This window comes from Rahnella aceris, from assembly GCF_011684115.1.
GTDB lineage: Bacteria > Pseudomonadota > Gammaproteobacteria > Enterobacterales > Enterobacteriaceae > Rahnella > Rahnella aceris.
Genome location: NZ_JAADJV010000003.1, coordinates 115344 through 173014, shown reverse-complemented (window position 1 = coordinate 173014; position 57671 = coordinate 115344). Strand labels below are relative to the sequence as shown.

56 protein-coding genes and 1 pseudogene (2 of these 57 cut by a window edge) are annotated in these 57671 nt (G+C 52.8%); 30 read left to right on the top strand and 27 right to left on the bottom strand.

From position 1 onward, the window contains the following. The 3 genes in view from GW591_RS16305 to yjiA are tightly spaced (at most 60 nt apart) and all read left to right on the top strand, a layout consistent with a single transcriptional unit that may run on beyond the window. Positions 1-112 carry the 3' portion of a carbon starvation CstA family protein gene (locus tag GW591_RS16305; RefSeq protein ID WP_166860998.1) on the top strand. The gene continues 2042 nt to the left of window position 1, outside the view, so the window shows 112 of its 2154 coding nt (coding positions 2043-2154); its start codon lies off the left edge, out of view; the stop codon is at positions 110-112. Positions 113-172: 60 nt separating this feature from the next. Further along, on the top strand, positions 173-376 hold the full coding sequence (locus GW591_RS16300; protein WP_013578144.1) for a YbdD/YjiX family protein: 204 nt from the start codon (positions 173-175) through the stop codon (positions 374-376). 13 nt (positions 377-389) lie between these two features. After that, positions 390-1361, top strand: a complete 972-nt coding sequence (yjiA, locus tag GW591_RS16295; protein WP_166860996.1) for a GTPase — start codon at positions 390-392, stop codon at positions 1359-1361. A gap of 30 nt (positions 1362-1391) precedes the next feature. On the opposite strand, the gene btsR is transcribed toward yjiA, so the two are convergent. The 3 genes from btsR to GW591_RS16280 form a co-directional block, all read right to left on the bottom strand. After that, positions 1392-2111 carry a two-component system response regulator BtsR gene (gene btsR / locus GW591_RS16290; protein WP_013578142.1) on the bottom strand — a complete coding sequence of 240 codons (720 nt, stop codon included), beginning with the start codon at positions 2109-2111 and terminating at the stop codon, positions 1392-1394. Continuing rightward, a complete protein-coding gene (locus tag GW591_RS16285; protein ID WP_013578141.1) occupies positions 2105-3793 on the bottom strand; it encodes a sensor histidine kinase in 1689 nt (562 codons plus the stop codon). Before GW591_RS16285 ends, btsR begins: the two co-directional genes overlap by 7 nt. 233 nt (positions 3794-4026) lie before the next feature. After that, positions 4027-4923 (bottom strand): LysR family transcriptional regulator, encoded by an 897-nt coding sequence (locus GW591_RS16280; RefSeq protein WP_013578140.1) that lies wholly within the window; start codon positions 4921-4923, stop codon positions 4027-4029. 101 nt (positions 4924-5024) lie between these two features. On the opposite strand from GW591_RS16280, the gene GW591_RS16275 reads away from it, so the two are divergent. Next, a complete protein-coding gene (locus GW591_RS16275; protein WP_014416672.1) occupies positions 5025-5876 on the top strand; it encodes an alpha/beta fold hydrolase in 852 nt (283 codons plus the stop codon). 4 nt (positions 5877-5880) lie between these two features. Continuing rightward, the gene (locus GW591_RS16270; protein ID WP_013578138.1) at positions 5881-6483 is read left to right on the top strand and encodes a glutathione S-transferase; all 603 of its coding nucleotides are present in this window, start codon (positions 5881-5883) and stop codon (positions 6481-6483) included. A 66-nt stretch (positions 6484-6549) separates the two neighbouring features. Here GW591_RS16270 and GW591_RS16265 read toward each other — a convergent pair whose 3' ends face one another. Next, the gene (locus GW591_RS16265; RefSeq protein WP_121019898.1) at positions 6550-7656 is read right to left on the bottom strand and encodes an ABC transporter substrate-binding protein; all 1107 of its coding nucleotides are present in this window, start codon (positions 7654-7656) and stop codon (positions 6550-6552) included. A 304-nt stretch (positions 7657-7960) separates the two neighbouring features. Here GW591_RS16265 and GW591_RS16260 point away from each other — a divergent pair, with 304 nt between their 5' ends. The 3 genes from GW591_RS16260 to treY all read left to right on the top strand — a co-directional run bounded on the left by GW591_RS16260 (position 7961) and on the right by treY (position 12591). Continuing rightward, a complete protein-coding gene (locus tag GW591_RS16260; protein ID WP_013578136.1) occupies positions 7961-8152 on the top strand; it encodes a hypothetical protein in 192 nt (63 codons plus the stop codon). A gap of 144 nt (positions 8153-8296) precedes the next feature. Further along, positions 8297-10084, top strand: coding sequence for a malto-oligosyltrehalose trehalohydrolase (gene treZ, locus GW591_RS16255; protein WP_166860994.1), 1788 nt, complete (start codon positions 8297-8299; stop codon positions 10082-10084). Then, positions 10081-12591 carry a malto-oligosyltrehalose synthase gene (gene treY / locus GW591_RS16250; RefSeq protein WP_166860992.1) on the top strand — a complete coding sequence of 837 codons (2511 nt, stop codon included), beginning with the start codon at positions 10081-10083 and terminating at the stop codon, positions 12589-12591. The genes treZ and treY overlap by 4 nt, the downstream gene beginning before the upstream one ends. Here treY and GW591_RS16245 read toward each other — a convergent pair. The 11 genes from GW591_RS16245 to GW591_RS16195 form a co-directional block, all read right to left on the bottom strand. Next, positions 12588-13664: a mechanosensitive ion channel family protein gene (locus tag GW591_RS16245; protein ID WP_166860990.1), complete on the bottom strand. Its 1077-nt coding sequence runs from the start codon at positions 13662-13664 to the stop codon at positions 12588-12590. The two genes, treY and GW591_RS16245, sit on opposite strands and share 4 nt — an antisense overlap. 654 nt (positions 13665-14318) lie before the next feature. Beyond that, complete coding sequence (locus GW591_RS16240; RefSeq protein ID WP_013578132.1) at positions 14319-15791, bottom strand: pyridoxal phosphate-dependent decarboxylase family protein; 1473 nt, start codon at positions 15789-15791, stop codon at positions 14319-14321. A gap of 18 nt (positions 15792-15809) precedes the next feature. Further along, the gene (locus GW591_RS16235) at positions 15810-17195 is read right to left on the bottom strand and encodes a diaminobutyrate--2-oxoglutarate transaminase (RefSeq protein WP_014416667.1); all 1386 of its coding nucleotides are present in this window, start codon (positions 17193-17195) and stop codon (positions 15810-15812) included. A gap of 554 nt (positions 17196-17749) precedes the next feature. Continuing rightward, a complete protein-coding gene (locus GW591_RS16230) occupies positions 17750-18163 on the bottom strand; it encodes a hypothetical protein (protein WP_041673406.1) in 414 nt (137 codons plus the stop codon). 102 nt (positions 18164-18265) lie between these two features. Further along, the gene (gene blaRAHN / locus GW591_RS16225; RefSeq protein WP_112151423.1) at positions 18266-19153 is read right to left on the bottom strand and encodes an RAHN family extended-spectrum class A beta-lactamase; all 888 of its coding nucleotides are present in this window, start codon (positions 19151-19153) and stop codon (positions 18266-18268) included. Positions 19154-19278: 125 nt separating this feature from the next. Further along, positions 19279-20943 carry a methyl-accepting chemotaxis protein gene (locus tag GW591_RS16220; protein ID WP_013578128.1) on the bottom strand — a complete coding sequence of 555 codons (1665 nt, stop codon included), beginning with the start codon at positions 20941-20943 and terminating at the stop codon, positions 19279-19281. A gap of 236 nt (positions 20944-21179) precedes the next feature. Further along, entirely contained in the window at positions 21180-22769 is a 1590-nt protein-coding gene (locus tag GW591_RS16215) for an ABC transporter ATP-binding protein (RefSeq protein ID WP_119262320.1), read from the bottom strand. Further along, positions 22766-23581, bottom strand: a complete 816-nt coding sequence (locus tag GW591_RS16210) for an ABC transporter permease (protein WP_166860988.1) — start codon at positions 23579-23581, stop codon at positions 22766-22768. The genes GW591_RS16215 and GW591_RS16210 overlap by 4 nt, the downstream gene beginning before the upstream one ends. An 18-nt stretch (positions 23582-23599) precedes the next feature. Continuing rightward, a complete protein-coding gene (locus GW591_RS16205; RefSeq protein WP_051930984.1) occupies positions 23600-24538 on the bottom strand; it encodes an ABC transporter permease in 939 nt (312 codons plus the stop codon). A 94-nt stretch (positions 24539-24632) separates the two neighbouring features. After that, a complete protein-coding gene (locus tag GW591_RS16200; RefSeq protein ID WP_173362124.1) occupies positions 24633-26174 on the bottom strand; it encodes an ABC transporter substrate-binding protein in 1542 nt (513 codons plus the stop codon). Between the two features lie 69 nt (positions 26175-26243). After that, complete coding sequence (locus GW591_RS16195) at positions 26244-27146, bottom strand: homocysteine S-methyltransferase family protein (protein ID WP_119262322.1); 903 nt, start codon at positions 27144-27146, stop codon at positions 26244-26246. Positions 27147-27833: 687 nt separating this feature from the next. On the opposite strand from GW591_RS16195, the gene fhuE reads away from it, so the two are divergent. The 9 genes from fhuE to GW591_RS16150 all read left to right on the top strand — a co-directional run bounded on the left by fhuE (position 27834) and on the right by GW591_RS16150 (position 38268). After that, a complete protein-coding gene (fhuE, locus tag GW591_RS16190; protein ID WP_191996260.1) occupies positions 27834-30059 on the top strand; it encodes a ferric-rhodotorulic acid/ferric-coprogen receptor FhuE in 2226 nt (741 codons plus the stop codon). Positions 30060-30395: 336 nt separating this feature from the next. After that, positions 30396-31433 carry a dipeptidase gene (locus GW591_RS16185; RefSeq protein WP_119262324.1) on the top strand — a complete coding sequence of 346 codons (1038 nt, stop codon included), beginning with the start codon at positions 30396-30398 and terminating at the stop codon, positions 31431-31433. Between the two features lie 170 nt (positions 31434-31603). Further along, positions 31604-31675: a pyrroloquinoline quinone precursor peptide PqqA gene (pqqA, locus tag GW591_RS16180; RefSeq protein WP_013578120.1), complete on the top strand. Its 72-nt coding sequence runs from the start codon at positions 31604-31606 to the stop codon at positions 31673-31675. A gap of 58 nt (positions 31676-31733) precedes the next feature. Next, entirely contained in the window at positions 31734-32645 is a 912-nt protein-coding gene (gene pqqB / locus GW591_RS16175; protein WP_013578119.1) for a pyrroloquinoline quinone biosynthesis protein PqqB, read from the top strand. 11 nt (positions 32646-32656) lie between these two features. Then, the gene (gene pqqC, locus GW591_RS16170; protein WP_013578118.1) at positions 32657-33424 is read left to right on the top strand and encodes a pyrroloquinoline-quinone synthase PqqC; all 768 of its coding nucleotides are present in this window, start codon (positions 32657-32659) and stop codon (positions 33422-33424) included. 26 nt (positions 33425-33450) lie between these two features. After that, a complete protein-coding gene (gene pqqD, locus GW591_RS16165) occupies positions 33451-33708 on the top strand; it encodes a pyrroloquinoline quinone biosynthesis peptide chaperone PqqD (protein WP_037033221.1) in 258 nt (85 codons plus the stop codon). Then, complete coding sequence (gene pqqE / locus GW591_RS16160) at positions 33695-34828, top strand: pyrroloquinoline quinone biosynthesis protein PqqE (RefSeq protein WP_370447509.1); 1134 nt, start codon at positions 33695-33697, stop codon at positions 34826-34828. Before pqqD ends, pqqE begins: the two co-directional genes overlap by 14 nt. Positions 34829-34835: 7 nt before the next feature. Continuing rightward, positions 34836-37028 (top strand): pyrroloquinoline quinone biosynthesis protein PqqF, encoded by a 2193-nt coding sequence (gene pqqF, locus GW591_RS16155; protein WP_112198724.1) that lies wholly within the window; start codon positions 34836-34838, stop codon positions 37026-37028. 112 nt (positions 37029-37140) lie between these two features. Next, a complete protein-coding gene (locus GW591_RS16150) occupies positions 37141-38268 on the top strand; it encodes a sensor domain-containing diguanylate cyclase (RefSeq protein WP_166860984.1) in 1128 nt (375 codons plus the stop codon). Between the two features lie 44 nt (positions 38269-38312). Here the strand turns inward: GW591_RS16150 and lldD are convergent, their stop codons facing one another. Continuing rightward, positions 38313-39476 carry an FMN-dependent L-lactate dehydrogenase LldD gene (gene lldD, locus GW591_RS16145; protein WP_121019890.1) on the bottom strand — a complete coding sequence of 388 codons (1164 nt, stop codon included), beginning with the start codon at positions 39474-39476 and terminating at the stop codon, positions 38313-38315. A 437-nt stretch (positions 39477-39913) separates the two neighbouring features. Then, positions 39914-40441, bottom strand: coding sequence for a DUF2778 domain-containing protein (locus GW591_RS16140; RefSeq protein ID WP_131637451.1), 528 nt, complete (start codon positions 40439-40441; stop codon positions 39914-39916). 189 nt (positions 40442-40630) lie between these two features. Here GW591_RS16140 and GW591_RS16135 point away from each other — a divergent pair, with 189 nt between their 5' ends. Beyond that, positions 40631-41116 (top strand): Hcp family type VI secretion system effector, encoded by a 486-nt coding sequence (locus GW591_RS16135; protein ID WP_131637449.1) that lies wholly within the window; start codon positions 40631-40633, stop codon positions 41114-41116. 24 nt (positions 41117-41140) lie between these two features. Here the strand turns inward: GW591_RS16135 and GW591_RS16130 are convergent. Beyond that, a pseudogene (locus GW591_RS16130) lies at positions 41141-41473 on the bottom strand (ferric citrate ABC transporter ATP-binding protein FecE); the annotation flags it as partial. Between the two features lie 125 nt (positions 41474-41598). Further along, positions 41599-41817: a YgdI/YgdR family lipoprotein gene (locus GW591_RS16125; RefSeq protein WP_013578112.1), complete on the bottom strand. Its 219-nt coding sequence runs from the start codon at positions 41815-41817 to the stop codon at positions 41599-41601. A 378-nt stretch (positions 41818-42195) separates the two neighbouring features. On the opposite strand from GW591_RS16125, the gene GW591_RS16120 reads away from it, so the two are divergent. From GW591_RS16120 to GW591_RS16090, 7 genes are all read left to right on the top strand, one after another. Further along, positions 42196-42570, top strand: coding sequence for a hypothetical protein (locus tag GW591_RS16120; protein ID WP_013578111.1), 375 nt, complete (start codon positions 42196-42198; stop codon positions 42568-42570). A 112-nt stretch (positions 42571-42682) separates the two neighbouring features. Continuing rightward, positions 42683-44008, top strand: coding sequence for a heme anaerobic degradation radical SAM methyltransferase ChuW/HutW (hutW, locus tag GW591_RS16115; protein ID WP_166860982.1), 1326 nt, complete (start codon positions 42683-42685; stop codon positions 44006-44008). Further along, on the top strand, positions 43995-44507 hold the full coding sequence (hutX, locus tag GW591_RS16110) for a heme utilization cystosolic carrier protein HutX (protein WP_404814850.1): 513 nt from the start codon (positions 43995-43997) through the stop codon (positions 44505-44507). Before hutW ends, hutX begins: the two co-directional genes overlap by 14 nt. Further along, positions 44504-45127 (top strand): NAD(P)H-binding protein, encoded by a 624-nt coding sequence (locus GW591_RS16105; RefSeq protein WP_014416649.1) that lies wholly within the window; start codon positions 44504-44506, stop codon positions 45125-45127. Before hutX ends, GW591_RS16105 begins: the two co-directional genes overlap by 4 nt. 167 nt (positions 45128-45294) lie before the next feature. After that, positions 45295-45516: a YdgH/BhsA/McbA-like domain containing protein gene (locus GW591_RS16100; protein ID WP_014416648.1), complete on the top strand. Its 222-nt coding sequence runs from the start codon at positions 45295-45297 to the stop codon at positions 45514-45516. A 195-nt stretch (positions 45517-45711) separates the two neighbouring features. After that, on the top strand, positions 45712-47061 hold the full coding sequence (locus GW591_RS16095; RefSeq protein ID WP_013578107.1) for a type II toxin-antitoxin system HipA family toxin: 1350 nt from the start codon (positions 45712-45714) through the stop codon (positions 47059-47061). Continuing rightward, positions 47058-47531 carry a helix-turn-helix transcriptional regulator gene (locus GW591_RS16090; RefSeq protein WP_013578106.1) on the top strand — a complete coding sequence of 158 codons (474 nt, stop codon included), beginning with the start codon at positions 47058-47060 and terminating at the stop codon, positions 47529-47531. The genes GW591_RS16095 and GW591_RS16090 overlap by 4 nt, the downstream gene beginning before the upstream one ends. Before the next feature lie 59 nt (positions 47532-47590). Here GW591_RS16090 and GW591_RS16085 read toward each other — a convergent pair whose 3' ends face one another. The 5 genes from GW591_RS16085 to GW591_RS16065 form a co-directional block, all read right to left on the bottom strand. Further along, positions 47591-47911, bottom strand: a complete 321-nt coding sequence (locus tag GW591_RS16085) for a DMT family transporter (RefSeq protein WP_013578105.1) — start codon at positions 47909-47911, stop codon at positions 47591-47593. A 115-nt stretch (positions 47912-48026) separates the two neighbouring features. Further along, on the bottom strand, positions 48027-48881 hold the full coding sequence (locus tag GW591_RS16080; RefSeq protein WP_013578104.1) for a LysR family transcriptional regulator: 855 nt from the start codon (positions 48879-48881) through the stop codon (positions 48027-48029). Positions 48882-49077: 196 nt separating this feature from the next. Then, positions 49078-50577: a UbiD family decarboxylase gene (locus tag GW591_RS16075; RefSeq protein WP_013578103.1), complete on the bottom strand. Its 1500-nt coding sequence runs from the start codon at positions 50575-50577 to the stop codon at positions 49078-49080. Between the two features lie 246 nt (positions 50578-50823). Then, complete coding sequence (locus GW591_RS16070; protein ID WP_166860978.1) at positions 50824-52290, bottom strand: sensor histidine kinase; 1467 nt, start codon at positions 52288-52290, stop codon at positions 50824-50826. Between the two features lie 3 nt (positions 52291-52293). Then, complete coding sequence (locus tag GW591_RS16065) at positions 52294-53016, bottom strand: response regulator transcription factor (RefSeq protein ID WP_013578101.1); 723 nt, start codon at positions 53014-53016, stop codon at positions 52294-52296. Between the two features lie 154 nt (positions 53017-53170). On the opposite strand from GW591_RS16065, the gene GW591_RS16060 reads away from it, so the two are divergent. From GW591_RS16060 to GW591_RS16050, 3 genes are read left to right on the top strand one after another with little or no spacing between them, the layout of a single operon-like run. Continuing rightward, positions 53171-53797, top strand: coding sequence for a cytochrome b/b6 domain-containing protein (locus tag GW591_RS16060; protein ID WP_166860976.1), 627 nt, complete (start codon positions 53171-53173; stop codon positions 53795-53797). A gap of 10 nt (positions 53798-53807) precedes the next feature. Beyond that, complete coding sequence (locus tag GW591_RS16055; RefSeq protein WP_013578099.1) at positions 53808-54611, top strand: molybdopterin-dependent oxidoreductase; 804 nt, start codon at positions 53808-53810, stop codon at positions 54609-54611. Between the two features lie 51 nt (positions 54612-54662). Next, positions 54663-54929, top strand: coding sequence for a pentapeptide MXKDX repeat protein (locus GW591_RS16050; RefSeq protein WP_013578098.1), 267 nt, complete (start codon positions 54663-54665; stop codon positions 54927-54929). 101 nt (positions 54930-55030) lie between these two features. On the opposite strand, the gene GW591_RS16045 is transcribed toward GW591_RS16050, so the two are convergent. Then, a complete protein-coding gene (locus GW591_RS16045; RefSeq protein WP_013578097.1) occupies positions 55031-55420 on the bottom strand; it encodes a hypothetical protein in 390 nt (129 codons plus the stop codon). 159 nt (positions 55421-55579) lie between these two features. Between GW591_RS16045 and GW591_RS16040 the strand changes: the two genes are divergently transcribed. Then, on the top strand, positions 55580-55834 hold the full coding sequence (locus tag GW591_RS16040; protein WP_013578096.1) for a ParD-like family protein: 255 nt from the start codon (positions 55580-55582) through the stop codon (positions 55832-55834). A gap of 37 nt (positions 55835-55871) precedes the next feature. Further along, positions 55872-56627 carry a type I methionyl aminopeptidase gene (map, locus tag GW591_RS16035; RefSeq protein ID WP_041673469.1) on the top strand — a complete coding sequence of 252 codons (756 nt, stop codon included), beginning with the start codon at positions 55872-55874 and terminating at the stop codon, positions 56625-56627. Positions 56628-56682: 55 nt separating this feature from the next. Here the strand turns inward: map and GW591_RS16030 are convergent, their stop codons facing one another. After that, a complete protein-coding gene (locus tag GW591_RS16030) occupies positions 56683-57165 on the bottom strand; it encodes a PadR family transcriptional regulator (RefSeq protein WP_223509528.1) in 483 nt (160 codons plus the stop codon). 2 nt (positions 57166-57167) lie between these two features. Further along, on the bottom strand, positions 57168-57671 hold the 3' portion of the coding sequence (locus GW591_RS16025; RefSeq protein ID WP_119262335.1) for a siderophore-interacting protein. It continues 309 nt past the right edge of the window; the window shows 504 of its 813 coding nt (coding positions 310-813); its start codon lies beyond the right edge, outside the window; it ends in the stop codon at positions 57168-57170.

Genomic DNA, 57671 nt, shown 5'->3' with positions numbered 1-57671 from the left:
CTACGGTATCCGCGCCTGCCTGCAGGCACGTAAAACCGACAAACGTACCGATAAGGAAACGCCTTATGTGCCGGTTCCTGCGGAAGGGATAAAAATCTCCTCCGGGCACTGACCGTTTACCTCAAAGCCCCGCACCCGCGGGGCTTTTCAGCATAAATACAAAGGAGTACGTATGTTTGACAACTTAGGTGCGGCGAAGAAATACCTCGGTCAGGCCGCACGTATGCTGGTGGGCATACCGGATTACGACACCTACGTCCTGCATATGCAGACCAACCACCCGGATACACCGCCAATGACCTACGAGGAGTTTTTCCGCGAGCGTCAGCAGGCGCGTTACGGCGGGGATGGTAAAGGCGGAATGCGCTGTTGTTAAGGGGAATAAAATTATGATGCCAATTGCAGTCACAGTATTAACAGGCTTCCTGGGTGCCGGGAAAACCACGCTTTTACGCCAGATCTTGCATACTCAGCACGAGATGAAAATTGCAGTGATCGAGAATGAATTTGGCGAGATGCCCATCGATAACCAGCTGATTGGCGACCGTGCCACACGGATCACCACTTTATCCAACGGCTGCATCTGCTGTACCCGTTCGGGCGAGCTGGAATCGGCGCTGCTGGATTTGCTCGACAGCGTGGATAAAGGCGAGGTGCAGTTTGACCGGCTGATAATCGAATGCACCGGCATGGCCGACCCCGGCCCAATCCTTCAGGCGTTTTTCGCGCATGAAGTCATCTGTGAAAGATATGTGTTAGATGGCGTTATCACGCTGGTGGATGCCGTGCATGCCATGTCTCAGTTGGATCAGTTCCCGCTGGCGCAGTCGCAGATTGGTTACGCTGACCGTATCCTGCTGACTAAAACTGATGTGTCCGGTGAATGTCCTGAGCTGACGGAGCGGCTGCAACGCATTAATGCCCGTGCACCGGTTTATAAAACAGTTCAGGGGGATATCGATCCGGCGCTGCTGTTTGATACCCGCGGATTTATGCTGGAGGAAGACGTGGTCGCCGCCAGACCGCTGTTCCACCGCCTCGCGCCACAGCAAAACACCGTTTCCTCGATTGTGGTGGAACTGGATTATCCGGTGGCGCTGACCGCGATATCGAAGGTGATGGAAGAACTGCTGGCCAGTTTTGCCGATAACCTGATGCGTTATAAAGGGATGTTATGGATAGCCGATCACCCGTGCCGCCTGCTGTTTCAGGGCGTACAGCGCCTCTACAGCGCCGACTGGGATCGCGAGTGGCTGCCGGACGAAACGCCGCGCAGTGCGTTAGTTTTCATTGGCATGCAGTTGCCCGAAACCGAAATCCGCGCGGCCTTTGCCCGGCTGCGTCCGGCCAGCCCTGTCTGACCCATGTGTCCAAAAGAAAAGCGGCGGGGTTTACAGCCCCACCGTCTCTTTCAGTGATTTCAGATAGCGGCGGCTGACCGGCACAATCTGACCATCACGCAGCAGCAGTTCCGCCTGGTTCTTATCCTCCAGACGGATCTCCTTCAGATAATCCATATTCACCAGATATTGCCGGTGACAACGTAACAACGGCGTACGAACTTCCAGCGTGCGCAGGGTCAGTTCGGTGAATGTCTCTTTGCCGTCCTGTCCGGTGACATACACCCCGCCGACCCGGCTGCTGACAAAAGCCACATCTTCAAGCTGCAACAACCAGATACGGTTACTGCTGATACAGGGGATAAACTTCAGCGGCTGCTGATATTGCGGTAACTGTGAGACATCCTGCTCCTGATAGCCCAGTCGTAATCTCGCCAGCGTTTTCTGAAGCCGCGCCGCCTGGATGGGTTTGAGTAAGTAGTCAAACGCGCACTGTTCAAACGCCTGCACCGCATATTCCTCGAACGCGGTGAGGAAAACGATGTGCGGGCGATGTTGCTGATCGAGCATACCGACCATTTCCAGCCCGCTGATGCGCGGCATCTGAATATCGAGAAAGACAATGTCAGGACGGATTTTGTGGATCACGCCAATCGCTTCAATGGCGTTGGTACATTCACCGACAATTTCAATATCGCTTTCATCCTGAAGCTGTAAGCGTAAATTTTCCAGCGCCAGCGGCTCATCATCGACAATCAGCACTCTTAACATGGCGCACCCTCCGCAGGCAGCCGTAACGTGACGCGGGTGAAATCATCCGGTTTACAACTGACCGTAATGCCATAATCATCGCCAAAGCGCGCCCGCAGACGTTTATCGACCAGGCTCATACCTAACCCGTCGCTGCTTTCTTCCGGCTGATATAACCCGGCGTTATCTTCCACTTCGATGATCACCATTTCGCCCTCACTGTAAGCGCGGATCACAATATTGCCATTGCTCAGCAACTGAGAAGTGCCATGTTTGATGGCATTTTCCACTAACGGTTGCAGGGTGAAAGCAGGCAGGCTCTGATCAGAAAAGGCCTCCGGTACCTGTAAATCCACCTTCAGTTGCGTCGGAAATCTTGCCAGCTCGATTTGCAGATAGGCATTCACATGCTCCAGTTCATCCGCCAGCGTAACGACTTCAGAAGAGCGTTTGAGATTCTTGCGAAAGAAGGTCGACAGGTACTGCACCAGTTGACCGGCTTTATCACTGTCGTGGCGGATCACCGCCATTAACGTATTGAGGGCGTTGAATAAGAAATGCGGATTAACCTGAGCATGCAACAGCTTGATTTCAGACTGTGCCAGCAACGCTTTTTGTTGCTCAAATTTACCGGCGAGGATCTGCGCCGACAACAGTTGGGCAATTCCCTCGCCCAGTGTGCGGTTGATGGAGCTGAACAGACGGTTGCGAACCTCATACAATTTGATCGTGCCAATCACCCGCTGATTTTCACCCCGCAGCGGGATCACCAGGGTTGAACCCAGCTTGCAGCTGGGATGCAGTGAACAGCGGTAAGGCATCTCGTTGCCGTCGGCATACACCACTTCATCGTTCTCGATAGCACGCCAGGTATATTGTGATGCGATGGGTTTGCCCACCAGATGGTGATCGTCGCCGATACCGGTAAAGGCCAGCAATTTCTCACGATCAGTAATCGCCACAGCCCCGATATCCAGCTCTTTCAGCAGCACCTGTGCCACTTTCATGCTGTTCTCTTCGTTGAACCCGCGTCGCAAAATGCCTTCCGTCGAGGCGGCCACTTTCAGCGCGGTGGCCGAAAACGCCGAGGTATATTTTTCGAACATTGCCCGCTTATCCAGCAGGATACGCATAAACATCGCGGCCCCGAGGGTATTCGTCACCATCATCGGTGCGGCAATGCTGCCGACCAGATTAAGCGCATCGTGAAACGGGCGGGCAATAAGCAGGATGATTAGCATTTGCAGTATTTCTGCAACAAAGGTGACACCAGCCGCTACCAGAGGATTAAATAACTTATCGATACGTCCACGTTTGATCAAAACGCTGTGTACCAGACCCCCTAATAATCCCTCGGCGATGGTTGAAATCATGCAGCTCAGCGCCGTCATACCGCCCATTGAATAACGGTGGATCCCGCCGGTCAGCCCCACTAACCCCCCGACCACCGGGCCGCCGAGCAACCCGCCCATCACGGCGCCAATCGCGCGGGTATTGGCAATAGAGTCCTCGATATGCAGGCCAAAGTAGGTTCCCATAATGCAAAAAATGGAAAACGTGATGTAACACAATAGCTTATGCGGCAGCCGAACCGACACCTGAACCAGCGGAATAAATAACCGCGTTTTACTCATCAGCCAGGCAATCACCAAAAACACGCACATTTGTTGTAACAGCAGCAATATCAAATTGAATTCGTACATTCCCGGGCATCCAAAATACGACAAGCTGAAAATATATCGTGCTCAGATAAAATTTACCTTGAACCCGCCAGAAGAATGGGAATATTTTTATTGACGAATTAAATTTAATATTCTTCTAAATGAAATATCAGAAAACTATTTAAAGATGCCGTTCAGCAAACGGTAATATGTATTATGCAGCCACCACGACCCGATATTAATGAATCAGAAAGTCGCATGCCTCTCCGATAAAATCATGACTGACTGCTATTGATATCCCCCGCCTTAGCAGATCTCTGCATCAGCCGGCTCAGTATCAGACAGAAAGCCTCACTTGCAGGGTTATAGCGGTGCTCGTTCACACGTAGCAGACAATCCACGGACGGCAACGGCATCCTCTGTTCAAGTTCGCAAAGATCGCTAACCGGTTTTGCGATGCTGAATTCATTCATTATTCCCACCCCAAGGCCTGCATTTATCGCCGCAAGCATACCTGCCACTGAAGGGCACTCCAGCATCACCATAAAGGTAATATCAGCCTGATTCAGTTTCTCCTCAGCCATACGGCGATAAAAACAATCTGTCCCCCAGGTGATCAGTTTAAGGCGATTACCGGATGCATACCGCCACGAAGGAGGTGCACACCAGTATAATTTTTCTGTCCAGAGTACCTTGTCTTCGCCGCTGGCCATGCCCGTGAAATCCTGGTGTAAAATGATGTCCAGTCCCCCCTCAGAAAAATGCTGACGCAGGAGATGGCTTTGCTCAACAACCAGCTGGACATCCACCTCAGGATGATGGTGAGTGAACAGAGCAATAACTGAACACACTTCTGTCAGAGAAATGTGTTCAGTTACCCCAACACGGAGCTTTCCGCGCAATGCCGAAGGTGAAAAATAGGCCACAGCGTTATCGTGTTCGCTGAGTATTTTCACCGCATGCTGGAGTAACACGCTGCCCTTTTCAGTCGGGCAGGCTTTCCCTGCGTGACGTGTCAGGAGCTGACACTGAAGCTGATCTTCAAGTCGCCTGAGTTTCCAGCTCACAGCAGACTGACTCAGGCTGAGGAGTGAAGCCGTTTTGCTCATACTGCCGGTTTGAACGACGGTTCTGAACACCCTGAGCGAATCAACGGAGAGGCGTTTATTCATTTTATTATGACAAAAGTGGGTTACCAGAGGGAAAGAATGTCACTGGCGTCATATTCAGTCAACGGATAGCCTGCTCAGACTGAATAAAAGCGGAGCAAACTATGCCAGGTTGTAATCCATTACTGACTCAACACGTTGTGATAAAGGGTTGTCGCATTGCGACGGGGGTCCACGGCTCAGGCACGCCACTGATTCTGGTTCATGGCACGCCTGCGCATTCTGTCATCTGGCAGACACTCGTCCCGATATTTGTCGACGCAGGCTTTCGTGTTCATCTGTATGACCTTCCAGGGTTCGGCGCATCCGAACGCCCGGTGAAAACGGATACATCGGTAGCCTCACAGGTGACTTTTCTGCTACGACTGCTTGAATACTGGCAACTGGATAAAGCACACTTTTTGGGTCACGACATCGGTGGGGCAATTTCACTTCGGCTGGCATTCGATTACCCGGACCGCCTCCAGACACTCACCCTCGCCGATATTCCAAGCTACGACTCCTGGCCATCGCCTACATGGAAAGACATGCGGGATAATTATGCGGAATATGCATTGATACCGGCCAGCCAACATTGTATTGCGATGTCACGCCAGCTAAAGATGGCCGTTTTTAAAAAGGAAGTGATGACAGGGGAACGGCTGGAGAGTTATCTCGCGCCACTTTGTGGCGTGGTGGAGCAGGCCTCATTTTATCAACATCAGGTCGCTCACTATAATTCCTGTTACACGGCAGACTTTGCGGAGAAGCTCCCTCTTCTGAATCTGCCCGTACAGATCTTATGGGGGAAAGAAGATGAATGGCAGCCCGTTGAATATAGCCAGCGTCTGCAACGCGATATTTCGTCTTCCACGCTGCATATCTATGAGCAGGCCGGACACTTTTTGATGGAAGATGCTCCACTGCCTGTAGCCAGACAGGTAGTCGAATTTATTAACAAAAATGAGGTGAGGTAACACTATGGTTCTGATCGGAATGCTGGATTCGCCCTATGTCAGACGCGTGGCTATCTGTATGAAAGTGTTGGGTATTGATTTCGAACATCGTCCGCTCTCGGTGTTTGCCGATTTTGAGACACTGGTGAAAATTAACCCGGCGGTCAAAGTCCCCACGCTTATCACGCAAGACAATCAGGTACTGATGGACTCAACCTTAATCATCAGCTATCTGGAGAAACTGTCCACCCGCTCTCTTGGCAATCCCCCCGAGTCCGGGCCGGAAGGCCTGCGGGAATTATGCCTCACGGGACTTGCTCTGACAGCCTGTGAAAAAGCGGTGCAACTCGTTTACGAACGACGCCTCAGGCCGGAGGAAAAGCAACATCAGCCCTGGGTTGATCGGGTGACCCGACAGCTCCGGGGGACATGGCAAATGCTTGATGACAGCCTGCAGGAAAGCGCCCCTGATATACTGACTGTAGCCGGTATCAGCATCGCCGTTGCCTGGAGTTTTACGGTATCGATGCTGCCAGATATCATGAACGCCGACCAGTATGCGCAAGCGAACAGCTTCACACAGCGGGCCGAACAGCGACCGCAATTTCTGGCAACACCCAGGGTGTAAGTACACCGATCCCTTTCAAAGAGAGCAAATGGATTGAAAGGGATCGATTAACAGGAAAATCCACGATCAGTGTGGTTTCTCACTGGCCGATAACGCAAAGGTTCCCACCGGCATGACAGGCAGGTATTTTTTATAATAATCGTGATAGTTTTTCACCGGATCAATATCCCTGAATAAATCAGGATAAAGGGACTTGGCGATAAACTGCACCATGGTGAAATCCACCAGCGTCCGTGATGCGCCCTGATAAACCCCGAAGAGTTTGTCGTTTTTAATTGCCGGTAATGAACTCCAGCCGTCACGGTGAGCAAATCCGTTGAGTTTTGCTCTTGCTGTAGCTTCATTGACCCCGATGCCCATTTCTAACGCCTTATCGACTTTATTGTTCTCCCTGCCGGAAATAAAAATGACATCCGGTTTGGCAACCAGCAACTGCTCAGGGTTAATTTCGCCCCACTGTTTAACGAAAGGTGCCGCAATATTTTCACCACCTGCAAGACGCAGCATCACCCCCCACATATTTTCACCATAGGTAAATGAATACTCCGCCGGACCTTTATTGCCAAACTCAATATAGACTTTTGGCTTCGGCAGATTCGCCTGTCTGATCCTGTCTTCAATCAGCGTGATGTTATTTTTATAAAGCCGGGCAAGCTCATTCGCGCGACCAGCCTGGCCGGTTAATATCCCGATAATTTCCGTGGATTTCACATGATTTTCCACTGTCTGATCATTGTAATCGAGCACGACAACCGGGATATTCAGGCTCTGAAGCTGCGTGACTTCATACTTCAGGGCGGCGTACTGCCAGCTGGCTAAAATGACCACATCCGGTTTCAGGCTAATCACTTTTTCCAGCGACACGTTGTGCAGGTCGATTTCGCCGATATCCGGAATGTTGGCGATGGACGGACGGTATTTAATATACATATCCCAGTTCGCAGGGACTTTGCCATGCCAGGCTTCGCGGGAGATACCGACAATATGATCAAATGCCTGTTCACCACCGACCGCCATATAATCTTCAAAATAGAAACCTAATACCGCTCTTTTCACCGGGGTTTCTAAGGTTATTTTATTTCCCAGAACATCAGTCAGTGTCGTTGTTGCGGCACCGGACGGTCCGGTTATGACGACTGACAGCATAAAAAGCAAACCATGAAGTAACTTCATTTAATTCCCTTAGGTATTGTGTGATTATTATCTGAGGCTGAAAATTATTTTTATAGCAACCGGTTTATTGCACGGTTTATTTAACTTAAGTCGCCGTAACCCGGTAATACCGCCATGCCCTCATCGCGGCGGGATATTATACGTTTGGTCGGCTGCATCAGTACAGTCACAACTGCATGTTGCCGCAGGTCGGACAAAAGGGAGCACCTGAGGTGAGTTCGGGTGATAACTGTTAATATGAAGCGGAAAACGCTTCTCAGATGCTGAGCTATAATTAAAATTTACCGATGAGAAGGATACTTATATGGCTCCAGTCGCGAGTATATCAGGTGGCGTAATATTTATTATCATTGGCATCGTGATGCTGTGGTTATTAATCAAGGCTTATAAAGCCAATCAGAACAAGAAGTTCTTCACGCCGAGCAAATGCATGCTGCTCATCGGGACCCTCGTCTCTTTCATTATCTCTCTGGTTTTTTTCACCTCCTCTTCCTGATGCCAGCATAATTTTTCCGTGAATGCCCCGGCCTCTGTGCCGGGGTTTAATATCCGACAAGATCGCCCTCTTTTTCATCCTCGACTATGATTATTATTCGTTGGCTAACGGCCGGTTAACGCGACTATTTTGCGAGGTAAAGTGATGCAACGCGATGCATTGACGACAAGCTGGGGGGCCAGTTTCATTTCCGCCGGGACAGTTCGCTTTCGGGTCCGGGCGCCGGGTCAGGCCAACATGACGCTGAGACTTTCCGACGAAGACAGAGAAATGCAGCCGACGGAAAACGGCTGGTTCGAGTTTGTGGCAACCGGTGTTTCTGCCGGTCAGGAGTACCAGTTTATTCTGGCCGATGGCATGCCGGTTCCTGATCCTGCCTCGCGCGCCCAGCTGGCAGGCGTCAACGGTCCTTCCCTGGTCACCTCATCATCGGGCTATGCATGGCGAAATCACCACTGGAAAGGCCGCCCGTGGGAAGAAACCGTCGTCTATGAAATGCATATCGGCACCTTCACACCCGAAGGCACTTTCAGCGCCGCGCAGGCAAAACTCGCTTATCTGGCAGAAACCGGCATCACCATGATTGAAGTGCTGCCGCTCTCACAATTTGGGGGGCAACGCGGCTGGGGTTATGACGGTGTCTTGCTGTACGCGCCTCACTCCGCTTATGGTTCGCCGGATGATTTCAAGGCGTTTGTCGATGCGGCGCACGGTGTCGGCATCTCCGTGGTGCTGGACATCGTGCTCAACCACTTTGGTCCGGAAGGCAATTATCTGCCACTGCTCGCGCCGGATTTCTTCGATGCTCAACGCATGACGGCCTGGGGTGCGGGCATCGATTATCGAAACGAAGCGGCCCGCTGCTATATCGTGGAAGCACCGCTGTACTGGCTAAAAGAATACCGGCTTGACGGTCTGCGCTTTGACGCCATCGATCAGATGAAAGACACCTCTTCCCCGCATATTCTGATTGAAATCGCCGAACGAATTCGCGAAGCGATCACCGATCGCCCGGTGCATCTGACCACCGAAGACAGCCGCAACGTCATCTTTTTACACCCGCGTAATGCCGACGGCACCGTGCCACTGTTTACCGCCGAATGGAATGACGATTTCCATAACGCCATCCACGTTCTCAGCACCGGTGAAACCCACGCCTACTATCAGGATTTCGCGCAGAACCCTGAGAAACTGGCGGCACGCGCGTTAGCGGAAGGTTTCGCGTATCAGGGCGAAAAATCGCCGCAAACCGCTAAACCGCGCGGTACGGTCAGCCGCAGACAGCCGCCGGTAGCCTTTGTCGATTTCATTCAAAATCACGACCAGATTGGTAACCGTGCGCACGGCGACCGGCTGATCACGCTGGCTGGCGCTGAACGTACGCGCGTTCTGTTCGCCGCCTTATTGTTATCGCCGCATATTCCGTTGATGTTTATGGGCGAAGAATACGGCGAAACCAATCCGTTTCTGTTCTTCACCGATTTTGAAGGTGAGCTGGCGCAGGCGGTTCGCGAGGGGCGCGCCCGTGAATTTGAAGGACACAACGGTTACGGCAACGACGCGGTCCCCGATCCTAACGCTCTCAGCACGTTCGAAAATTCGAAACTTGACTGGCAGAAACTGACACATCCCGAAGGCGAAAACACCCTGGCGCTGACCCGCAAGCTGCTGGCGCTGCGCCGGAAATACATCGTGCCCTTACTGACGCCTGCGAAAGGAGAAGTCGGCCAGATTGTCGAAACCTCAACCGGTTTTCTCTCCGTTAAATGGACATTCCCCCGTGGCACGCTTTCGCTGGTACTCAACGTTGGCCAGGACACGCATCCGCTTCCTGAACTGCCAGGAGAAACGATCTTTGCCTGGCCGCAGGATGCCGCGACGTCGGTGCCCGCTTCCCTTATTGTCCGTTTTGCGCCAGGAGTCTTACTGTGAAAATCCCCACCGCGACTTACCGCATTCAGTTCCGTAATGGACTGAACTTTGACACCGCGACAGGGCTTATCCCCTATTTAAAACAACTTGGGATCAGCCATCTTTATGCTTCCCCGGTGTTTACAGCGACGTCTGGTTCCACGCACGGCTACGATGTTACCAACGCCAACGAAATTGACCCGACGATTGGCGGGCGTGAAGGTTTCGACCGTATGGTACAGGCGCTGAAAGCGGCGGGGATCGGGCTGATCCTCGACATTGTGCCCAATCATATGGCGGCCTCACTTGAGAATATCTGGTGGCGTGACGTCATTGAACATGGCAAAAAGAGCCGTTATGCACGCCATTTTGATATCGACTGGTCGCGTCGCCTGACGCTGCCTTTCCTCGGGGACGCTTTTGAGGATGCGCTGGAAAAAGGCGACATTGTGCTGAAGCCTGATCCCAAAACCGGTCAGCCCGCTTTCGCCTATTTCGATACCTATTATCCCGTTGCGCCCGGCACTCTCACGGCGTCTAAAACAGATGACCTGAGCAAAACAGAACTGACTGAATTACATGAGCGCCAGCCCTACCGCCTGATGTGCTGGCGTGACGCGCCCCGTGAACTCTCGTACCGGCGCTTTTTTGAAATCACCGGCCTCGCGGGTGTGCGCGTGGAAGACGAGGGGGTTTTCGATGATACGCACCGGCTGATCCTCGAGCTGGTCCGCTCCGGCGTGGCCGATGGCCTGCGGGTCGATCATGTGGATGGTCTTGCCGATCCCAAAGCCTATCTTGAACGCCTGCGGGAGAAGGCCGGGCCGGACTGCTATATCACGGTGGAGAAAATTCTGGGCAAAGGCGAGCGCCTGCCGCCGGACTGGCCGGTCTCCGGCACCACCGGCTATGAGTTCATTGCCTCGCTTTCGGATGTGCTGGTCAACGATGAAAATATCGCGGTGTTTAGTGAGCTTTACGACAGCGTGGTCGGCAAGCCGGTGGACATGCGCAACGAGCTGCGTGCGGCCAAGCTTATGATGGTGGAAAAGAATTTCGAAGGCGAGTACACCACGCTGTGGAAACTGGCGAACAGCATCGCCGGGACCGGGGGCACGATGTATGACGAAAATGATATCCGTACCGCGCTGCGCGAATTACTGATCGCCTTTCCGGTGTACCGCACTTACGGCACCGAACAGGGTATGCCCGCAGAAGACACCGCGCTTTTGCACAAGATCCTGCGCAAGGTCAGCGCCCCGGCCCTTGCCGTTCAGCCTGAAATCCTTGCGTTTCTGGCGCGCATTCTTTGTGGAGAAACCTCTGCTGCGGCGGCATCGCAGGCCGGTTTATTCCGTACCCGCTTTCAGCAACTGACCGGACCGCTGATGGCAAAATCGGTGGAAGACACACTTTTCTTCCGCCAGAACATGGAACTGGCGCTGAACGAAGTCGGCGCTGAACCGTTAATTCGCACCTTCTCCCTCAGCCGCTTCCATACGGAGATGATAAAACGCCGCGAAGAGCAACCGGCGGCGCTTTCCGCGACATCCACGCATGACACCAAACGGGGGGAAGATGCCCGCGCCAGACTGTTTACGCTGACCGAAGCGCCACAAGACTGGGCCGCCTGTGTAAAACGCTGGCACCGGATGAACGAGTCAAAGGTGATTATGCTTCCCGATGGCCCGGCACCGCGCCCTGCGCTGACATGGATGCTGTATCAGGCGCTGGCGGGCGCGTGGCCGGTCACGCTGACGCCTGAAGATGAACAGGGTTTACAGGAGCTCGACGAAAGATTTCAGAGTTTCGTCGAAAAAGCGCTGCGGGAAGCCAAGCTGCGCACCAACTGGGATAACAACAACGAAGACTATGAAAAGGCCGTGCTGGATTACGCGCATCATCTGCTTTCAGCGGAAAACCGGCTATTCCTGCAAGATTTCCACGCGTCGATCCAGCCATTTATCCATGCCGGACTGGTGAACAGCCTGACCCAGACGGTAATCAAACTGATGGCGCCGGGCGTACCGGATATCTATCAGGGCAGCGAGGCGCTGAATTTCAGCCTTGTTGATCCGGATAACCGTCGTCTGCCGGATTTCACCGGACTGGCGCGGTTGTTACGACAGGATGATAAAACGGGCCGGGGCCAGGCAGAAAGAAAGCTGAACGGCCAGCTGAAACAATACCTCGTGGCGACGCTCGCCGGGCTTCGCCAGCAAAAACCTGCGCTGTTTCAGCAGGGGGACTATGTTCCGCTCAGTGCAACCGGCAAGCACGACGAAAACATCATCGCGTTTGCGCGGGTGCACAATGACGATGCGGTGATTGTTGCGGCACCGCGTCTGGTGCTGGGTTTGCCAGCCCGGGGGTTCCCGCAGGCGGAAATTGTACTGCCGCCCCACCTTGCTTACCGGCACTACCGGGATCTGTTCAGCGATAAAGAAATTACGCTGAGCGACCAGCTAGACATGGCTGTCTGGCCTGGCTTCTCCCCGGTCATACTGATAGCGTCCTCGCCATCTTAACGGTCGCGTTCTGCCTGGGTTTTAACAATCATATTCGGCAATGCCATTTCGATCCCCTGCTCGATCAGCTTTTCAATAATACGAATATTAATTTCCTGCTGAATATCCATGTATTTATTGTAATCGGCAGTATTGACGATGTGGACCACTTCGATATTCAGGCGATCGGTACCAAAACCCAGCAAATGTGCGCGGTCGAATTTCGTTTCGCCGACATCAATAATAATTTCCTTTACCATGTCACCGATATTGCGCAGCTTTTCCGGCGGCGTACTAATCGCGACACCAAAATTGAAAACAATGCGGCGGGTTTGCATGCGTTTGTAGTTATGCAGCGTTTGCTGGAGCAGGATGGCATTACCGCAAACAATTTGTTCCCCGCTCAGGCTGCGTATCCGGGTCGTCTTCAGGCCAATATGTTCGACAGTACCGGCAACATCATTGAAAACGACGAAATCGCCAATTTCGAAAGGCTTATCAAAGCCGATAGATAATGACGCGAACACATCGCTGAGAATGGTCTGGATCGCCAGCGCGATAGCGATACCGCCCACGCCCAGACTGGCGACCAGCGCGGTAATGTTCACGCCCACATTCGCCAGTATCGACAGCAGCATCACCGACCACACTACCGCCCGGAAAATCAGCCCGGTGATCACCAGCGTTACCGGATTTTTGTTCATACCGGGCTGACGCATAATATGACGTAACCACGAGACCACCGCCTGATCCAGCCACAATGCCATCTGGAACGCCAGCACCAGAAACCATGCGTGACTGATGGTGTTGTAGAGATTATCGGGCAGATTAACGAACCTCAGGCTGAACAAAAAAGCCGCAATGAAAATGAGTAAATTACTCGTCCGGTTGAGGATCTCGCCCAGAATAAAACGAATCCGGTGGCTGGCCTCATTAACCTCCCCCCAGCGTTTTACGCCCTTGCGCAAAAACGAGACCAGCCAGCTCAGCAGCCAGTATGTGACAAGCGTGACGACACACATCGTCGCGACACCTATCCAGAACACCGGCGCCATCACCAGCGCGATAAAATCAAAGCGTGATAGAAAATTCATCTTCCCTCCCGGAATTAATCACAAACCTCCAGTATAGGAAACAGGTCAGCGCAGGGGTCAGGAATAGGAAAGGTCGGTAGACAACCGGCGTTGCCGCAGAGGTAAAACTTTGCAGACGTCTTAACGTCATCGGTATTTATATTACGTTCTGTCCGGTTTACTATGATTTCTGGCGTGAGCCCGATGTTCTGAAAAACGTTCAACTGAGGTGCTTGATATGAAAAGAGCTTTAGTGATTGGTTATATGTCGTTCGTTTCAATTGCATTGGTCGCCGCGCTGATAATCGGTGCCCGAAACGGATAACAAAGGCCCGGTAAGGTGAGTGATAACGTCTGGGTGAGTGCGGGGCATGATGCGAAAAGCGTTCTGCCACCCAAAAATATGCGCTCTTTGTGGCACTTTTTTGTCAATGACTTGAACAGGACAGGGGTCTGGGATTACTCTTAGATCAGCTGACGCAAGAGCAGCGGATCGTAAGCACCATACCCTTAAATAGCCCACCCATGAGGTGGGTTCTTTTTTGCCTGTCGCTCAGCATTAAGAATTATCCTGGTCAGAAAGTCATTCAGACGTAAAAAAGCCGGTGATACTTTTGTATCACCGGCTTTTTGCTGCGGGTTAACGCAGAACGAAACTTATGCTTCAGTAATGACTTATGCGTTCAGCAATTGCTGTGCGGTTTTCTCAACCAGCGCCAGCAGGACTTTCACGTCTTCCAGCGTTACTGTCGGGTTCAGCAAGGTCAGCTTCAGACAGGTGACGCCATTATGCTCGGTCACACCGACGTTAGCACGGCCAGATTCCAGCAGCGCATCGCCGATTTTCTGGTTCAGCAGTGCAATAGCCGCATCGCTGCTGCCCGCCAGTTGCTCAGGACGATAACGGAACAGAACACTCGCCAGTTGCGGCTTCATCACCAGTTCCAGCGCGGCTTCAGAAGTCACATATTGCGCGACTTCCTGAGCCAGCGTCACACCGTGATCGATGATCGCGGCATACTGTTTCTGACCTAACGCCTCAAGCCCCATCCACAGTTTCAGCGCATCGAAACGACGGGTGGTTTGCAGGGATTTGGACACCAGATTCGGTACGCCAGCCGCTTCGTCGAACTCAGAGTTCAGGTAAGCCGCCTGATAACGCATCAGCTCGTAATGACGCTCTTCTTTGAGCAGGAATGCGCCGCAGCTGATGGTCTGGAAGAACTGTTTGTGGAAGTCCAGCGTGATGGAATCCACTAACTCAATGCCGTCCAGATAATTGCGGTATTTTTCGGACAGCAATAATGCACCGCCCCATGCCGCATCCACATGCACCCAAATCTGATGCTCTGCCGCCAGTTCAGCAATAGCACGCAGCGGGTCGATAGCCCCCGCATCGGTGGTACCGGCTGTCGCCACAATGGCCAGGATCTGATCGCCACTGGCTTGCGCCTGTGCCACTTTCTCGCGCAAATCGTTGAGATCCATACGGGCAAACTCATCGGTTTTCACCAGCGTGACACACTGATAGCCCAGACCGAGCAGCGCCATGTTCTTCTGCACAGAGAAATGTGCGTTTTCAGAACATAACACTTTAATCTTGCGCAGATTACCGACCAGCCCATCCTGCTGAATGGAATGCCCCTGACGCGCGAAGAAGGCATCGCGTGCCAGCATCAGCCCCATCAGATTGCTCTGGGTGCCGCCGCTGGTGAACACGCCTGCGTCGCCAGCCTGATAGCCCACCTGAGTACGCAGCCATTCGATCAGCTTCATCTCAATGATGGTTGCTGACGGGCTTTGATCCCAGGAGTCCATACTCTGGTTCGTGGCGTTGATCAGCACTTCCGCCGCCTGGCTGACCACCAGACTCGGGCAATGCAAATGCGCCACACATTGCGGGTGATGCACAGACAGGCTGTCTTTTAAAAAGTACTCAATCGCACGTTCAATCGCGGCCTGGTTACCCAGACCGTTTGGATTGAAGTCCAGCCTGATACGTTCACGCAGCTCAGCAACGGTTTTGCCCTGATACATCTCAGGTTGTTTCAGCCACTGCACAACAGCTTCACTGCTCTGCGCAATGGCCTGCTGGTAGGCTTCAGTGCTTTGCGCTGAGCCTGCCAGAATCGGATTTAACTCGGACATCAGAATCTCTTACTCCGCTCAGACAGGTTTGATGCCAGCCGCTAACAGCGCCTGCTCAAACTTATCGAGGAAAATACCCAGCTCATCGTTGGTGATCAGCAGGGAAGGCAACAGGCGCAGCACACAACCATTACGGCCACCGCGTTCGAGGATCAGGCCAGCCTGGAAGCATTTTTTCTGCAGCAATGCAGACAATTCGCCGTCAGCCGGATAGCAACCCATGTGATCCTGCGCTTCGTCTGGTTTGACGATCTCAATACCGATCATCAGGCCCAGACCACGCACGTGACCGATAACCGGATAGCGTTTCTGCATGTCAGCCAGTTTGGCTTTCAGCCATTCACCCTGCGCTGCCACTTTCTCGGCGATTTTTTCTTCTTTCAGGATTTTCAGCGTGGTCAGGCCGGTGGCCATCGCCAGCTGGTTACCGCGGAAGGTACCGGTATGGTGACCCGGAGCCCAGGCATCGAACTCTTTCTTAATACCCAGAACCGCCAGTGGCAGACCGCCGCCGACCGCTTTGGACATCACGATAATATCCGGCTCAATGCCCGCGTGTTCGAAGGCAAACTGTTTGCCGGTACGGCAGAAACCCGCCTGCACTTCGTCAAGGATCAACAGAATGCCGTGTTCCTGAGTCACTTTACGGATGCGCTGCAACCACTCAGCCGGAGCCGGGTTCACGCCGCCTTCGCCCTGAACCGCTTCCAGAATGACAGCCGCAGGTTTGCGAACGCCGCTCTCAACGTCGTTGATCAGGTTTTCGAAGTAATAGGTTAATGCTTTAACGCCAGCGTCACCGCCAATGCCCAGCGGGCAGCGGTACTGGTGCGGGTAAGGCATAAACTGCACTTCCGGCATCATGCCATTAACAGCTTCTTTCGGAGACAGGTTACCGGTCACCGCCAGTGTGGCGTGTGTCATACCGTGGTAGCCACCCGAGAAACTGATGATACCGCTACGGCCGGTGACTTTTTTAGCCAGTTTCATGGCAGCTTCAACAGCGTCAGCACCCGACGGACCGGTGAACTGCAGGCAATACTCTTTGCCCTGTTGTGGCAATAAAGAAAGCAGATATTCAGAGAACTGATCTTTCAACGGTGTTGTCAGATCCAGTGTATGTAACGGCAAGCCGCTGGTAATGACATTTTGGATGCTTTGCAGCACGTCAGGATGATTATGTCCAAGAGCAAGCGTACCCGCACCGGCCAGGCAATCAAGATATTGATTATTCTCAACATCCGTGATCCAAACGCCATTGGCCTTCGCAATTGCCAGAGGCAACTTACGTGGATAGCTCCGAACATTCGATTCAAATTCAGCTTGTCTTGCCAAATAGGTTTCATTGTTTCCGTTTAATGAATTCGCACCAAAACTGTCAATACGGACTTTATCCGTCATCATATCTCTCCTACAACCGTGTGTTATTAGAACGCCACAATTGAATAAATTTGATTAAGAAAATTACAAGCGTATGAAAAACGCGGCCAATATATGGCTTTTTTGCCCCCACCTCAATAATTTATTTTGTATAGATTTGTTTATTCTTTCCTATAGGAATCAATATGTTGATGATTTAATGAACGATCGTGCTGACTTAACTCCGTTACACGGTCATTAATAAAGCACTAAAAAGCACATCCGTCTTGCGGAACGACGGGTCAACACGCGACATATCAGGCTTAAAATCACACCGTTGTCAGGCATCAATACCCCTGCGGCTACGACGTCGCACCGGGGGTTGATGCCCGGTGAACAGTCTTTCAGGAAAGTTGTTTAATTATAGCCTGCGGCCGTTATATGGGCCATGATATTAAAGTACGGTGCAGTAACTGGCTGAATAGCCGTCAGATATAAATTTTGAAATATATTACACCGCGACATCGGTGCGGTTATTACAGAAATAATACAGAGAATAATGTCCGCCGCGTATATAAACAATCCCTTCGGATATTTCCCTAATTATTCAGCTCATTAACCCGACCTTTGCGGTAGAACTCATATAAGGTGACGTAATCCTGGAACACCTGCGACAAAATCGCATCGGTTTCCGGCGGAAGGATGCTGTTGGTCTGCATCTGATAGCGCGTTCGCACCGCATCAATCCACAGTTTATCAGCCGCCGGACCCGGTTCCTGAACCAGATGAGCCAGCCAGTACACCGTGTTTTTCTTCACCGTCACCACAGGCTCAGGGCAACGGCAGCACCACCAGACCGGTTGCAGTATTTTGGAAAATAAAACGCCGCTGACTGATTGCCAGACCGAAGAGGTCAACGGTAGCGGAACCCACGCGCGCTGCCAGTGCGTAGCCTGTCCCGTCAGCAATGACATCATGAGCGCCTGCGCAGATCCTGAAAACGGCCTGGACATTCTATTCCCTTCTCTTGTTTCTAAAATAACCCATATCTGCCCGTTACACGGCAATCAAAAAGGGCTCTTGCGGGCCCTTTTCTTTGTCCTTTTCAACGTAAATCAATAACCCTGCGTCACAATCTTCGCGGCAGAAGCCAGCACATCGCGGCGGGATTTCGCGTCTTTCTGCGGCTGGGTGAAATAAGTAATCAGGATCAGCGGGGCCTTATTATCCGGCCAGATCACCGCAATATCATTGGTTGTGCCGTAATCGCCGCTGCCGGTTTTATCGCCGACCACCCAGGTCGCAGGCAGCCCCGCACGGATACTCATCGCGCCGGTCGTGTTGCCTTTCATCCATTCCACCAGTTGCGCGCGTTGCGGTTCAGCCAGCGCGCTGCCCAGCGTGACGTGTTGCAGACTCAGAGCCATCGCACGCGGTGAAGTGGTGTCGCGGTCATCCCCCGGAATGGCGGTGTTCAGCGTTGGTTCAGTGCGGTCCAGCCGGAACGTTTTATCGCCGAGCGTACGGGCGTATTCCGTGACTTTCCGCGGGCCACCAAGCTGCTCAATCAGTTTATTCATGGCGGTATTATCGCTGTACTGCAAGGCGGCGGCAGCCAGTTCGCCTACCGTCATGCCGGTATCGAGATGCTTTTCGGTGATCGGGTTATAATTTACCAGATCAGATTTTTTGAGGCTGACGCGGCGGTTCAGCAACTCCGTTTGCGTTTCGCTCTGTTTAAGAATGGCTGACGCGGCCATGAACTTGCTGGTGCTGCACATGGCAAAACGTTCATCAGCGCGGTAAGCAATCTGGGAATTGTCTTCAGTATTAATCAGCATCACACCAAGACGACCGCCGCTGTCTTTTTCCAGCGCCGCAAGTTGCTGCTGCACAGACGTCATTTTTGTCGCCGTTTGCGCCCATGACACCGCACTGAATGCGAGCATTGGCACTACAGCCGCCGCCATCAGCACAGTTTTACGCAGGGTATTTTTCATCATCAAAGCCTTCTCCTTTATATTGGCGAAGGGATTATGGCAAAAGCTGAGGCAGAAAGTAAAAAACCCGACAGAAATTGTCAGGTTTTAAACATGAAACGGAAAACTTTGAGAAACTAACAGGAGATTTAGAACGTTTCCCAGTTGCCCTGATCAGCGGCCGGAACCGGCTGACGGTTTGACAGCAAGGCGGGAGATTTTGTCTGCCCGGCTTTACGCACCGCCGCCGTTGCCGAACCGGCGCTGACTTTAAAGATACTGATCGCCTGAGATAAACGCTCAGCCTGCTCATTGAGCGAGTATGCCGCCGACGAAGCTTCCTGCACTAATGCGGCGTTCTGCTGGGTGACTTCATCCATCTGAGTGATGGCTTTGTTGATCTCTTCAATGCCGGTGCTTTGTTCGTTACTGGCAATCGCAATTTCGCCCACGATGTCAGTCACATTTTTTACGCTGGACACCACTTCCGCCATGGTAGCCCCGGCTTTGGCAACCAGTTGCGTGCCGTTATCCACTTTCGCCACCGAGTCGTCGATCAGCACTTTGATCTCTTTCGCGGCACTGGCAGAACGTTGCGCCAGATTGCGCACTTCGGAAGCCACGACAGCAAATCCACGGCCCTGCTCACCGGCACGCGCCGCTTCAACGGCGGCGTTCAACGCCAGAATGTTGGTCTGGAAAGCAATGCCGTCAATCACTGCAATGATATCGACGATTTTACGCGAGGAAGTGTTGATACCTTCCATTGTATTCACCACTTCGCCCACCACTTCGCCACCCTGCACCGCCACGCGGGAAGCCTGCGCGGCCAGCAGATTAGCCTGACGCGCGTTATCAGCGTTCTGCTTCACGGTGGCGGTCATCTGCTCCATCGCCGACGCAGTTTCTTCCAGCGAACTGGCCTGCTGTTCAGTGCGGGAAGACAAATCGAGGTTTCCGGCAGCAATTTCGCTGGACGCGCTGGTGATGGCATTGGTGCCGGCACGCACTTCGGTCACAATTTTCAGCAGGTTTTCATTCATGTTTTTCAGCCCCTGCATGAGCTGCCCGGTTTCATCCTGCGACATCACCTGGATTTGTGTGGTCAGATCCCCTGCCGCCACGTTTTCTGCCACTTTCACTGCGGTATGCAATGGACGGGTGATTGAACGCGTCAGGAAATAGCCCAGCGCCGCCGCCATTAAAATCGCCAGCGCGGAGAAAATCAGCGTCAGTTGAATGGCGGTGGCGCCATCTGCTATCGCTGTTTTACCTTCAGCCTGCAACTGCTGATCCTGAGAGTTGGCAAATGCGGTTGCCAGATCCAGATACGCATTTTGCGAGGTAGTGAGTTTGCGCAGAACAAATTCGGTCGCGCCGTCCATGTCACCGGCACGGGCTAAGGCAATCAGTTGCTCTTTCGCCGTTTCGAAGGTTTCACCCGCTTCCTGCAACGTTTTAATTTTCTGCTTGCCCGTCACGGTGGATTGGATCGCGGCGATTTTATCCATCGCTAAATTGGTTTTTTTGACCGTGTCATCCAGTTGTAAATAACGCTTTTTATTCTGTTCAGGATTTTTAGTATCGATAACGATACCCCGCAGATATTTAATCTGGTCGTTTACGCCGTCGCGAACATCAAATGCCAGCCGGACTTTCACGTACCGGTCGCTGATTATTTGTTCAATACTGGTGTTAATGCTGCTTATTTTGGTGATTGCAATCCCGCTGACAATGACTAAAAGCAAAATGACAAGGCTGAATGCGGCCCCTAAACGGGCGCCGACACGCATATTGTTGATCAGTTTAAACATTTTATTTCCCTTATTTCCTGGCCAATAAAACAAATACCATGAAAAAAAATTCAAAATATTGGTTACATAGCGGAACGACTTTCTAATGATTTATTTAATTCAAAAGGGTTATCGGTATAAATAAGGGAATCTTTAGTGACGTTAATATTGCGAAAGTGTAAATAAGGATGACCATTTTGCTTCCTCCCCTGCGAAGGGGAGGAGCACAACAAAAGCGCCGGGCAGGAGGACAAGTATTAATTAGCAAACATTTCCTCCAGCCAGCCCACCCGCATTTCAGGCACCGAACGCAGTAACTCGCGGGTGTAATCGTCCAGAGGTTCGGCGAGTGCAGATGCCACCGGGCCGTGGCGCACAATCACGCCTTGTCTGAGCACCGCGACTTCGTCCGCCACTTCACGTACCACCTGTAAATCGTGGGTGATAAACAGGTAAGCAATGCCGGTTTCCTGCTGGATTTGGCGCAGTAACGCCAGGACATCGCGGGCGACTAACGGGTCGAGTGCCGACGTTGGCTCGTCACAAACGATAATTTTTGGCTCAGCCGCCAGCGCCCGCGCAATACACACACGCTGTTTCTGCCCGCCGGAAAGTGCGGCAGGGAAACGCATCGCAAGTTCAGCGTGTAATCCGACCTGCGCCAGCAATTCACTGACCCGCGCCTCACGCTGGCTGCGGTTCAGCGACGTAAAGCAGGCCAGCACACGGGAAATCTGGCTGCCAATACGCTCTTTAGGATTCAGCGCCGTGTCGGGGATCTGATGAATGAGTTGCACATCGCGCAACTGAACGCGGCTGCGCTGGCGCAAACTGGCAGGTAATACTTGCTGATTCAGACTGACTTCACCGGTTTGCGGCGTGAGCAGTCCGCAAATCACTTTGCCGAGCGTAGATTTCCCCGAGCCGGATTCGCCGATCACCGCCAGCGTGCGCCCGCGCGGCAAGCTCAGTGAAATGTTTTGCAGCACCGGCTGCGCATGATAGCGCGCACTGATGTTGCGGATATCCAGCGCCACCGGCGCATCGCCGGTTTGCGGCGTTTTGCTCCCGCCCTGCGCATGCAGCAAACGGCGGGTGTAATCCTGTTGCGGCTGGCTCAGCAGTTGCGCCGTTTCCGCCTGTTCAACCGTTTTACCGTGCTGCAATACCATGATGTGATCGCTTATCTGCGCAACGACCGCCAGATCATGGCTGATGTAAATCGCCGCGACGCCGGAAAAGCGGATCACATCGCTGATGGCTTTCAGCACACCGAGCTGTGTGGTGACATCCAGCGCGGTGGTCGGCTCATCGAAAATCAACAACTCAGGACCGGCGCACAGTGCCATCGCAATCATCGCGCGCTGTAACTGACCGCCGGAAACCTGATGCGGATAACGCTGATAAAATGCCTGTGGATCCGGCAGGCCGAGTTGTTCAAACAGCGCAATGGCTTTGGCCTGCGCTTGCTGTCGGGGATAAATTTTATGTTTCAGCGCCGCCTCAATCACCTGCTCACCGAGCGTGATCGCCGGATTAAACGCCGCTCCGGCAGACTGTGCGACATAAGCAATCTGCCTGCCGCGCACCTGCCGCAACTGGCGGTCAGAAAGTTGTGTCAGTTCCTGCCCGCTGAATGTAATTCTGCCGGACTGAATGCGCATCCCCTGACGACAGTGCCCGAGAATGGCCAGTCCGATGGTGGATTTACCTGCGCCTGATTCGCCGATCAGCCCCAGCACTTCGCCTTGCTTCACCGTGAAAGAGACGTCATCCACCAGCGTGCGCGGATTTTTACCCTGCGACACCACGTGCAGGTTTTCGACATGCAGTAAGTGCTCATTCATGCTTTTTTCCCCCACACACGACGCTCACCGCTCATCAGCCAGTCCGCCACGGCGTTGACCGCCAGCGCCAGTACCGCGATGGCGCCGCCCGGCACCAGCGCCGCCCAGACGCCAAACAAAATACCGTCTTTGTTATCGCGCGCCAGTCCGCCCCAGTCGGCGGTGGGTGGCTGAATACCCAGCCCGAGGAATGACAGCGCAGAGAGAAACAGCAAAATAAAAATAAAACGCAGGCCGAATTCGGCAATCAGCGTCTGAAGCGCATTGGGTAAGATCACATGCCAGAGGATCCAGCCGAGGCTTTCGCCGCGCAACCGTGCCACATCAACAAATTCCATCACGCCGATATCCACCGCGAGGGATCGTGCCACGCGCAGCACACGGGTCGATTCCAGCAAGCCGAGCACCAGCGTCAGCACCAGAATGGTTTTTGGCAAGACGGCCAGCACAATCAGCGCCAGGATCAGCGTCGGGATAGCCATGACGATATCGTTGCAGCGGGAAATCATCTGATCCAGCCAGCCGCCGCGCAGTCCGGCAATAAACCCGAACGTACAACCGACGATAAACGCCACCAGCGCCGCCAGCGCGGTCACCCCAAGGGAAACGCGGGTGCCCCAGATCAGGCGGGAGAGCAAATCACGTCCGAGATTATCCGTGCCGAGAATGGAATCCGGTCCCGGTAAATCCCAGGACATCCCAAGCGTTTGATCCGGCGCGTGAGGCGCCAGCCACGGCGCAAAAATGGCGATCAGAATAAACAGACTCAGCACCAGCAGGCCAAGTATCGAAGCAGGTTTTAATGCAGGCATTACAGCAATTCCTAAGATTCAGCGGTTGTGGCGTAAACGCGGATTGGCGACCAGTGCCATCACATCCGCCAGCAAATTCAGCAGGATATAAATGCCAGCCAGCAGCAGCGCGCAATCCTGCATCACCGGAATATCACGTTTGCTGATGCTGTCGACCATGTACTGCCCGAGTCCCGGATAAACAAATACGTTCTCAACAATCACCACACCGACCATCAGATACGCCAGATTGATCGCCACGACGTTGATGATCGGCCCCACGGCATTGGGCAATACGTGACGCCACAAAATGCGCGACGGCGACAGCCCTTTGAGCAACGCAGTATCGACATACGCCGAACTTTGCGCGGCAATCAGCGCGGCGCGGGTCATGTTGCTCATATGGCCAAGGATCGCCAGCACCAGCGTGGCACACGGCAGGGAAATGGCGGAGAGTTTAGCTGCCAGCGGCATATCCGCCGTAATACTGCTGTTGCTCGGCGCCCATGCCAGCGTGATGGCAAAAATCAGGATCAGCAGATAGCCGGAGAAAAACTCCGGCAGCGCGACGGTTGCGCGGGTGATGGCGTTGAGCAGCGTATCAATTACGCTGCCCTGATAACGAACGGAAATAAATCCGATCAGCAGCGCCAGCGGAACCGCAATCGCGGCGGTACATCCGGCCAGAAACAACGTGTTGCCCAGGCGGGTAAACAGCGGGCCGCTGATGGCTTCACGGGTGGAGAAACTGGTGCCAAAATCGCCGTGCAACACACCGGCCAACCAGCTCAGATAACGGCTGACTGCCGGTTTATCCAGCCCCAGTTGCAAGTTCAGTTCGCGGATGGCATCCGGCGTGGCGCTCTGGCCGAGGATCGCCGTCGCAGCATTGCCCGGCAGCAGTTGCACACCGGCAAAAATCAGCACGGAAACTGCCAGCACCACCAGCACGCCATAAAACAGGCGTATCAGCACCATGCTCAGCAAGCTGGAATGAGGTTGCGAAAAACGGCCCGCAGGCCGTTGAGTCGCTTTCTGTTGTGCAGATAAGTCAGACATATTTTTACCCGGTTCAGCCTTCGATCCAGACTTTCTCTGCCGCACGGTTACCGCTCAGCGGCATCCCCGGAACGGACGTGAACCCTTTGATTTTGGCGGAACAACCGTCGAGTGCATCGGCATACAGCGGAATGATCTCGCTGCCCTGATCAACCAGCATCACCTGAATGTCATGGTAAATCTGTTTGCGGCGCGCTTCGTCCGCTTCACCGCGCGCGGCTTTGACCATCGCATCGAAAGCCGGTACGTGCCACGCGGATTCGTTCCATGAAGACTGGCTGGTGAACACCAGCGAGAGCAGCGCATCGGCGGTCGGACGGTTCGCCCAGTTCGACGACACGAAGGCTTTCTTCTGCCAGATATCATTCCAGAACGCATCGTCCGGCACGCGCACCACATTCAGATTAATGCCAGCTTTGGCGGCGGATTGCTGATAAAGCTGACCGGCATCAACCGCACCAGGGAAACCGGCATCGGCAACGTTCAGGGTCAGCGGGCCGCTGAACCCGGATTTCTTCCAGTGGAACTGGGCTTTTTCAGGGTCGTACGGACGCTGCGGAATGTCTTTCGCGAAGTAACGGTTCGACGGGAAAATCGGGTTATCGTTCGCGACGCTGGCGTAGCCGCCGAGCACGGTATCGATAATTTTCTGACGATCGATGGCGTATTTCAGCGCCAGACGGCCATCAACATTATCGAACGGCGCCAGATTCGACAGCCCCGGGAAGGTATAAATCATACTGTCTTTGGCGCGCACCAGTTTCAGGTTCGGCATACGTTCGATGCGGCTGACGATGCGCGGATTCACACGGTTAATCAATTGTGCCGAACCACTGACCAGTGCCGCCACACGGGCCGTTGAATCATTCATCGCCAGCGTTTCGACAGAATCGACATGCCCGCGTTCGCTGTTCCAGTAGTTCGGATTGCGTTTAGTCAGCGTAGAGACGCCCGGCTGGAATTTCTCAAGGATAAATGCGCCGGTACCGATGCCTTTGTCAAAGTTTTCATTTTCAGCGGTAATGGCGAAATGCACGGCGCTCAGCAGCCAGACGAATTCAACGTCCGGCGCGGTCAGTTTAATCGTGACTTCATGGTCGCCGGTGGCTTCAATTGAACTGACGGTATCGAGATAACCTTTCACCGGCGAGGTGGATTTCTCACCACGATGGTGATTCAGGGAGTACACCACATCTTTCGCGCCCAGCGAGCGGCCATCGTGGAACTGCACGCCCTGACGAATTTTCAGCACCCAGGTTTTGCTGCCGTCGGTTGAGGCCCAGGCTTCAGCCAGTGATGGGGCCAGTCTGGCGTTTTCGTCGATTTCCACCAGATTGTTAAACATCTGAGAACCGACGAAATACATGTAAGTTTCGAACCAGAATGCCGGATCCAGACGGTCAGTGCTGGAAGCGTTATCCACACCAACAACCAGATGCCCGCCTTTTTTCGGCTTTTCTGCCTCCGCAGCAAAGGCATTGCCCAGCCACAAAGAGTGGGTAGCCGCAGCAACGGAAAGTGCCCCCGCACTTTTGATAAACGAACGACGATCAATCATGTTTTTCCCCTGTCTGCGAAGAATGCATCTTCAGAATTAATGTGCGTTTTATTCTTTTTATGGATGTTATTTAGCAAAGGCCTGCTTAAGCGCGGCGATGTGTTCCGGCCCGATCCCGCAACATCCCCCGACCATGGTGGCACCCTGCGCCACCCAGTCTTTCGCGAAATCCAGGTATCCGGCAGGATCGGTGTCCTGACGCATTTTGCTCAGCCCTTCATTGGCACCGCGCTGATTATCGGAAGGTTCGAAGGCATTGGCATACACGCCGATATCAAGCGCAGATCCCTGCGCCGTCAGTGCGGCACGCGCGGTTTTCACCGCCGTGGCCATCACTTCAGGCCGGCTGCAATTGAACAGCACCGCACTGGCAGAAATCCGTAATGCGCCGTTTACGGCATCATCAACTGATTCGCCGGAGCGCAGCAGCGCATTGCCATTTTCATCAAGATTGTCCTGCAAGGTAAAAGACAGCCACAGCGGACGCGGGTCATCGCCGAGCACATCACGCACGGCTTCGACTTCCGCCACAGAGCTTTGCGTTTCGGCCAGCCAGACATCGACGCTGTCCGTCAGATTATTCACCAGCACTTGCAGTAATTTTTTGGCTGCCACCGGTTCGAACAGATCCGGACGATAAGACCCGAGAACCGGAGGAAGTGAACCCGCGACCAGCACATCAGCCGGTGCTGCATCCGCTGCTTCCCGCGCCAGCTTGCCGGAAAGCGCAATCAGCGCCGCGCCCTGCTCCACAAAAACATCTTCACTAATATGGAACGGCACCACGGCGTAACTGTTGGTGGTGATGACCTGAGAACCGGCAGCAATAAAAGCATCGTGAGCGGCTCGCACAAATTCCGGAGCCTCCATCAGTGCCAGCGCAGACCATTCAGGCTGACGAAAAGGAGCGCCCATCCGGGCCAGTTCGCGCCCCATGCCGCCGTCGAGGATTTTAACGTTACTGAACATTGTGTCACCGCCGTTGTATTTTTCTTAGCCGAATCAAACGTTAATCCGGCAGGTGGTGACACTCTACAAAACGAACGTTTAGATGTCTAGATTTCTTAATGGCTAAAAGGTGGGTTTTTAATGGCAAATTGGTCTCACTCGCCGTGAGGGGGCTTGATCTGGAAAATTTTGGTTTCTCACTTGCCGTGAGGTCCGGACCGGGACAATTTCGGTTTCTCAAGTGCTGCGATCACTTAACGCGCTGCGCCGAAACCGACCAAGAGGGAAAAGTGCTTTTTCCCTCTTGGATCTCCCTTCGCTTTTTCAACACGCGCTATCGCTCGCTGGCTATGTTTCAGGTAGCACAGCGACAGGCTGGAAATCTTGCCGCTGCGCGGTGCCTTCATTTCGGGATTGCAGCCTCAGGTCTGCAACCTCTCATTCAGCAAGCTTTCTGAATCGCCCGCAGGATTATAAATTCAACAACAGAGTGTTTTATCTTTGCTCCTCCCCCTGTCTGTAATATTTATTTACATCGTTAAACCCAATGCGTATTATTCTCATTCGCTTTATTAACCATGACCATTTTATCTTGTCCAGCCCTTGTTCCGGGGGATTCTGGCGGGATTTGCTCATGCAGATAAAGCCGTATTCATACAAAAATGCCGTGGCCTAAAAAATAAAAAAATAACCGTGTGGAGAATAGTTATGTGTGTCTTTTCAGGGAATTGCGTTGTCAGGAACAATAAGCAAAATATTCATAATAATTCAGGAAAGAAACTTTCACTTTCAGTGATCGCATTGTTAATTTCGTCGTCTTTGCATTCTGCTTATGCCGCAGAAACTCCCGCTAAAAAAACGGCGGGCGATACCGTTGTCGTGACCGGTGAGAATAATAGCGCCGGGGTCGCGGAGACTGCCGCCACCGATTACAGTGTTCCGGTCACCACTGCGGGCACAAAAATGGCCCTGACGGCGCGCGATATTCCGCAATCCGTCAGTATCATCAGCAAGCAACGTATGCTGGATCAGCAACTGCAATCTCTGGGTGATGTGCTGAGAAACACCACCGGTATTCAGGAAAGCGTCTCGGATCTCGACCGCCGTACTTATTACGCGCGTGGCTTTCTGATCGACAACTACATGGTCGATAACATTCCGACCACCTTCGACCCGCGCTGGGATCTGGGTGATTCCCAGTCTGACACGGCGATTTATGAACGTATCGAAGTGGTGCGCGGTGCAACCGGTCTGATGACCGGCCCCGGCAACCCGTCAGCATCCGTCAATCAGGTGCGTAAACACGCCGACAGCAAAGAATTCACCGGCAATGTTTCTGCTACTTACGGTAGCTGGAATAAACAACGTTACGTGGCAGATTTATCCACACCGCTGAACGAATCCGGCAGCGTACGTGGCCGCCTGATCACCGGTTATCAGGACAAAAACAGCTACGTTGAACGCTACGGCGCCACCAAAAAATTCGTCTATGCCACCGTGGATGCCGACCTCACCGATTCCACCCTGCTTTCCGCAGGCTACGAATTCCAGCAAACCAACACCGACAGCCCGACCTGGGGCGGTATGCCGCGCTGGTATCTGGACGGCAGCAAAACCGATTATCGTCGCGGCTTTAACTCCGCACCGGACTGGGCGTACAGCGATAAAGAAACGACTAAGCTGTTCACCACCCTGAAGCAGTCGTTCGATAACGGCTGGCAGGCCACGCTGAATGGCACCCATACCGAATCCCGTATCGACAGTAAGATGATGTATATCGACGGGACATTCGATAAAACCACCGGCGTCGGCGAATCCGCTTATGCCGGTTATCCGGTGGTGGCGGGAACCGGTTATAACACCGGTAAACGTAAAGTCGATGGTGTAGATGCCTTTGCCAGCGGCCCGTATGAACTGTTTGGCCGTCAGCATGAACTGATGACCGGTGTGAGCTACAGCAAACAGCAGAACACCTATTACAGTTCATTTGCCAATATCTCAACCGAAGAACTGGGCAATTTTAACGATTTCAACGGTCAGTTCCCTGAAACTGACTGGGGTCCGCGCGCGCTGGCGGAAGAAAATGTTATCCGTCAGAAATCGGCTTACGTGGCTACGCGTCTTTCACTGGCGGATCCGCTGCACCTGATCGTTGGCGCACGCTACACCAACTGGAATTCTCACACGCTCACCGACCAGATCGAGAAGAACAACATCACGCCGTACGCAGGTCTGGTGTTCGACATCAACGATACCTGGTCGACCTATGCGAGCTACACCTCAGTGTTCCAGCCGCAAACTTACCGCGATATCAACGGCGGCTACCTTTCACCGGTCATCGGCAAAAACTACGAAGCGGGCGTAAAATCTGACTGGTTTAACAGCCGTCTGACCGCGTCGGTTTCTATCTTCCGCGCGGAGCTGGATAACGTGGCACAAAGCACCGGCCGCATTATTCCTGGCACAACCGATACCGCCTATGAAGGCAAAAACGGCACCGTCAGCCGCGGCGTGGAATTTGAAGTGAACGGCGCGCTGACCGATAACTGGCAGATGACGTTCGGCGGTACCCGTTACATTGCAGAAGATGAAAATGGCGATGCAGTTAATCCGCAACTGCCGCGCACCCAGCTAAAACTGTTCTCCAGCTACCGTCTGCCGATGTTGCAGGATCTGACCGTCGGCGGTGGCGTGAACTGGCAGACCCACGTCTGGGATACCGTTCCGGGCCCAAGCGGCAACGGCACCCGTTATGCGGAACAAGGCAGCTACGCGCTGGTTAACCTGTTCAGTCGTTATCAGGTCACCAGACAACTGGCGGTGCAGGCCAACGTGAATAATCTGTTTGACAAAGAATATGACACCAGCGTGAACCAGTATGTGGTCTACGGCGAACCAAGGAATGTGTCGGTGACGGCGAGCTATAGTTTCTGATTTGCTGAGGCCGCAGCAATAATTCAAATGCAGAATGTTTTTCTGTTTGCTCCTCCCCCTGCGAAGGGGGAGGTTGGGAGGGGGTTTTAATGGCTAATTCTTTGTAAAAGCACACTTTAACTATTGGATTTTGACCTTAATACCCCACCCCAACCCTCCCCTTCGCAGGGGAGGGAGCTGACTGAGATTTGCCTGACCAGCAGACAAAAGGTCAAAGCCGTATTTTTCTTTCACCTCCACATGAAAACAAGTCAGTCAAATCACTTAACATCACCCAAACAAACCATTACATATTCCGCATACATTTTCGTGCTTTTATAAAGTACCATTAACATCATGAACTCCATTCCACATCCCCCTGTCTTCGACGGTCATAACGACCTGTTACTGCGCCTGTGGCTGCATGATGCAGCAGATCCTGCTGCCCTGTTTCTTGATGGCTCACTGGAAGGACATCTCGATCTCAGGCGTTGTCGCCTCGGTGGCTTCGCGGGTGGCTTATTTGCCATTTTCGTACCACCTGATTCGTATATGCCACAACTGAAGCCAAATTCTCCGGCTGTGCCTCATGACGCGTTAGCCATCACACAGGCACAGATTTCACTGCTGGAACGTATCGAAACACAGTCATCCGGGCGGGCAAAAATCTGCCGGACGGTTGCCGAAATTGAGCAGTGTATCGCTCACGACGTGCTGGCAATGGTGATGCATATTGAAGGCGCGGAAGCGCTGGGAGATGACTTCTCGCGGCTGGAACTCTGGTATGAAAAAGGGCTGCGCAGCATCGGCCCACTGTGGAATTTACCCAATCAGTTTGGGACCGGCGTGAAAGGCGATTTTCCGGGTTCGCCGGATACCGGTGAGGGTCTGACGCCCGCCGGGCTTGGATTGCTGCGTGAGTGTAACCGGAAAAGGATCTTGTTCGATGTCTCGCACATGAACGAAAAGGCCTTCTGGCAGACGGCAAAACTCACCGATGCACCGCTGGTTGCCACCCATTCCAATGTGCATGCGCTATGCCCGCAACCGCGCAACCTAACCGATAAACAACTGGCTGCCATTGCGGAAAGCGACGGCTTTGTTGGCGTTAATTTCGGCACAGCGTTTCTGCGGGCAGATGGAAAACGTAACGGTGACACCCCAATCACCGAAATTGTTAAACATCTTGATAACCTTCTTGGTAAACTGGGCGAAGAAAATGTCGGTTTTGGTTCGGATTTCGACGGCATCAATGTGCCGGATGTCCTCGGCGATGTCGCCGGATTGCCGTTACTGATTCAGGCCATGTCTGATGCGGGTTACGGCGACGTATTGATCGAAAAAATCGCCTGCCGTAACTGGCTGAAAGTATTAAAGCAAACGTGGGGTGAATAGTTTTTCATCCGGCATTTTGCGCTAATCCCTGTGGCTTACAGGGCAATATCGGTTTGAGCTCATCGCAACATTTTCTTAGCCAAACCAGCGATATTTGACAATAAGCCGATCACCTGCCGCAATTAAAACGGCAGTGAACTTAAAACTGTAATCACCAAGAGGACGTAATTATGTGGACTAAACCTTCTTTCGAAGACCTGCGTTTAGGCTTAGAAGTGACGCTGTACATTTCTAACCGCTAAGCCCTTGTGCCCACGGTTAACTGTGGGCATCTTCCTTCCCTTTCCCCCTGGTTCTCACATGCAGATTATCGTACTTGGTTCCGCGGCAGGCGGCGGCTTCCCTCAGTGGAACTGCAATTGCAGCAACTGTCAGGGCGTTCGCAACGGCACCATGAAAACCTCTCCGCGGACCCAGTCGTCAATTGCCGTCAGCGACAATGGCACCGACTGGGTGCTGTGTAACGCCTCGCCGGACATTTGCCACCAGATTGCCGCCACGCCGGAACTGATAAAACACGACGTTTTACGCGGCACCGCCATCGGCTCCATCATCCTGACCGACAGCCAGATTGATCACTGCACCGGCCTGCTGAATTTACGCGAAGGCTGTCCGCATCAGGTGTGGTGTACGCCGGAAGTGCATGAAGATCTCACCACCGGCTTCCCGATTTTCACCATGCTTTCGCACTGGAATGGCGGCCTGCAACACCACGCTATCGGGCCGGAGAAGCGCTTCTCCGTGGCGGTGTGCCCGAATCTGAAATTCACGGCCATTCCGCTGCTGAGTAACGCGCCGCCTTATTCGAAATACCGCGGCAAACCGCTCCCCGGCCACAATATCGCGCTGTTTATTGAAGACACGAAAACCGGCACCTCGCTGCTGTACGCACCGGGTCTGGGCGAGCCAGATGATGAACTGCTGAAGTGGCTGCATAAAGCCGATTGCCTGCTGATTGACGGCACGCTGTGGCAGGACAACGAGCTGGCGACCACCGGCGTCGGCCGCAATACCGGCAAGGACATGGGCCATCTGGCCCTTGCCGAAGAACAAGGGCTGATTGCCCTGCTGTCTTCCCTTCCGGCAGAACGCAAAATTCTCATCCATATTAATAATACCAACCCGATCCTCAATGAAGCCTCTGCCGAGCGGCAGGCACTGACGCAGCAAAACATCGAAGTCAGTTGGGACGGGATGCGCATCGAACTTTAGGTAAAACGATTATGACGACATCTTCAAACCGGACGTCACCGATGACGCCGGAAGCTTTTGAACAGGCGCTGCGGGCCAAAGGCGCGTTTTATCACATCCATCATCCGTACCATATTGCGATGCACAATGGTCAGGCGACGCGCGAGCAAATTCAGGGCTGGGTAGCGAACCGGTTCTATTATCAGACCAGCATTCCGCTGAAAGACGCGGCCATTATGGCCAATTGCCCGGATGCGCAAACCCGACGCAAATGGGTGCAGCGTATTCTCGATCACGACGGCTACGGCGGCAGTGAAGGCGGTATCGAAGCCTGGCTGCGACTGGGGGAAGCGGTCGGTCTGGATCGTGATGTGCTGCTTTCAGAAGAAAAGGTGTTACCGGGTGTACGTTTTGCGGTCGATGCTTACGTTAACTTTGCGCGCCGCGCCGTCTGGCAGGAAGCGGCATGCAGCTCGCTGACTGAACTGTTCGCCCCGCAAATCCATCAGGCGCGTCTCGATACCTGGCCGCAGCATTACAAATGGATTGAGGAAGAAGGTTATGGCTATTTCCGCAGCCGTCTGAGTCAGGCGAATCGCGACGTGGAACACGGCCTGCAACTGGCGCTGGAATACTGCGATACCGTCGAAAAACAGCAGCGCATGCTGGAAATCCTGCAATTCAAACTCGACATTCTGTGGAGCATGCTCGATGCCATGAGCATGGCTTACGAACTGAACCGCCCGCCGTACCACAGCGTGACGCAACAGGCGGTCTGGCATAAAGGACGACTTCTGTGATCACCATTACCGAACACTACACGCCGATGTTCCGTCGCGGCTACCGCATGCAGTTTGAGAAAACGCAGGACTGCCACGTAATTCTGTATCCGGAAGGGATGGCGAAACTTAACGACAGCGCGACCTTCATTTTGCAACTGGTCGACGGCGAGCGGACGATTGCCAATATCATCGATGAGCTGAATGCCCGCTTCCCGGAAGCCGGTGGCGTGAATGATGACGTCAAAGATTTCTTCGCTCAGGCCCATGCTCAAAAGTGGATTACCTTCCGTGAACCTGCTTAAACCTGCGGTCAAACCACCGTTGTGGCTGCTGGCCGAACTGACCTACCGCTGCCCGTTGCAATGTCCGTATTGCTCGAACCCGCTTGATTTCGCCAAACAGGAAAAAGAGCTGACCACCGCACAGTGGATCAAAGTGTTCGAAGAAGCGCGGGAAATGGGTGCAGTGCAAATCGGTTTCTCCGGCGGCGAGCCATTGGTGCGTAAAGATTTGCCTGAACTTATCCGTGCTGCCCGCGATCTCGGTTTTTACACCAACCTGATCACGTCCGGTATCGGGCTGACCGAGAAGAAAATCGATGCGTTTGCCGAAGCCGGACTGGATCATATCCAGATCAGTTTTCAGGCCAGCGATGAAACGCTGAACGCCGCACTGGCGGGTAACGCTAAAGCATTCCGGCAAAAACTCGACATGGCAAAAGCGGTGAAAGCCCACGGTTATCCGATGGTGCTGAACTTCGTGCTGCACCGCCATAACATCGACCAGATCGACAAGATTATCGACCTGAGTATCGAGCTGGAAGCCGATGACGTTGAGCTGGCGACCTGTCAGTTTTACGGCTGGGCGCAGCTTAACCGCGAAGGACTATTGCCGACCCGCGAGCAGATCGCCCGCGCCGAAAATGTGGTGCATCAGTATCGCGAGAAAATGGCGGGCACCGGTAATCTGGCCAACCTGCTGTTTGTGACGCCCGATTATTACGAAGAACGTCCGAAAGGCTGCATGGGCGGCTGGGGAGCGATATTCCTCAGTGTGACGCCGGAAGGCATGGCGCTGCCGTGCCACAGCGCGCGTCAGTTGCCGGTCGAATTCCCGTCTGTACTGGAAAATACCTTGCAGGAAATCTGGTACGACTCGTTCGGCTTTAACAAATACCGCGGCTTCGACTGGATGCCGGAACCCTGCCGTTCCTGTTCTGAAAAAGAGAAAGACTTCGGCGGCTGCCGCTGTCAGGCGTTTATGCTCACCGGCAACGCCGACAACGCCGATCCGGTGTGCTCCAAATCCGAACATCATGGCAAAATTGTGGCAGCTCGCGAACAGGCCAACTGCACCAACATTCAGATCAATCAGTTGCAGTTCCGCAACCGCGCGAACTCGCAGTTGATTTTTAAAGGCTGAGGGTCTGATGCTGCCAGCCGTACACACCCTGACACTGGCTAACGGATTGCGGGTCAATATTCTTCACGACCCACAGGCCTCGCGTGCTGCCGCACTCATTCATTTGGATGCCGGAAGTCATCACGAACCGCCCGCGTTTCCCGGTCTGGCGCACCTGTTCGAGCACGTCGTGTTTGCCGGAAGCCGTCAGTTTCAGGGTGATGAACGGCTGATGATGTGGGCGCAGTCCGAAGGAGCGCGACTCAACGCCAGCACGCACGCCACCTCGACGGCGTGGTTTTTCGATATGACACCGGCAAAGTTTGCAGACGGTCTGGCGCGTCTGACGGATATGCTGGCGCAACCTTTGCTGGCAACGGAGGCCGTGCAGCAGGAAGTGGCGGTGATCGACGCCGAATACCGCATGCTGACCGGTCATGCGGATTCCCTTTGTAATGCGGCGCTGAGTCTGGCCTTTGCGGCTCCGGCACAACTGCATGATTTTCACGTCGGTAACCGTACCGCTTTCGGTGAGGATATTTCCGCTCTGCAACAGGCACTGACGGACTATCATCAGCAATTCTTCACCGCAGGGCAGCTCACGTTGTGGTTACAGGGGCCGCAATCTGTCGCTGAACTGACCACGCTGGCAGAGCGTTACGGCAATGCCTTTGTTGCCTGCAACGGTTCTCAGCCAGCGCCTGCTCAGCCTCTGGTATTGCGCGACGAACGCCATCTGCAATTGCGTCTTGACGGGTCACCACGACTGCGTTTTTCGTTCCCGGTCACGCCCTCGCCCGCGCTGACGTTATTGCGTCAGCTCCTGGCGGATGAAGCACCGGGCAGTTTGCTGGATCAACTTCGAACCCAGGCGCTGGCAGACAGCGTGCAGGTTTCGCTGCCGTACGCATCCGACAGTGACGCTATTCTCAGTATTGAATTTCTCGTCTGCGATACCACGCCTGTTTTATGTGCACGTGTGGAAACACTGTTCTGCCACTGGCTGCAACAGATTCATGCTTTACGCACCGGGCATTTGCAACATTACATTGCCCTCGCGCATCGCGATTTCAGCCGCCTGACGCCGTTGGATCAACTGCGCGCCCGCACCCTGGATTTCCCGCCCGCCGCGCATAACGGCTGGCAGATATTGCTCAGCGAGTTAAAGCCGGAAAACATGACGCGGCTGTGGATTGCGCCGGATGTGTCTGGTCAAAACACCCCGGTAAAAGGCTTCACCCTGCCGGTCAGTTTTAAAGAATGGCAATCACAATGTGACAACGTCACGAAATCACCTTTTAGGTTTTACCTCCCGTCCGCCGGAATCACGCTTAAAACAGGGGAAAGCATCCTGACCACCGGTGCCCCGCTGACCTTACTTCAGGCGTGTATCGCCCGCGCCAGCCTGCGCGCCCTTTGCGCGCAATCTGCCCATGCAGGTCATTCTCTGGTGTTTACCTGTGCGCAGGGCAACGGATTATTACAACTTAGCGGCTCTCAGGCATGGGCGACGCGCACGCTCGCCACGGCGCTCGAACTGCTGCGCGCGCCTTCTCCCGCCGCGCTGGCACAAGGCAAACGGCTGTTTGAGCAGGAACAGCATCAGCTGGCATCGGATATCGCGATACGCACCCTGCTGGCAAAACTGCCGGAAGTGGTCAGCAGCTCGTCAGGCGGAGTGCATGAATTCACGACCGCCGGAGACGATGCTGCGGTATTGCTATTCTGTCCGCTGGCGGAAAACACCGCTGAATGCCTGGCCGCCACGCAGATTTTAGCGTCGTTCCTCGAACCCAAATTCTTCCAGCAATTGCGCGTCGAAAAAAATGTCGGATACGTAGTGAGTTGCCGTTTCCATCAGACCGCCCGCCAGTCCGGCATTTTGTTTGCATTACAATCGCCGACGTATAGCGCAGAAACACTGCTGGGGTTTATCCATACGTTTATCGCGCAGATCCCGGCCATCATTGACGGCATTACCCCGGAGACACTGGAAGAAAAGCGCTGCGTGTTGCGGGAATCGCTTAGCGCGCGGCCCGCTGACAGGCTGGAAGCGGCGAGGCAGCAATGGTTAAGGGAGTTTGCCTTTGCGCCCCCCGTGAATGAGATGGTCATCGCGGGCGTAACTGGGGAACAACTGGCTGCCTGTCTACGAACACCGGACAACGCCTTCCCCTGCGAAGGGGAGGGTTGGGGTATTACAAAAAAATCAAGAAGTTGATGTCTGCTTTGGCCATCGTTTCGTCCTTAAAACCCCTCCCGGCCTCCGCAGGGGGAGGAGTAAAAACTCTTCCTCGTCTACACTATCCACGAAGACGACGTTAAGGAAAACCATGCAAAAAACCACTCACACGCGGCAAGACACAGCGTTTAACGCCCTGCTGGATCACTATAAAAAAGCCTCACTGCGCATCAGCGCTATCTGGTTGCTGCTCGCCAATCTTGGTTTTGTGCTTTTTTTATTCGGACGTCATCAGTTCAGGGTATTACTGGATCCGAACGCCGACGTGGCGGTTTCCGGTCCGGTTCTGGATAATTTAGCCCTGATTTTCCTGGTATTTTTTATCATTCTTTTGCCCGTGCTGCGCTTCATACGCTCACGTACGCCCGCGATGATACTGGCGTTTCTGGTCGGTTTATTCTGGGCCGTGGTGTTCCATTTCATGCTGGCCAGTGACACGCAGCAACAACTGGTCTTCCCGCTGTTCTGTATGCTGATTTTTACGGCGCTGATTGCGCTGTACCCGACCATGCCGATCCTTTACAGCTTCACATTACCGCTGTGGTTTTCATTATTTTTTCATCTGGTACTGCTGAAAGCGGATATTCCGATTCTGGAAATCGCTGCGATGATTGTCGTCAGCGCCCTGTTTGAAAGCGCGCGTATTATGCTCAGCCGCTGGTTTGTCCTTTCTGTCAGGCGGGAATGCGACAACCAGTTGCTGGTCAGCAAGCTGGATAATCTGGCGCATTATGATCCGCTGACGGGCGTAGCGAACCGCCGCCAGCTTGATAATCAGCTTGAACAACTGATTGCGCAAACGGAACGTCAGGGCGGCACCTTTTCCCTGATCATGATTGACGTGGATTATTTCAAAAAATACAACGACCATTACGGCCATCAGACCGGAGATACTTGTCTGGTGGGCATCGCGGAGTGTTTTAAACAGGTCGTAAGACAACCGGCCGATCTGGTGGCCCGTTATGGCGGTGAGGAGTTTGTGATCCTGCTGCACAGCGCCACCGCCGACGATGCGGAGGTCGTCGCGGAACGCATCAGGCAAAGCGTAACGCAGGCGGCTATCCCGCACGCCTTATCACAGGTGGCAGACACGGTGACGGTCAGCCAGGGCATTATGCAATGGTCGCCGGGCATGACTTCGCTGGAATTACTCAAACGTGCCGACGGTGCGCTGTATGACGCCAAACATGCAGGCAGAAACGGCTATTGCGTGGGGTAATGAAACAGGGCGTGGCTTCAAACGGAAGTTGCGCCCTCTGCATTTTACAAGGTCGCGCGATGCAACTGATTCCGTCCGTAAACCAGCGAATCGCCACTGATATCAGCAATGGATTTCGCCCCGGTCAATGTCATCGCTACCCGCATTTCTTTTTCGATCAGGTTCAGCAGATTAATGACCCCGGCCTCGCCCGCCGCCGCCAGCGCATACACAAACGCCCTGCCCAGCAGCACGCTGTCTGCACCGAGCGCAATCATGCGGACCACGTCCAGACCGGTGCGAATGCCGGAATCGGCGAGAATGGTGATGTCACCTTTCACCGCGTCTGCAATAGCCGGCAGTGCGTGGGCGGTGGACAACACACCGTCAAGCTGACGGCCGCCGTGGTTGGAGACCACAATGCCATCAGCACCAAATTTCACCGCGTCTTTTGCATCTTCCGGATCCAGAATCCCTTTGATAATCATCGGGCCTTTCCAGAACTCACGGATCCATTCCAGATCTTTCCATGAAATCGACGGGTCGAAGTTTGCGCCCAGCCAGCCGATATAATCCTCCAGCGTGGTGGGTTTGCCGCGATAAGCGGAAACATTACCCAGATCATGCGGTTTGCCATTCAGCCCCACATCCCAGGCCCATTGCGGATGCATGACCGCCTGCAACATGCGGCGTGCAGCGGCGTTTGGACCGCTCATGCCGGAATGCGCATCGCGATAACGTGCGCCGGGCGTCGGCATATCCACGGTAAACACCAGCGTTTTAACCCCCGCCGCCTGCGCGCGTTCCAGCGCATTGCGCATGAAACCCCGGTCTTTCAACACATAAAGCTGGAACCACATCGGCCGGTCGATGGCCGGTGCAACCTCTTCAATCGGACAGACAGAGACGGTGGAAAGCGTGAAAGGAATGCCTTTTTTCGCCGCCGCGCGGGCAGCCTGCACTTCGCCGCGTCGCGCGTACATACCGGTCAGACCGACCGGTGCCAGCACGACGGGCATCGCCAGTTTTTCGCCAAACAGTTGTGTCTCAAGACTGAGATCGGACATGTTTTTGAGGATGCGCTGACGCAAGGCGATGTCGGCCAGATCGGCGGTATTACGTCTGAGTGTATGCTCGTTGTAAGCGCCGCCGTCGATGTAATGAAACAGGAATGGCGGCAGTTTACTTTTTGCCGCGGCGCGGTAGTCCGTTGATGCAGAAATGATCATGATGTTTTCTCGTTATCTTGCGCTCTTTTGATTGGCGCTGTAGGGGTGTCAAAAGTGTAGCTGATAAACACAACCTGAGAGAAAACAATGGCAACGAAAAACCATATTTTTACGCGGCAGAGCATGGGAGTAGAAAGAAGGAGAAATCTTGAAAATGCGCGGCGGGTTTAATCTCGCCGCATTGATGATGTCCACGGATTCATCATTTATCGGGTTTGTTCAGATGCCAGTGTAAAAGCCTGACGATCACCTGATACAAAAGAACTGTGATAACAGGACAAATAATAAATAGCGTCAATCCGATAAAGCCTTCAACGTCTGGTTCTCCAAATAACGCGGCTGTGTCATTCCAGAAGATATATTGTTCTTTAGTCACCGGGGATGAAGGCCGCAGAATAAGAAAAACCAGAACGTAAATGCCCACTGCAATTAATATTCTAAATCCCGTTGTCACACGACGCCTGCCCATTCAGGATCACCTCTATCATTCCATAACTCATTAAACCATTGGGTAATTCTGTCTGCCGGGTAGACATCAAGGCCTGACGAATAGCCATAAAATCACTGCGATGCTGAAGGGTGATACATCCATAGGATATCCCCAGCGGGCCGGGAGGATGCAAGCGAAAATTGCCTCGTTCCACTCCTTCTATCCATGTTTTGTCATCTATGGACCCATCGTCCCGATAAAGAGCAAACCACTCCGCCTTAATCACCGGGGTAGGCGTAAACCACGAATAGGAATCACGGATATCGGCCCTGACAACACCTTTCACCCCACCCGTTACTCGTTTCACAATATGATAGCGACCATAGGGAATCGGCCCCAGATTTGGAATTCCAATACAACTTGCCCTGTTGCGATAAGCATCTTTGCCAGAGTAAGCCATGTAAGTACCGACCCCATACATCATCAGAGGGCAGTAATCCGCATCATTAATAACAAACTTTCCTTGTAAAGCCATGAAACCGCCTTTTGAAAATTTAGCTTAAGGGATGACACTACAGGAGTCGCACCGCAAAAAACAGACGTCAGGACTGCCTGAATTGATAATAAAATTCTGAAAATTCAGTCCATTACGACATCCGCTAATTGCGCTGATAGCAGTATGGGCATAACGTGAAGTCTCATTTTATTAAAGGGAATTACAGCAATGCCAATACCCGCTTATATGTGGCTTTATGATGATGGCGGTTCCGCTATCAAAGGTTCAGTGGATGTTGCAGGGCGTGAGGGAAGTATTGAGATCATCGGTTTCAGCCACGGTCTGAATATTCCCGTCGATAGTCGCAGTGGCAGCATTACCGGGACACGCTCTCATTCACCGATGATGTTTGAAAAGGAATTCGATTCGTCGAGTCCTTATTTATATAAAGCGGTTTCAAAAGGCCAAACACTAAAGTCCGCTGAGATCCGCTGGTACCGTATTAACGATGCCGGACGCGAAGAGGTTTATTTTATTATGACGATTGAGGGCGTGAAGATTACTGGCGTAAATCCCGGGATGCCGAACGTTAAAATGTCAGGTAATTCGCAGATTAATCACACGGAATCCGTGTCAATGATGTACAACAAAATCACCTGGCACTATGTTGACGGCAATATTAAATATACCGATGAATGGAATGACCGTTCATGATAAAAATGGGGTTAACACCCCATTTCACCGCACAATACACATCGGCCTGCCCGACGCCGGTTCAGGGTAGATTTGCACATCGATATCAAAAACCTGCGCCAGCAATTCGGGTGTCATCACCTCTTCCGGCGTGCCCTGCGCGATAATTTTGCCCGCCGCCATCATCACCAGATAATCACAATAGCGGCTGGCCTGATTCAAATCGTGCAGCACCGCCACCCGCGTTTTCCCCTGCTGATTCTGACTGCGCAGCAGGTTCATCAGCTCAACCTGATGGCTGATATCAAGATAGGTGGTCGGCTCGTCGAGCAGCATCAGCGATGTCAGCAAACGTGCTCTATTTCCCCTTGAACCAGACCATAAGAGAGATTTATGTTTTTCGGGCTGGCAATCGGCTATAACTTTCTGAGAAAGAAATATATATTTTTACCCTGCAGATGACGCCATTAATGATATTAATGGCGGTTCCTGTGCCAGCGCACTTATTTTTCGACAATCTCTTTTACGTCACCCTGATGAACCTGGTGAACACTGCCATCAGTATCTTTATAAGAGATCAGACCGGTATCTTTGTCTTTCACCGGCTTGCCATGTGTTGTAATCATATGCCCGTCATTGGTTGAAATGACATAGTCACTGGAACAGGCACTGACAGCAAACATGATGCCCATAACAGCCACTACGCTTAATACTTTTTTCATCATAACTCCTGTTGAATTTTAACGCTAAACATCCGAAAAACACGCTATCAGGCTAATAAATATATCATTATTTTCTAACCATCCACTTTCGCATAAGCGTATTCTGATGGCTCATGTTATGCGTTAATACTGTCCTTAAATACAACGCTTTGACAACGGGATGCTGAAAAATAAGGATGATGTTAATATTTTAACATCCTGATAAAGAATTTTTTATGCGTACATTACGCAGAATCCATGCGCATATTTTCTAATTTTAAATTGTTGGCGCTCGTACCGGAACGCGATAATATTCATTATCGGGCGTCCGCAGAGGTATATGCGCAGCAATATCATCATGCCCGGTAAAAGAGAGAATCAATAACCGGAATAGCTCTAATGAAAAATGAGATGAGAATAACTATGCTCAGGAAACCAATATTACTCACGCTGATATTTCTGATATCAGCATGTGCGGGTGAAAAGAATTTTTCAGTGGATTATATTAATAATCATCCCTGGGACATTGCTTATTGTTTACGTCAGAACCTGAATCAAAAAGGCTATCAAACCGGAACACCCGAAAATGATGCAGCCAATATAATGAAAGAAATGACCGTAAGTAAAAATGGAGAAACAGCGGGTATCTACTGGATTGATAAAGCCACTGTGGGGTCTATTGGCCGCTCAGTAAGTACACATAACGTTCAGGACTGGGCGTATCGGGATATGGATGCCGTGTTGCATCAATGTAAGTCAGAACTGGATCAGTAATCCTTTTTAACTTGATACAGATCATCTAAAACGCGGGTTAGGTTTGATCGAATGATAATCATTATCGTTTAATGCTCGGGAATGATTGATTCTTCAGGAGAAGAAGAACCCTATGAGCTTAGACCTCTCGCGTTTTTATGCCGCTGATCAGGGACTGCCATTTCCCGACCGGCGGGCAGTGATGCCATGGCGACCTCAGCAGCCCGTCGCCCCGCAGGATGTCCCTGCACAGTGGCAGGCGCTCTGCATGCGCACACTTGCGGCCAATAAGCGCCTGGTCTATCTGCATATCCCTTTTTGTGCCACGCACTGCACATTCTGCGGGTTCTACCAGAACAAGCTGGAAGCGCAAGCCACAGAACAATACTGCGATTATCTGATCCGCGAAATTGAGCAGGAAGCCGGTTCGCCGCTGCATCAGTCCGCCCCTGTCCACGCCGTGTACTTTGGTGGCGGCACGCCGACCGCGCTCAGCGCGAAACAACTGCACCGGATTATCACCACGCTGCGCCGCAGTTTACCCCTGGCGCCGGACTGCGAAATCACCGTCGAAGGACGTATTCTTAACTTTGATGATGAACGGATTGATGCCTGTCTGGATGCCGGTGCGAACCGCTTTTCCATCGGTATTCAGACCTTTGACACGCGCATCCGCCAGCGAATGGGGCGCCGCGCGAACCGTGACGAAGCCATCAGTTTCCTGCGTAAACTCGGCGAACGTGACCGGGCTGCCGTGGTCTGCGACCTGATGTTCGGATTGCCGGAGCAGACGCCTGAGAGCTGGCGGGAAGATTTGCAGATTATCCGCGACCTGCCGCTGGATGGCGTTGATCTTTATGCGCTGAACCTGCTGCCTTCCACGCCGCTGGGCAAAGCGGTCGGGAATAAACGCACTACACTGCCGGATGTCAGCATGCGCCGCGATTTTTATCTCGAAGGCGAGGCGTTTCTGGCGCGTGATGCCTGGCATCAGATCAGTAACAGTCACTGGGCGCGCAACACCCGCGAGCGCAATCTCTACAATTTGCTGATCAAAAAAGGCGCGGATTGTCTGGCCTTTGGCAGCGGGGCGGGCGGCAATCTGGAGGGTCAGTCGTATATGACGGCGCGCAGTCTGGAAGCGTATTACCAGCAACTGGACGCCGGGTTGAAACCTATCATGATGATGACAGCGTCAACGACCCGCGAGCACCGCTGGCGGCTGGATTTGCAGGGCGGCATCGAAGCGGGCCGTTATGATCTCAGCCGTATTGTTGAAGACCCCTTCCCGCTTGAACCCCTGTTGCAACAATGGCAACAGTGCGGCCTGATGCACAGCGAAGGCCCGCGCTTTAATCTCACGCCTGCCGGGCGGTTCTGGGCCAGCAATATGTTGCAGGCCTTACAAACACTGATCCCTCAACTGACCTTACGGAATGACGCACATGCACACGGATAACCTTCAGTCCCTGATCGACTTTTTAGCCACGCAACCCGACGGCACTGTCGAAGATATCGCCCGGGAATATGCCATCACGCCGCTGGAGGTGATCCGCAATCTGCCGGGAAGTTCTCTGTTTGCAGGCACACATTTTGATGCGGTCTGGGACAACATCACGGCATGGGGCGAGGTGACGACGCTGGTGAATAACGAGGATCTGATCCTTGAATTCCACGGTGAATTGCCGACCGGCACGCATCGTCACGGCTACTTTAATTTGCGCGGTAAACACGGAATGAGCGGCCATATCCGTGCCACACACTGCCAGCATATTGCCCTGGTTGAACGGCCATTTATGGGAATGAGCACAGCAAGTGTCTGGTTTTTAAACGCTTGCGGTTATGCCATGCTCAAGGTTTTCGTCGGGCGCGACAGCCATCGCCAGCTTCTTGCCGATCAGCTGAATGCTTTTCGTGCCCTTCCCGCCATGCTGGCTGAGAGAGAGAAACAACCTTGAATACTTTGCTGATTTTTGGCGCAGGCAGCGGTGTCGGCGCAGAACTGGTTAAGCTCACGGCGCAGGATCGCCCGGTAGTGGCACTGATCCGCAACCCTGAACAAGCCGCAGTATTGCGTGAACAGGGCGTGACCGTCATTGAAGGCGATGCACTCAATTCCGCAGATGTATTGCAGGCCTGCCAGATGGCCGGTCCGGACGCGCAAATCGTGTCAACGCTGGGTGGCAAACTTGCCGATTACACTGCCAACCGGCTGATCATTGATACCGCAGAACAAGCCGGCATCCGCCAGATGTTGCTGGTGACGTCTATCGGTTGCGGCGACAGTTGGCCAACGTTATCCGCACGGGCAAAACAGGCGTTCGGCCAGGCGGTTCGTGAGAAATCACTGGCGGAAAGCTGGCTGCAAACCAGCTCGCTCGAAGGATGTATCCTTCGTCCCGGTGGCCTGATGAACGGTGAGGCGACCGGCAAAGCGCACCTGATCCAAACCGAAGCTCACGGCCGCGTGCGCAGGAGTGATGTCGCCCTGCACATCCAGCAACTGCTGGCCTCAGGCGATGGCTGGGGCAAAGTGTTTGCGCTGTGTGATTCGACGCTGGAGGGAGAACGGTTCTGAATTAAATGCCCCGGAAACGGGGTATTTCGCCCCCTGACATGTTATTCAGAAATTTTAACCAATATCAGCAAATCACTTCGCTATTCATTCTAATCCCACGGCGTTATTCTTCTTCTCATCGAAGGCACATGGCCTTCCCCAAACAAACATTGAGAAGGAATGACATCATGAAATCTATCAAAACTTTCGTTGTTGCTGCTGCACTCGCCACGGTTTCTTTCGGTAGCTTCGCCGCTGAAATCGGCACTGTATCTGCTTCTGGCAATACGTTAGAGGGTCTGGAATCCACCTTCGCAGCCAAAGCCGCTGCCGCCGGTGCAACCTCTTATAAAATCATCGAAGCCGGTGGTCAGAACCGTCTTCACGGCACTGCCGTGTTGTACAAATGATTTGCTGAAGTCCTGAGATAAAAACAAAAGCCGCTCCTTTTACAGAGCGGCTTTGTCATTGGGGTAAAAAACATAATGAGTGGGATATCACTCATTATTGCTTTAAAAAACCTTTAATGAGTTATTTAGGTAACATTAAATGGACTCTCATTGGATAATGAGTAATATACCACTCATACACTAATGGGAGCCCATATGGAATTTTTAACGTTACAAGCTTTCCTCAATAATACCTGGGTTGATATTGCTAACATCACTTTTCCCGGCAGTGAGCAGAATAACTATCGTCTGACCGAACTGAATTATCATTCGGATTACGCTATTGATAACCTTGATCGTGACGATAACCATGCCGCATCGTTGAATCACCCCGTCTCTTTGTTTTTTGATGGTGACGATGAGCGGGGTTGGCTGAAGTTTCTTGATGATATTATTCCCAGCGGTTCAAGTCGCCGCTATTGGGCAAACTATCTCGATCTCGAAGGACTGACAGCCGATCAGCAAAATTTCATTTTGCTCAAACATGGCACCTTGTCCCCTGTTGGCAATCTGCGCATAAAAGAATCATTACCGGAATATAATCCGCTGGCTGAAAAACTTTTCTTCACTATAGAAGATGTTAAAAACCGGGCGGGTGACTTTCTGGACTACGCACAACAACGCGGTGCGGCTGCCGGTGGCGCGACAGGCGCCGGGGGCGAAGCACCAAAGCTGTTGCTGCGTTGTAGCCAGGAACAGCAAATCTGGATTGATACCTACCAGAATGACACTGCCAACCGGGACATTCCCTATTTGGTCAAATATCCCCGTGGCGCAAGAACAGAGGTAGACTGCAATATTCTTCGGGCAGAATTCTATTTCTACCATGAGCTTGAAGCCATGGGGTTTGACACGATCCCGACGCAAAACATGCGGCTGGAAGAAGGGCTGACTTATCCGTCACTCTGGCTTCCGCGTTTTGATATTTCTTTTGAAGAGGAAGGACTTATCAGACGTTTCGGAATGGAATCAGTCTATTCACTCCTGCGCAAAGCGCCCGGTGTGACGCTGTATCATGAAGAAACCCTCCGTGCACTGATCGATAAGATTTCACACAGTCATATGGTGACAGAACAAGGTTTTGATTTTGATATCCCGGGGTTTGTGACTGAATGGGTACGACGAGATCTGCTCAATATTATTTTTGGTAACAGCGATAATCATGGGCGTAACACCTCTTTCCTGAAAGATGAACGCAGCATCCGGCTTGCACCAATCTACGATTTTGCGCCGATGAAAGCCGATCCGGAAGGTATTGCCAGAACGACGAAATGGAAGGCTCCGTTGGAAATCGGCGGTGAATACGATTATCCCGGCATTGCACAATCACTCGATGATCTTGTCCCGGCAGAAACATTACTTTCGGCACTTAAAAACACGTCACATCAACTGTCGGGACTGAAAGAGCGGCTGGAAGCCCGTGGCATACCGCAGCAAATTTTGAACATGCCCGCGATAAGTTTCAGTTTTATTCCTGAAAAGTTACGCCGCTGGGGGTTGTTATGAAAGAACCAGAGATTGCCGCAAACTCTGCGAGAAATACCATTGATAAAATACGGGCTAAACAAAATGAGGCGAATCATGTGCGGCGTGACGCCGGACAAATGCTGGCTCAGGAAGAAACATCTTCCACGGGAAAAAAACAAGCCCAGCGAAGAGTGTCGAACCTGACAAAACCCGTCAGCACCAATGACCGAAATCAAGCCCGGCTCGACATCATGCGGGCGTTACTTTTGGGTGAAATCACGCAGGGACAAGCACTAAAAGCACTGAGGATTACGGTGCTGGGGTTAAAACAAGACGCCTTTGGGAAACTAGTGACAGTGTCACGTAAGACGCTATCAGAAGTGGAAAATGATAAGGGAAATTACACGCCTGACATCATCAACAAACTGTTTAGACCATTTGGCCTGAAAGTCGGGCTGGTGCCGGTTTCTCAGCAGATATTCAGGACTCTCTTTGAGCGCAGTGAGTAAGATGTAAAAAAAGCCGCTCCTTTTACAGAGCGGCTTTGTCATGTTCCGCGTTGCCGCTTCTATCCTTTCGTCGCTACTTTCAGCAAAATTACGCCTGAAAAAATCAGCAGGACGGCGATGACGCGCAGCGGATTAAGGCTTTCGCCAAACATCACAACACCGAGAATGAAAGCGCCGATGGCACCGATGCCTACCCAGACGGTGTAAGACGTGCCGAGGGGCAGCGTTTTCATGGAAATCGCCAGCAAAACGACGCTGAGTATCATGAAGAAGACCGTAAGCATACTGGGAATGAGACGGGTGAAACCGTGAGATTCTTTCATCGCGGTCGACCAGACCACTTCGAAAATACCGGCGAAAAGCAGATAAACCCAGGCCATAAAATGTCCTTAAAACACGCAAGGTCGTCCCTGCATCAGTATGGCTGAGTCTCTGGTCGTCCAGTCAGCATGAAGAGTGGGGATTATAGTTCACTCTTTCCTGACTTTACAAAATCTACGCCTCGGGCAAAAAAGAATCTTTTTCAGTGTGCAGGGTAATAATGGCCGGACGGAAAAGTTTCCCCTTCTGTTCGATTTCAAAGCTGCGGAAGTGACGGCTCTCACCCACTTCAGATCCCGGCATCAGCGCCGCACCGACCAGACCGTCGCGGAACATCTCGATCACCATCCGGGGTTCGGACACTTTCATGATCACATTCACGTCTTTCACTTCTTCATACAGTCGGTTGAGCAGCACTTCATACGTCCCCTCGCCGCCCATGCGGTGCAGCATCACCAGCGGGAAACCGGAGAGATCAGCGAAAGAAAGCGTGCGTTCCGGCAGCGTGTTCGCCAGTTCGCCGGACACCACCGCGACCAGTTTTATCGGCTCGAATTCACGCACGTAGAAAGAACGCACGTCGGCGGGCGTCTGGATCATCGCCATATCCAGCGTTTTGTTCATCACCAGCTCTTCCAGACTGGTCGATTCGGACACTAAAATGTTCGGATCCCAGTCCGGGTTTTTGCGGTACAGCTCGAGAAAAACGGTGTTGAAATAGCGCAGATAAAGGTAAGAAACGCCGATACGCACCGGGCGTTTTTTTTGCGAGGCGATATCGATGGCTTGTCTGGTGACGCTGTTAACCTGATTGAGTATGTCGCTGGTTTTGCGATACAGAAAGCGTCCGGCTTCAGTGAGTACCATTTGTTTGCTGGTGCGGATAAACAGCGGCGAACCGATTTCTTCTTCCAGCTCATGCAGGCGTTTTCCGAGCGGAGGCTGTGCGATATTCAGCACTTTCGCCGCTTTGCTGATCGAGCCCTGCTCAGCGATAGTACAGAAATAGCGCATTCTTTTGAGATCCATCTTTCTTTCCCTTCCTGTCAGTCTGGCCGCGTGACGCCCAGTATACAAAAAGCCACTTCACGGGGAAGTGGCTTGTGCGGACATCCGTCAGTGGATAAACAGGCTCCAGTAGTGGGAAATGGGCATGACCAGAATGTCTCACCGGTCATATAGTTAACCGCCTTCCTGCAATGCGAATTATTTTGGGCACATAATATTAATATTTAAAATCAGGCAGGAATTTCTTCACATCGACGTCTTTAAATTTGGAACGTTCGAAATGGGCTTTCAGATGAAACGGCACTGTGCAGTCGAAAATAGTTTTGCATGACATACCTTCCTGCAAAATACCTGGGCTGTAGGCTGGATGTTGCGAAGGATCCAGCGGATGGCAGCGCACACCCGGAATAGTGACGGTATCCACGTCGCCCTGATAGCGGGTTTGCATCGCCCACAGGATGTCATCGGTATCGAAAATATCCACATCCTCATCCACCAGAATCACGTGTTTCAGCTCGGAAAAGGCTGCAAACGCCAGCAGCGCGGCTTGTCTCTGACGGCCTTCATCCACCGGTGAGGATTTTTTAAATTGCAGCACCGCCAGTAACTTACCGCCACCGGAGGTGTGCGCATGCACATTCAACACACGCCCCGGCATGGCGCGGTCGATCATATCCAGAATACTGGCTTCGGTCGGAATACCGGCCATGCTGACGTGTTCGCCGCTCGGGCCAAGCGTGGTTTGCAGGATAGGATTGCGGCGATGCGTCACCGCTTTCACCTTAATCACCGGCAGCGCGGCTTTGGCTTCACCGGTATAGCCCGGGAATTCAGGCATCGCTTTGCCGGTGTTGGTGTTCTGATCTTCACGGACACGCACATCCGGCAGCAGTTCGCCTTCAATCACGATTTCGGCGTGGGCAATGGCTTTTTCGTCGATGGAAACACAGTGCGTCAGTTCCACCGCTTTCCCGCGTAATGCACCGGCAATGCTCAGTTCGTTGAAGCCCAGCGGCGTGGTGGGTGGCTCGAAGCAGGCGGCAATCTCAATCGCCGGATCAACGCCGATGCTGATGGAAATCGGCAGCGGTTTACCCGCACGCTCGGCTTTTTCGCGGAAAGCATCAATATGGCGACCCGGGGTCAGCCACATCGACAGTTCGTCGCGGCTCTGAATGCACAGGCGGTGAATGGTAATGTCGGATTCTTTGGTTTCAGGATCAGAGGCATAGCACATGCCCATGGTGAAATACGGACCGGCATCTTCTTCGGTATTGGTCGGTGCAGGCAGCAAGGTGCGCAGGTCAAAATTCGGATCATCCGCCAGATACGTCACTTCCTGACAGGGTGCCGTGCCGCGATCCACAACCACGGGCGCGATGGCGTTTTTCACCGAATCTTTCAGCAGGAAACCGAGTTTTTCCGGCGCACAGTTCAGCAGATAGCCCACACGTTCGCGGGTAGACATCAGGCCGGTGACCACACGCACCCCCGGAAAACCTTTGATGGTGTTAAACATCATCGCCGGGCCTTTACGGGTCGGACGTTCACAGGTTCCCCCGGCACCGACATAGCGGTACACGCCGGAGAGTTCCGCATGCGGATCCACTTCCACATCGGTACTGACCATTTCGCCTGGCAGGCTTTCTAAAAATGCAATCGCAGACCGGAGGTCGTGCACGTTATTATTTTGAGGGTGGCTTTCTTTCTTAGACATATTTTTATCCAGGTAAATAAATATTCCACATAATGAGAAAATTATTTTCATCGCCGGATTGAATATATATTTACTGCCGAAGATCAAAAAGTACCGTTTAAATTCACGCGCTAAACCTTTTTGGTTTATATCAAAAAAATAATAATTATTTAACACTAATGAATACATCACAATAACTTAATGACGAAACATTACGTTAATTCCGCCACGGCATTCATACCCTGACGGAAATTAAAAATCAGGAATTTAAACAGGTACGGAAAACTGAAAACAGGCACCGTGTTTCGGTTGTTCAATCAGCCGGATATCGCTGCCGTGGAGTTGCAGAATGCGGCGCACGATCATCAGCCCCAGCCCGCCCGCACGGTGTTTATTGGTACTAAGGATTGACGGACGCACAAACAGGCTGTCTTTCAGCTCCGGCGCAATGCCCGGTCCGCTGTCTTTCAGTTGTACCATCACCTGCCCTTCCTGTTTCCACAGTTTTATTTCGATTACGCCGCCTTCCGGTGTAAAACGAATCGCATTATCCAGCAGATTAGTCAGCACCCGTTCAATCATGCCTAAATCGGCATTCACCAGCGGAATACCCGGCGTGATATCCGCCAGTAATTTTTGCCCGCGCGTTTCAGTCGCCAGTTCAAATTTCTGGAAAACATCCTGCACCAGTTCACTCAGCGAGAAAGGTTCTTTCTGCGGTTTCACCACGCCATATTCCAGCCGTGCCAGTTCAAATAATTCCTGCGCCAGCCGCCCGACTTTTTTACTTTGCGTCAGGGCAATATTCAGATAACGCTGCCGGTCTTCGTTGGTCAGATGTTCAGCTTTCACCGACAACGTTTCCAGATAGCCATGCAGGGAGGTCAGCGGCGTGCGCAGGTCATGAGAAATATTGGCGATAAATTCCCGCCGCTGCTGATCCTGCACCATCAGACTTTGCCATTGCTGGTCGATACGTTTTGCCAGCGCGACAAACGCCTGTTGTAACTGCGTGACTTCATCGCGGGCGGCACCGGCCGGAGTATCCGTTTTCGCCAGCGCCTGAATTGCGTCCATGCCGCCGGAATCGAGTTGTGCAATCTGCCCCGTGAGTTTACGCACCGGGCGCGTCACCCAACGGAACGCCAGCGCACCGGCCAGCAGGCCAAACAGTGCCACCAGCCCCATAGACCGCAGCGCCAGAGAAATCGCCGACTGATACTGCGCGTCGCTGGTCAGTGCGGTGTATTCATCGCCGAGAAGCACGATATACACATAGCCTTTGGTCACACCGTCTACCTGCAACGGCGCGGCGCTGAATACCTGAGGGATTTGCGGGTCACGCGGATTGTCGCCATATACCGGCATTTTCGCGCCGTGCAGCAGCGCATTCACCGGTGCTAAATCGATTTTCTGCTGTTGCAAGCGTCCCGGAGGCGCCGCATTGCCGACGATATTGCCGTCTTTGTCGAGCAGATACACCTCAACGCTCGGATTCACCGCCATCAGCTGATCAAACAGCGTATGGACCGCTTTCGGATCCCAGTCGCCCTGGCTGAGCAGCGGATTATTCGCCGCGATCTGCGTCGCCAGATTGGCCGACAGACGCTGGATCACCGACTGGCTGTACTGGTTGCTGGAACGCACCTGCATATAGCCGGAAAGCGCGCAGCAGGCGATCAGCAACACCATAAACACCAGAGTCAGTCTTTGCGCCAGCGTGAGATTTTTCATGATTTACCCTTGTGACGCCTCAGAAGAGGACACGAATTTATAGCCTTTTCCCCACACGGTCAGAATCCGTTCCGGCTCGGCCGGATTGGTTTCTATCTTGATGCGCAGCCGGTTGATATGGGTGTTCACCGTATGTTCATACCCTTCGTGTTCATAGCCCCAGACCTGATTTAACAGGCTGAGTCGCGAGAATACTTTGCCGGGATTTTTGGCAAAGAAATACAACAGGTCAAACTCGCGGGGCGTCAGCTCGACAGACTGATGATTGAGCATCACGTCACGCGCAATCGGGTCGATCACCAGCCCGGAAAAGCTCAGCGTTCCGGCATCCATTTTCAGATTACGGCTCATCGCTTCCTGCCGCCGGAACAGCGCCTTGACCCGCGCCACCAGTTCCAGCATAGAGAACGGCTTCGCCAGATAATCGTCCGCCCCCAGTTCCAGCCCGAGCACGCGATGTACTTCGCTGGAACGCGCGCTGATAATAATGATCGGCGTATACCGCGTCATATTGCGCGCACGGCGGCAGATTTCCAGACCATCAACGCCCGGCAGCATCAGATCGAGGATCAGCGCGTCCCAGCCGCCCTTCTCCAGATGTGCCACCCCCAGATTGCCGTCGGCGGCGTGGGTAATCTCATAACCTTCATCACGCAGATGCAGGCTGAGCAGTTCTGCGATATCCCCGTCATCTTCAACGATCAGGATCTTCTTCGTCTTATCCATGTGTTATCCCAAAAACGTGGCGTTTCCTAATGGTTTGAGTCTACACAAGCAACCGTCTGCGAGTTATCACATTTTATTTAACTTTGCGTGAGGTCTCGGGGAACAAATCCGCTCAATACTCGCTACATCACAGGGCGGACAGCCGGACTTCATTATGACAATACACACGGAATTACCTCATCAGGCAAAATCCAAACCGGCCACGGTGCACCCTTTGTGGCTGCGGCTGACCCACTGGCTGAATGCGCTGGCGGTGCTGATTATGGTGGCCAGCGGCTGGCAGATTTATAACGCATCACCCCTGTTTGATTTTGATTTCCCGCCAGCGGTGACACTGGGTGGCTGGCTCGGCGGCGGTATTCAGTGGCATTTCGCCGGTATGTGGCTGTTCGGTTTTAACGGCCTGTTTTATCTGCTGATGAACATTTTTACCGGCCGGATGAAACAGAAATTCTGGCCGCTGACGCCACGCGGCATCTTCAATGATTTGCGGGCTGCCCTGCGTGGCAAGCTGAAACACGACGATTTACGGCACTACAACATGGTGCAACGTGCGGCGTATGTGTTCGTGATGTTCGACGGCATCGTGCTGGTGCTTTCCGGGCTGGTGGTGTGGAAATCGGTGCAATTCCCGCTGCTGCGCGAACTGATGGGCGGCTTTGATACCGCGCGTTATGTGCATTTTCTGGCGATGGCTTCACTGGTGGGATTTGTGGTGTTGCATATCGTGATGGTGGCGCTGGTGCCGAAAACCCTGATTGCCATGATCCGCGGGCGTTAAGGAAGACATGATGAAAAACATCGTTAAAAGAACCCTCAGCCAGATTTTCAGTCCTTCCGACAGCGAAGCGATTTTACAGGAAGCGAAAAAACAGATTATCCGCGAACTGGATGCGCCCTCCCGCCGCCTGTTTTTACAACGCGGACTGACACTCGGCGGCGTGGCGATGCTGACCGGTTGCGATATCAGCGATAACGCCAGCGTGGAAAATGCGCTGGGCAAAATCTCCGGTTTCAATGACCGCGTGCAGGGCTGGCTGTTCGGTTCAACGCGCCTCGCACCGGTGTATGCCGAATCGATGATCACCCGTCCGTTTCCGTTTAACGCTTTTTACGCCGAAGACGACGCGCCACAAGTCGACGGCAACGCTTACCGCCTGAAAATCGCCGGTCTGGCACTGGATAAACGCGAATGGTCACTGCCGACGCTGTACAAAATGGCGCAGGTCAGTCAGGTGACGCGACACATTTGTGTCGAAGGCTGGAGCGCGATTGGTAAATGGGGCGGCGTGCCGTTCGGCGATTTTCTGCGCCTGATCGGGGCAGACCTCACGGCGGAATATGTCAGTTTTAAATGCGCCGACGCGTATTACACCAGTATCGATATGGCGACGGCACTGCATCCGCAAACCCTGCTGGCGCTGACCTATGACGGCCAGATTTTGCCGCGACAATACGGCTTCCCGATGAAGCTGAGGATGCCGACCAAACTCGGCTACAAGAATCCGAAACACATCGAAGTGATTGAAATTACCAATAAATTTACCGGTGGCTACTGGGAAGATCAGGGCTACAACTGGTTCGGCGGAAGCTGAACACTCTCCACAACACCCTTTGTACATCAAACCTATAGAGAAGGATTTACCATGAAAAAGTTAACCATAATGATGATGTCTGCTTGCCTGATGATGGGCGCAGTGAGCACCACCTATGCCGCTGACGCAATGGCGAAGAAAGACACCATGGGCCATATGTCAAAAGACTGCATGAAAAAAGACAGCATGAGCAAAGACACTATGGCGAAAGACAGTATGGGCAAAGACTGCATGTCGAAAGATCACATGAAGAAAGACAGCATGTCGAAAGATTCCATGTCCAAAGACGCGATGAAAAAAGAGTCCTCGGGCCAGTAAGCGCCACTAAACCCGGCCATATAGCGAAAACGCCTCCGTCTGTTCAGCGGAGGCGTTTTACTTTCTGTTAAGAGCCAATACCCCGCCCCCTTAACACTTAATTATTTTGTGGCACTGGACGCCAGGCGAATCTGAATATCATTGTCGAGATTATTCACCCAATGGTTGTAACTGCGGTGAATCTCGCCTTTCCCGGCCAGCAGATTGGTGCTGCCGACATAATTAATGGTGTAGCCGCGGGTGTCATAGGTAATACGGATATCTGCTTTGTGTTCACGGTTATTCAGATGACCGTTAATCACGCCCGGTGCGCCATCCGTCATTATCCAGCCACGTTTTTGCCCTGCGTCGATAATAGCGGTTCTGATCTGACTTTCTGAATTATGGGTTGCCAGCGTGGTATGCGGCGTCGTTACCGGCTCGGTACGCGCGCAGCCAGAAAGCGCCATGACACAGACAAGGCCGATAAGTAACTTACTTGTAGATTTCATGTGAACCTTTTGGATTTAAAATTTGGGATAAGAGCTTGAAAAATCAACACAATATACGCCATTTTCCGAAAGGTGTCATGAAACACGCTGGTTGAGTTTCGTTTTCGCTTTGCGTAGTATATAAAACATATATGATTCGTATACTACCGAGGCAAGCCCATGGGTATCATTAAGATTTCAGAACTGATGCACGAGAATTTGCGTATTGCCAGCATGGCTTATACGCGTTCGATGAACGCACAGGCCGAGCACTGGATGAAGATTGGCATGCTGATGGAAACCCATCCTGATATGACGCACAGCCAGATTTCGCAATTGCTGGTGCAGTGCAGCATGGAATCTGAAGAAAACACCGGAAGTATCCGCACGCTGTTAAACGTGGGTGGCACACACAGGAAGGCAAGCAATGAATAATGGTTTAGACAGCAGGTATTTCGTCAACAATAACCGCATGGTCAAAACGCCGGAAGGCATCGATAAAGCCCGTATCGCCGGTAAACTGGCGGCGCGCGTGTTGCATATGATCACGCCGTACGTAGTGCCAGGCGTTACGACCAACGAACTGGACCGCATCTGCCACGATTTTATCGTCAACGAATTGCAGGCGATCCCGGCCAATATCGGTTATCACGGCTATCAGAAAACCACCTGCACCTCCGTCAACCACGTGATTTGTCACGGCATTCCTTCCGATAAGGCGCTGAAAAAAGGCGATATTGTTAACATCGACGTGGCGCTGATCAAAGACGGCTGGTACGGCGATACCAGCCGTATGTATTACGCCGGTGAACCCGGCATTATGGCGCGCCGTCTGGTGGATACCACCTATGAAGCAATGATGGCCGGTATTGCAGTGGTACGTCCCGGCGCAACGCTCGGCGACGTCGGCTTTGCGATTGCTGCGGTGGCGAAACGCGAAGGGTTTTCCATTGTGGAAGAGTATTGCGGCCACGGCATCGGCATGGGTTATCACGAAGATCCGCAGGTGCTGCATTATGGCGAGCAAGGTCACGGGCTGGTATTGCAGGAAGGCATGTTATTTACCATCGAACCGATGCTCAATGCCGGTAAAAAACAAAACAAAGTCCTGCCCGATGGCTGGACCGTGGTGACTAAAGATCATTCGTTGTCCGCACAATGGGAACATATGATTGCGGTGACGAAAGATGGTTATGAAATACTGACCCCGTGGCCGGAAGATAAGTGACAATACCGGGACAGTAAAGCCTCCATCCGGAGGCTTTTTGCTTTCTGAGGTACGGCTAACTGCGCTCGATTTCTTTTGTCGCCCGGTCTAACGCATCGGTGATTTTATACAGTGTCTCCTGTCCGATGGGGCCTTTCGCCAGCCGCAGGTTCAGCGCCATGCGGATATTGTTTATCGCGCGCTGCATTTCAGGAATGCTGCGATTGTTGGATAAAATCGCCAGCGAATGCAGTTTTTCCGTCACTGAGCCGAGCAGTTCTCCCTGTTCAGCCAGCGATTGCGAACCTTCCGGTGTAATCGCATATTGCTTCTTACCGCCCTCTTCCTGGCTGGCCGAAATCAACCCCTGTTCTTCTAAAAAGGTCAGGTTCGGATAAATGATACTGGCGCTCGGCGTGTATTCACCTTTGGATAATTCTTCGATGGCCTTGATCAGCTCATAACCGTGGGCGGGACGCCGCTGCAAAAAATGCAGCATCAGCAGGCGGATATCCCCCGTTTCGAACATTCTTTCGCGGCGGTGTTTATGATTCATCATCGTTATTTATTATGCCAATAGGCCACACAACGCACCAGGTTCGCATCCAATCCACGGGTTTCCACGAAATAATCATTCAGCCCTTTGGCGAATTTCCCTTCACCGGTGACCCAGATGTAGTAATCGCTTTCCGGCAGCGGCAGGCTTTTCAGTTTTTTAACCGCCGCGTCATCTTCCTGATAACCGTTGTGCTCATCGCTGACAATCCATTCGATGTTGAAGTCTTGTTCATCATCTAAATAGCTGACGCAACTCACGTCTTTCACTTTCACCAGCACGGTGATTTTGGCGTCAGACGCCGCCTGTTTCAGCTCACGCAGACGGCGTTTCACCGCCGGAAGACCGGTTTCATCGCAGACATACAACTGCCATTTATAGGTGGTCGGGATGATCAGTGAACCACGTGGCCCGCCGATGATCAGTTTATCGCCCGGCTTCGCATCAGCCGCCCATTCGCTGGCGACACCCCCGTCGTGAATATAGAAATCCAGCGTCAGTTCGTTGGT

Bases quoted from the DNA above. Each gene is read 5' to 3' on its own strand.
- yjiA (WP_166860996.1), top strand. From the start codon at position 390: ATGATGCCAATTGCAGTCACAGTATTAACAGGCTTCCTGGGTGCCGGG.
- GW591_RS16055 (WP_013578099.1), top strand. From the start codon at position 53,808: ATGAAAAACATCGTTAAAAGAACCCTCAGCCAGATTTTCAGTCCTTCC.
- GW591_RS16265 (WP_121019898.1), bottom strand. From the start codon at position 7,656: ATGAAGTTACTTCATGGTTTGCTTTTTATGCTGTCAGTCGTCATAACC.
- hutW (WP_166860982.1), top strand. From the start codon at position 42,683: ATGAGCTTAGACCTCTCGCGTTTTTATGCCGCTGATCAGGGACTGCCA.
- GW591_RS16060 (WP_166860976.1), top strand. From the start codon at position 53,171: ATGACAATACACACGGAATTACCTCATCAGGCAAAATCCAAACCGGCC.
- GW591_RS16240 (WP_013578132.1), bottom strand. From the start codon at position 15,791: ATGTCCGAGTTAAATCCGATTCTGGCAGGCTCAGCGCAAAGCACTGAA.
- GW591_RS16270 (WP_013578138.1), top strand. From the start codon at position 5,881: ATGGTTCTGATCGGAATGCTGGATTCGCCCTATGTCAGACGCGTGGCT.
- GW591_RS16075 (WP_013578103.1), bottom strand. From the start codon at position 50,577: ATGTCTAAGAAAGAAAGCCACCCTCAAAATAATAACGTGCACGACCTC.
- btsR (WP_013578142.1), bottom strand. From the start codon at position 2,111: ATGTTAAGAGTGCTGATTGTCGATGATGAGCCGCTGGCGCTGGAAAAT.
- GW591_RS16045 (WP_013578097.1), bottom strand. From the start codon at position 55,420: ATGAAATCTACAAGTAAGTTACTTATCGGCCTTGTCTGTGTCATGGCG.
- pqqB (WP_013578119.1), top strand. From the start codon at position 31,734: ATGCAGATTATCGTACTTGGTTCCGCGGCAGGCGGCGGCTTCCCTCAG.
- GW591_RS16030 (WP_223509528.1), bottom strand. From the start codon at position 57,165: ATGATGAATCATAAACACCGCCGCGAAAGAATGTTCGAAACGGGGGAT.
- GW591_RS16090 (WP_013578106.1), top strand. From the start codon at position 47,058: ATGAAAGAACCAGAGATTGCCGCAAACTCTGCGAGAAATACCATTGAT.
- GW591_RS16205 (WP_051930984.1), bottom strand. From the start codon at position 24,538: ATGGTGCTGATACGCCTGTTTTATGGCGTGCTGGTGGTGCTGGCAGTT.
- pqqF (WP_112198724.1), top strand. From the start codon at position 34,836: ATGCTGCCAGCCGTACACACCCTGACACTGGCTAACGGATTGCGGGTC.
- map (WP_041673469.1), top strand. From the start codon at position 55,872: ATGGTCAAAACGCCGGAAGGCATCGATAAAGCCCGTATCGCCGGTAAA.
- GW591_RS16100 (WP_014416648.1), top strand. From the start codon at position 45,295: ATGAAATCTATCAAAACTTTCGTTGTTGCTGCTGCACTCGCCACGGTT.
- GW591_RS16275 (WP_014416672.1), top strand. From the start codon at position 5,025: ATGCCAGGTTGTAATCCATTACTGACTCAACACGTTGTGATAAAGGGT.
- GW591_RS16095 (WP_013578107.1), top strand. From the start codon at position 45,712: ATGGAATTTTTAACGTTACAAGCTTTCCTCAATAATACCTGGGTTGAT.
- GW591_RS16050 (WP_013578098.1), top strand. From the start codon at position 54,663: ATGAAAAAGTTAACCATAATGATGATGTCTGCTTGCCTGATGATGGGC.
- GW591_RS16245 (WP_166860990.1), bottom strand. From the start codon at position 13,664: ATGAATTTTCTATCACGCTTTGATTTTATCGCGCTGGTGATGGCGCCG.
- GW591_RS16185 (WP_119262324.1), top strand. From the start codon at position 30,396: ATGAACTCCATTCCACATCCCCCTGTCTTCGACGGTCATAACGACCTG.
- GW591_RS16065 (WP_013578101.1), bottom strand. From the start codon at position 53,016: ATGGATAAGACGAAGAAGATCCTGATCGTTGAAGATGACGGGGATATC.
- fhuE (WP_191996260.1), top strand. From the start codon at position 27,834: ATGTGTGTCTTTTCAGGGAATTGCGTTGTCAGGAACAATAAGCAAAAT.
- pqqC (WP_013578118.1), top strand. From the start codon at position 32,657: ATGACGACATCTTCAAACCGGACGTCACCGATGACGCCGGAAGCTTTT.
- GW591_RS16220 (WP_013578128.1), bottom strand. From the start codon at position 20,943: ATGTTTAAACTGATCAACAATATGCGTGTCGGCGCCCGTTTAGGGGCC.
- GW591_RS16235 (WP_014416667.1), bottom strand. From the start codon at position 17,195: ATGATGACGGATAAAGTCCGTATTGACAGTTTTGGTGCGAATTCATTA.
- GW591_RS16140 (WP_131637451.1), bottom strand. From the start codon at position 40,441: ATGGCTTTACAAGGAAAGTTTGTTATTAATGATGCGGATTACTGCCCT.
- GW591_RS16300 (WP_013578144.1), top strand. From the start codon at position 173: ATGTTTGACAACTTAGGTGCGGCGAAGAAATACCTCGGTCAGGCCGCA.
- treZ (WP_166860994.1), top strand. From the start codon at position 8,297: ATGCAACGCGATGCATTGACGACAAGCTGGGGGGCCAGTTTCATTTCC.
- lldD (WP_121019890.1), bottom strand. From the start codon at position 39,476: ATGATCATTTCTGCATCAACGGACTACCGCGCCGCGGCAAAAAGTAAA.
- GW591_RS16280 (WP_013578140.1), bottom strand. From the start codon at position 4,923: ATGAATAAACGCCTCTCCGTTGATTCGCTCAGGGTGTTCAGAACCGTC.
- GW591_RS16210 (WP_166860988.1), bottom strand. From the start codon at position 23,581: ATGCCTGCATTAAAACCTGCTTCGATACTTGGCCTGCTGGTGCTGAGT.
- GW591_RS16085 (WP_013578105.1), bottom strand. From the start codon at position 47,911: ATGGCCTGGGTTTATCTGCTTTTCGCCGGTATTTTCGAAGTGGTCTGG.
- GW591_RS16260 (WP_013578136.1), top strand. From the start codon at position 7,961: ATGGCTCCAGTCGCGAGTATATCAGGTGGCGTAATATTTATTATCATT.
- GW591_RS16285 (WP_013578141.1), bottom strand. From the start codon at position 3,793: ATGTACGAATTCAATTTGATATTGCTGCTGTTACAACAAATGTGCGTG.
- GW591_RS16070 (WP_166860978.1), bottom strand. From the start codon at position 52,290: ATGAAAAATCTCACGCTGGCGCAAAGACTGACTCTGGTGTTTATGGTG.
- blaRAHN (WP_112151423.1), bottom strand. From the start codon at position 19,153: ATGATGAAAAATACCCTGCGTAAAACTGTGCTGATGGCGGCGGCTGTA.
- GW591_RS16195 (WP_119262322.1), bottom strand. From the start codon at position 27,146: ATGTTCAGTAACGTTAAAATCCTCGACGGCGGCATGGGGCGCGAACTG.
- hutX (WP_404814850.1), top strand. From the start codon at position 43,995: ATGCACACGGATAACCTTCAGTCCCTGATCGACTTTTTAGCCACGCAA.
- GW591_RS16040 (WP_013578096.1), top strand. From the start codon at position 55,580: ATGGGTATCATTAAGATTTCAGAACTGATGCACGAGAATTTGCGTATT.
- pqqD (WP_037033221.1), top strand. From the start codon at position 33,451: ATGTTCCGTCGCGGCTACCGCATGCAGTTTGAGAAAACGCAGGACTGC.
- GW591_RS16120 (WP_013578111.1), top strand. From the start codon at position 42,196: ATGAAAAATGAGATGAGAATAACTATGCTCAGGAAACCAATATTACTC.
- GW591_RS16125 (WP_013578112.1), bottom strand. From the start codon at position 41,817: ATGAAAAAAGTATTAAGCGTAGTGGCTGTTATGGGCATCATGTTTGCT.
- GW591_RS16080 (WP_013578104.1), bottom strand. From the start codon at position 48,881: ATGGATCTCAAAAGAATGCGCTATTTCTGTACTATCGCTGAGCAGGGC.
- GW591_RS16215 (WP_119262320.1), bottom strand. From the start codon at position 22,769: ATGAATGAGCACTTACTGCATGTCGAAAACCTGCACGTGGTGTCGCAG.
- GW591_RS16230 (WP_041673406.1), bottom strand. From the start codon at position 18,163: ATGTCCAGGCCGTTTTCAGGATCTGCGCAGGCGCTCATGATGTCATTG.
- GW591_RS16135 (WP_131637449.1), top strand. From the start codon at position 40,631: ATGCCAATACCCGCTTATATGTGGCTTTATGATGATGGCGGTTCCGCT.
- GW591_RS16150 (WP_166860984.1), top strand. From the start codon at position 37,141: ATGCAAAAAACCACTCACACGCGGCAAGACACAGCGTTTAACGCCCTG.